This window comes from Pseudomonas sp. D47 (assembly GCF_045447305.1).
Lineage (GTDB): Bacteria > Pseudomonadota > Gammaproteobacteria > Pseudomonadales > Pseudomonadaceae > Aquipseudomonas.
In genome coordinates this window covers 57672-115207 of sequence record NZ_JBJGXU010000004.1, presented here as the reverse complement: position 1 = coordinate 115207, position 57536 = coordinate 57672, and the positions used below count along the sequence as shown (strand labels likewise).

51 protein-coding genes and 1 pseudogene (2 of these 52 cut by a window edge) are annotated in these 57536 nt (G+C 60.5%); 36 read left to right on the top strand and 16 right to left on the bottom strand.

Annotated features, from left to right (window positions below; translation table 11 throughout):
• A protein-coding gene (locus ACI77I_RS05330) for an aminotransferase (protein WP_406997091.1) crosses the window boundary here: on the bottom strand, positions 1–550 show its start. The gene continues 2354 nt to the left of window position 1, outside the view; 550 of the gene's 2904 nt are visible here — the first part of the coding sequence; it begins with the start codon at positions 548–550; its stop codon lies off the left edge, out of view.
• A 151-nt stretch (positions 551–701) separates the two neighbouring features.
• Here ACI77I_RS05330 and rfbB point away from each other — a divergent pair, with 151 nt between their 5' ends.
• From rfbB to ACI77I_RS05310, 4 genes are read left to right on the top strand one after another with little or no spacing between them, the layout of a single operon-like run.
• Entirely contained in the window at positions 702–1784 is a 1083-nt protein-coding gene (rfbB, locus tag ACI77I_RS05325; protein ID WP_263274333.1) for a dTDP-glucose 4,6-dehydratase, read from the top strand.
• Positions 1785–1844: 60 nt separating this feature from the next.
• Positions 1845–3653, top strand: a complete 1809-nt coding sequence (locus ACI77I_RS05320; RefSeq protein WP_406997090.1) for an ATP-binding protein — start codon at positions 1845–1847, stop codon at positions 3651–3653.
• Positions 3650–5035, top strand: a complete 1386-nt coding sequence (locus ACI77I_RS05315; protein WP_083355757.1) for a sigma-54 dependent transcriptional regulator — start codon at positions 3650–3652, stop codon at positions 5033–5035. The genes ACI77I_RS05320 and ACI77I_RS05315 overlap by 4 nt, the downstream gene beginning before the upstream one ends.
• Positions 5036–5061: 26 nt before the next feature.
• Positions 5062–5517, top strand: coding sequence for a YiiD C-terminal domain-containing protein (locus tag ACI77I_RS05310; protein WP_094950895.1), 456 nt, complete (start codon positions 5062–5064; stop codon positions 5515–5517).
• Between the two features lie 128 nt (positions 5518–5645).
• Here ACI77I_RS05310 and cysQ read toward each other — a convergent pair whose 3' ends face one another.
• Positions 5646–6482 (bottom strand): 3'(2'),5'-bisphosphate nucleotidase CysQ, encoded by an 837-nt coding sequence (gene cysQ / locus ACI77I_RS05305; protein WP_406997089.1) that lies wholly within the window; start codon positions 6480–6482, stop codon positions 5646–5648.
• Positions 6479–7045 carry an ADP compounds hydrolase NudE gene (gene nudE / locus ACI77I_RS05300; protein ID WP_094950893.1) on the bottom strand — a complete coding sequence of 189 codons (567 nt, stop codon included), beginning with the start codon at positions 7043–7045 and terminating at the stop codon, positions 6479–6481. Before nudE ends, cysQ begins: the two co-directional genes overlap by 4 nt.
• A gap of 87 nt (positions 7046–7132) precedes the next feature.
• Here nudE and yrfG point away from each other — a divergent pair, with 87 nt between their 5' ends.
• Entirely contained in the window at positions 7133–7795 is a 663-nt protein-coding gene (yrfG, locus tag ACI77I_RS05295) for a GMP/IMP nucleotidase (RefSeq protein ID WP_242153923.1), read from the top strand.
• A gap of 122 nt (positions 7796–7917) precedes the next feature.
• Here yrfG and lysM read toward each other — a convergent pair whose 3' ends face one another.
• Positions 7918–8361, bottom strand: a complete 444-nt coding sequence (gene lysM / locus ACI77I_RS05290) for a peptidoglycan-binding protein LysM (RefSeq protein WP_406997088.1) — start codon at positions 8359–8361, stop codon at positions 7918–7920.
• Between the two features lie 130 nt (positions 8362–8491).
• Between lysM and ACI77I_RS05285 the strand changes: the two genes are divergently transcribed.
• The 4 genes from ACI77I_RS05285 (at position 8492) to ACI77I_RS05270 (ending at position 13540) form a co-directional block, all read left to right on the top strand.
• Positions 8492–9379, top strand: a complete 888-nt coding sequence (locus tag ACI77I_RS05285; RefSeq protein WP_094950890.1) for a LysR family transcriptional regulator — start codon at positions 8492–8494, stop codon at positions 9377–9379.
• A gap of 97 nt (positions 9380–9476) precedes the next feature.
• Positions 9477–10316 (top strand): formate dehydrogenase accessory sulfurtransferase FdhD, encoded by an 840-nt coding sequence (fdhD, locus tag ACI77I_RS05280; protein ID WP_094950889.1) that lies wholly within the window; start codon positions 9477–9479, stop codon positions 10314–10316.
• Positions 10313–12661, top strand: coding sequence for an FdhF/YdeP family oxidoreductase (locus tag ACI77I_RS05275; protein ID WP_094950888.1), 2349 nt, complete (start codon positions 10313–10315; stop codon positions 12659–12661). Before fdhD ends, ACI77I_RS05275 begins: the two co-directional genes overlap by 4 nt.
• A 396-nt stretch (positions 12662–13057) precedes the next feature.
• Positions 13058–13540, top strand: coding sequence for a glycine zipper domain-containing protein (locus tag ACI77I_RS05270; RefSeq protein WP_094950887.1), 483 nt, complete (start codon positions 13058–13060; stop codon positions 13538–13540).
• 148 nt (positions 13541–13688) lie between these two features.
• Here the strand turns inward: ACI77I_RS05270 and ACI77I_RS05265 are convergent, their stop codons facing one another.
• Both ACI77I_RS05265 and ACI77I_RS05260 read right to left on the bottom strand, forming a co-directional pair.
• On the bottom strand, positions 13689–14120 hold the full coding sequence (locus ACI77I_RS05265) for an acyl-CoA thioesterase (RefSeq protein ID WP_406997087.1): 432 nt from the start codon (positions 14118–14120) through the stop codon (positions 13689–13691).
• 23 nt (positions 14121–14143) lie between these two features.
• Positions 14144–16081 carry an ATP-dependent DNA helicase RecQ gene (locus tag ACI77I_RS05260; protein ID WP_406997086.1) on the bottom strand — a complete coding sequence of 646 codons (1938 nt, stop codon included), beginning with the start codon at positions 16079–16081 and terminating at the stop codon, positions 14144–14146.
• A 163-nt stretch (positions 16082–16244) separates the two neighbouring features.
• On the opposite strand from ACI77I_RS05260, the pseudogene ACI77I_RS05255 reads away from it, so the two are divergent.
• The 3 genes and pseudogenes from ACI77I_RS05255 to ACI77I_RS05245 form a co-directional block, all read left to right on the top strand.
• Positions 16245–16682, top strand: a pseudogene (locus ACI77I_RS05255) (S8 family peptidase); the annotation flags it as partial.
• A gap of 587 nt (positions 16683–17269) precedes the next feature.
• Positions 17270–17626 carry a DUF1493 family protein gene (locus ACI77I_RS05250; protein WP_094950907.1) on the top strand — a complete coding sequence of 119 codons (357 nt, stop codon included), beginning with the start codon at positions 17270–17272 and terminating at the stop codon, positions 17624–17626.
• A 67-nt stretch (positions 17627–17693) separates the two neighbouring features.
• The gene (locus tag ACI77I_RS05245) at positions 17694–18557 is read left to right on the top strand and encodes an EamA family transporter (RefSeq protein WP_242153914.1); all 864 of its coding nucleotides are present in this window, start codon (positions 17694–17696) and stop codon (positions 18555–18557) included.
• Between the two features lie 57 nt (positions 18558–18614).
• Here ACI77I_RS05245 and ACI77I_RS05240 read toward each other — a convergent pair whose 3' ends face one another.
• Positions 18615–20156: a phosphoenolpyruvate carboxykinase gene (locus tag ACI77I_RS05240; protein ID WP_242153912.1), complete on the bottom strand. Its 1542-nt coding sequence runs from the start codon at positions 20154–20156 to the stop codon at positions 18615–18617.
• A gap of 179 nt (positions 20157–20335) precedes the next feature.
• Complete coding sequence (gene hslO / locus ACI77I_RS05235; protein ID WP_094950882.1) at positions 20336–21238, bottom strand: Hsp33 family molecular chaperone HslO; 903 nt, start codon at positions 21236–21238, stop codon at positions 20336–20338.
• Positions 21239–21363: 125 nt separating this feature from the next.
• Between hslO and ACI77I_RS05230 the strand changes: the two genes are divergently transcribed.
• The gene (locus ACI77I_RS05230; protein ID WP_406997085.1) at positions 21364–22167 is read left to right on the top strand and encodes a phosphatase PAP2 family protein; all 804 of its coding nucleotides are present in this window, start codon (positions 21364–21366) and stop codon (positions 22165–22167) included.
• Positions 22168–22241: 74 nt separating this feature from the next.
• On the opposite strand, the gene ACI77I_RS05225 is transcribed toward ACI77I_RS05230, so the two are convergent.
• Positions 22242–22649, bottom strand: a complete 408-nt coding sequence (locus tag ACI77I_RS05225) for an RNA-binding S4 domain-containing protein (RefSeq protein WP_094950880.1) — start codon at positions 22647–22649, stop codon at positions 22242–22244.
• Between the two features lie 116 nt (positions 22650–22765).
• Here ACI77I_RS05225 and ACI77I_RS05220 point away from each other — a divergent pair, with 116 nt between their 5' ends.
• Genes ACI77I_RS05220 through rimK form a run of 3 tightly spaced genes read left to right on the top strand, consistent with a single transcriptional unit; the run spans position 22766 to position 24943 of the window.
• Entirely contained in the window at positions 22766–23545 is a 780-nt protein-coding gene (locus ACI77I_RS05220) for an EAL domain-containing protein (RefSeq protein ID WP_094950879.1), read from the top strand.
• Between the two features lie 31 nt (positions 23546–23576).
• Positions 23577–24041, top strand: a complete 465-nt coding sequence (locus ACI77I_RS05215) for an ATP-dependent zinc protease (protein ID WP_370004704.1) — start codon at positions 23577–23579, stop codon at positions 24039–24041.
• Positions 24038–24943 (top strand): 30S ribosomal protein S6--L-glutamate ligase, encoded by a 906-nt coding sequence (gene rimK, locus ACI77I_RS05210; protein WP_025855543.1) that lies wholly within the window; start codon positions 24038–24040, stop codon positions 24941–24943. Before ACI77I_RS05215 ends, rimK begins: the two co-directional genes overlap by 4 nt.
• 138 nt (positions 24944–25081) lie before the next feature.
• Here rimK and ACI77I_RS05205 read toward each other — a convergent pair whose 3' ends face one another.
• Together ACI77I_RS05205 and ompR are read right to left on the bottom strand one after the other, a co-directional pair.
• The gene (locus ACI77I_RS05205) at positions 25082–26395 is read right to left on the bottom strand and encodes an ATP-binding protein (RefSeq protein ID WP_094950877.1); all 1314 of its coding nucleotides are present in this window, start codon (positions 26393–26395) and stop codon (positions 25082–25084) included.
• Positions 26396–26512: 117 nt separating this feature from the next.
• Complete coding sequence (gene ompR / locus ACI77I_RS05200) at positions 26513–27253, bottom strand: two-component system response regulator OmpR (protein WP_053255745.1); 741 nt, start codon at positions 27251–27253, stop codon at positions 26513–26515.
• A gap of 356 nt (positions 27254–27609) precedes the next feature.
• Between ompR and ACI77I_RS05195 the strand changes: the two genes are divergently transcribed.
• The 7 genes from ACI77I_RS05195 to tauD all read left to right on the top strand — a co-directional run bounded on the left by ACI77I_RS05195 (position 27610) and on the right by tauD (position 35815).
• Positions 27610–29934, top strand: a complete 2325-nt coding sequence (locus ACI77I_RS05195; protein ID WP_263274327.1) for a Tex family protein — start codon at positions 27610–27612, stop codon at positions 29932–29934.
• Positions 29934–30317, top strand: a complete 384-nt coding sequence (locus ACI77I_RS05190) for a PaaI family thioesterase (protein ID WP_094950875.1) — start codon at positions 29934–29936, stop codon at positions 30315–30317. The genes ACI77I_RS05195 and ACI77I_RS05190 overlap by 1 nt, the downstream gene beginning before the upstream one ends.
• A 215-nt stretch (positions 30318–30532) precedes the next feature.
• Complete coding sequence (gshA, locus tag ACI77I_RS05185; RefSeq protein WP_094950874.1) at positions 30533–32116, top strand: glutamate--cysteine ligase; 1584 nt, start codon at positions 30533–30535, stop codon at positions 32114–32116.
• A 243-nt stretch (positions 32117–32359) separates the two neighbouring features.
• Entirely contained in the window at positions 32360–33337 is a 978-nt protein-coding gene (tauA, locus tag ACI77I_RS05180) for a taurine ABC transporter substrate-binding protein (RefSeq protein WP_406997084.1), read from the top strand.
• A 17-nt stretch (positions 33338–33354) separates the two neighbouring features.
• Entirely contained in the window at positions 33355–34134 is a 780-nt protein-coding gene (gene tauB, locus ACI77I_RS05175; protein ID WP_094950872.1) for a taurine ABC transporter ATP-binding subunit, read from the top strand.
• Positions 34131–34967: a taurine ABC transporter permease TauC gene (gene tauC / locus ACI77I_RS05170; protein WP_406997083.1), complete on the top strand. Its 837-nt coding sequence runs from the start codon at positions 34131–34133 to the stop codon at positions 34965–34967. Before tauB ends, tauC begins: the two co-directional genes overlap by 4 nt.
• Before the next feature lie 11 nt (positions 34968–34978).
• The gene (gene tauD, locus ACI77I_RS05165; protein ID WP_406997082.1) at positions 34979–35815 is read left to right on the top strand and encodes a taurine dioxygenase; all 837 of its coding nucleotides are present in this window, start codon (positions 34979–34981) and stop codon (positions 35813–35815) included.
• A gap of 248 nt (positions 35816–36063) precedes the next feature.
• Here tauD and mgrA read toward each other — a convergent pair whose 3' ends face one another.
• The 4 genes from mgrA to epsC form a co-directional block, all read right to left on the bottom strand.
• Positions 36064–37101, bottom strand: coding sequence for an L-glyceraldehyde 3-phosphate reductase (gene mgrA, locus ACI77I_RS05160; RefSeq protein ID WP_094950869.1), 1038 nt, complete (start codon positions 37099–37101; stop codon positions 36064–36066).
• A 108-nt stretch (positions 37102–37209) separates the two neighbouring features.
• On the bottom strand, positions 37210–38538 hold the full coding sequence (locus ACI77I_RS05155; RefSeq protein WP_094950868.1) for an OprD family outer membrane porin: 1329 nt from the start codon (positions 38536–38538) through the stop codon (positions 37210–37212).
• Between the two features lie 259 nt (positions 38539–38797).
• The gene (betT, locus tag ACI77I_RS05150; RefSeq protein ID WP_176462930.1) at positions 38798–40759 is read right to left on the bottom strand and encodes a choline transporter BetT; all 1962 of its coding nucleotides are present in this window, start codon (positions 40757–40759) and stop codon (positions 38798–38800) included.
• 400 nt (positions 40760–41159) lie between these two features.
• The gene (epsC, locus tag ACI77I_RS05145; protein WP_406997081.1) at positions 41160–42086 is read right to left on the bottom strand and encodes a serine O-acetyltransferase EpsC; all 927 of its coding nucleotides are present in this window, start codon (positions 42084–42086) and stop codon (positions 41160–41162) included.
• Positions 42087–42252: 166 nt separating this feature from the next.
• Between epsC and ACI77I_RS05140 the strand changes: the two genes are divergently transcribed.
• From ACI77I_RS05140 to ACI77I_RS05080, 13 genes are all read left to right on the top strand, one after another.
• Positions 42253–43251, top strand: coding sequence for a D-cysteine desulfhydrase (locus ACI77I_RS05140; RefSeq protein WP_094950865.1), 999 nt, complete (start codon positions 42253–42255; stop codon positions 43249–43251).
• Between the two features lie 214 nt (positions 43252–43465).
• On the top strand, positions 43466–44260 hold the full coding sequence (gene tcyJ / locus ACI77I_RS05135; protein ID WP_094950864.1) for a cystine ABC transporter substrate-binding protein: 795 nt from the start codon (positions 43466–43468) through the stop codon (positions 44258–44260).
• The gene (gene tcyL, locus ACI77I_RS05130) at positions 44260–44925 is read left to right on the top strand and encodes a cystine ABC transporter permease (RefSeq protein WP_242153899.1); all 666 of its coding nucleotides are present in this window, start codon (positions 44260–44262) and stop codon (positions 44923–44925) included. Before tcyJ ends, tcyL begins: the two co-directional genes overlap by 1 nt.
• Positions 44926–44928: 3 nt before the next feature.
• Entirely contained in the window at positions 44929–45675 is a 747-nt protein-coding gene (gene tcyN, locus ACI77I_RS05125) for an L-cystine ABC transporter ATP-binding protein TcyN (protein ID WP_083355796.1), read from the top strand.
• Positions 45676–46069: 394 nt separating this feature from the next.
• Positions 46070–46855: a hypothetical protein gene (locus ACI77I_RS05120; RefSeq protein ID WP_094950862.1), complete on the top strand. Its 786-nt coding sequence runs from the start codon at positions 46070–46072 to the stop codon at positions 46853–46855.
• A gap of 187 nt (positions 46856–47042) precedes the next feature.
• Positions 47043–48284, top strand: a complete 1242-nt coding sequence (locus tag ACI77I_RS05115) for an SfnB family sulfur acquisition oxidoreductase (protein WP_094950861.1) — start codon at positions 47043–47045, stop codon at positions 48282–48284.
• 24 nt (positions 48285–48308) lie between these two features.
• Complete coding sequence (locus tag ACI77I_RS05110) at positions 48309–49502, top strand: SfnB family sulfur acquisition oxidoreductase (RefSeq protein ID WP_406997080.1); 1194 nt, start codon at positions 48309–48311, stop codon at positions 49500–49502.
• A complete protein-coding gene (locus ACI77I_RS05105) occupies positions 49503–50855 on the top strand; it encodes an LLM class flavin-dependent oxidoreductase (RefSeq protein WP_094950859.1) in 1353 nt (450 codons plus the stop codon).
• 144 nt (positions 50856–50999) lie between these two features.
• Positions 51000–51815, top strand: a complete 816-nt coding sequence (locus ACI77I_RS05100) for a MetQ/NlpA family ABC transporter substrate-binding protein (protein ID WP_094950858.1) — start codon at positions 51000–51002, stop codon at positions 51813–51815.
• A complete protein-coding gene (locus ACI77I_RS05095; RefSeq protein ID WP_094950857.1) occupies positions 51812–52927 on the top strand; it encodes a methionine ABC transporter ATP-binding protein in 1116 nt (371 codons plus the stop codon). Before ACI77I_RS05100 ends, ACI77I_RS05095 begins: the two co-directional genes overlap by 4 nt.
• Complete coding sequence (locus tag ACI77I_RS05090) at positions 52917–53561, top strand: methionine ABC transporter permease (protein WP_094950856.1); 645 nt, start codon at positions 52917–52919, stop codon at positions 53559–53561. The genes ACI77I_RS05095 and ACI77I_RS05090 overlap by 11 nt, the downstream gene beginning before the upstream one ends.
• Positions 53562–53724: 163 nt before the next feature.
• Entirely contained in the window at positions 53725–55743 is a 2019-nt protein-coding gene (locus ACI77I_RS05085) for a hypothetical protein (protein WP_406997079.1), read from the top strand.
• Between the two features lie 120 nt (positions 55744–55863).
• The gene (locus ACI77I_RS05080) at positions 55864–56490 is read left to right on the top strand and encodes a bifunctional 2-polyprenyl-6-hydroxyphenol methylase/3-demethylubiquinol 3-O-methyltransferase UbiG (protein ID WP_094953580.1); all 627 of its coding nucleotides are present in this window, start codon (positions 55864–55866) and stop codon (positions 56488–56490) included.
• 105 nt (positions 56491–56595) lie between these two features.
• On the opposite strand, the gene ACI77I_RS05075 is transcribed toward ACI77I_RS05080, so the two are convergent.
• Positions 56596–57536, bottom strand: partial view of a glycoside hydrolase gene (locus ACI77I_RS05075; protein ID WP_406997078.1) — the 3' end only. It continues 1255 nt past the right edge of the window; the window shows 941 of its 2196 coding nt (coding positions 1256–2196); the start codon falls outside the window, past its right edge; its stop codon occupies positions 56596–56598.

Sequence of the window (57536 nt, the reverse complement as noted above, 5' to 3'; positions counted from 1 at the left end):
CGTCACGATGCGGCAGGCTTTCCAAAGTGGCCAGCAGGTGTTTGATCACTGCATGCGCATGGCGCGGGTCCCATTGCAACGTGCGGTCCAGGCCGGGGTGTTCGAACCGCGCGAGGGCATGGCTGACCTGGCCGCACAGTTCACCGAAGCCTGCGATTACGTCGCGGCCCAGGTGAGGTAAATGGGTCAGGGGCTGGCCGTCGATGTAGTCCAGCACCCTCAGGTGCACGGTTTGCCCGTCGACGGCCACGCTCAGCAACTCCTCACCGGTCAGTGCGCGGATCACCTTGGGTACGCGTACGTGTGCTTGCAGGTCATGGAGGGCGGCATGCTGGGCGTGCAGCTCAACCGCCGCGTAGTCACCCCGGCAGATTTTCAGAACAAACCGGCCACGGGCGCTGTCGATTCGGTAGTTGAGGTCTTGTTGGCTGCCCAGCGACTGCAATGTGCCTGTCAGGCCGTAATGTTGCTCGAGCAACTGCGCAGCTTGATCAGCACTCACGTCTGGGCAAGGCAAACTGGCACGGTGGATCAACGTGGCGAGTAACATTGTGGCGACCTCTGCGTTTTCAGGCGCCTATATCGCCATTGTTCGGGGGCGTTAATCAACCCCTCACGCATACCGCGCTTGCACGGGCCCGATTCACAACTCAAGCTATGTCTCATTCGCCCAGTGTCCGTCTAAGGAAAAGGCCCTCGACATGCGTATTCTCATCACCGGCGGTGCCGGCTTTATTGGCTCCGCCCTGGTTCGCCACCTGATTCAAAACACCGAGCACGAAGTGCTCAACTTGGACAAACTCACCTACGCCGGCAACCTGGAGTCGCTGACCAGCATCGCGTCCAACAGCCGCTATGAGTTCGTGCAGGCCGATATCATCGACCAGGCCGCTGTCAGCGCCGTGCTGGCGCGCTTTGAGCCCCAGGCGATCATGCACCTGGCCGCCGAGTCGCACGTCGACCGTTCCATTGACGGCCCGTCGGATTTTATCCAGACCAATATCGTCGGCACCTACAGCCTGCTGGAAGCCACTCGTGCTTATTGGCAAACGCTGCAAGAGCCAGCCAAGAGCGCGTTCCGCTTCCACCACATCTCCACCGACGAGGTCTACGGCGACCTGCATGGCGTGGACGACCTGTTCACTGAAACCACGCCTTACGCGCCCAGCTCGCCGTACTCCGCCAGCAAAGCGGCGTCCGACCACCTGGTTCGCGCCTGGCAGCGCACTTATGGCCTGCCGGTATTGCTGACTAACTGCTCGAACAACTACGGGCCGTTCCATTTCCCTGAGAAGTTGATCCCGCTGGTGATCCTCAACGCCCTCGCAGGCAAGCCACTGCCGGTCTACGGTGACGGTTTGCAGGTGCGCGACTGGCTGTTCGTCGAAGATCACGCCCGCGCGCTGTTAAAAGTCGTGACCGAAGGCGTGGTTGGCGAGACCTACAACATCGGTGGCCACAACGAGCAGAAGAACATCGATGTAGTGCGCGGCATTTGTGGCCTGTTGGAAGAGCTAGCGCCACAACGCCCGGCCGGTGTGGATAAATTCACCGACCTGATCACATTCGTCAAAGACCGCCCAGGCCATGACCAACGCTATGCAATCGATGCGAGCAAGATCGAGCGCGAATTGGGTTGGGTTCCGCAAGAAACCTTCGAAACCGGCCTGCGCAAAACCGTGCAGTGGTACCTCAATAACCTCGACTGGTGCGGCCGAGTCCAGGACGGTAGCTATCAAGGCGAACGGCTTGGCAACACCGAGCCAAAAGACCTGATCGCATAACAAAGCATCACGCACCACAGCTAGGCATAATGCGCCTGTACCCACAGGCGCACGACTCCCATGACTCCTCCCCTCCCGCGAAGACCCCGCTGGCGCAGCCTCGCCTTGTTGGCGTTGTGCCTGGCACCGCTGCTGTGGCCGCTGGAGCACTTGGCCGAGCGCTATTACCGCAGCGAACTCGCCGGGCAAAACCGCCAGACCCTCGACCTGTACGTCGCCAACCTGCTCGGCACGTTGCACCGCTATGAAGTGCTGCCGCAGATCCTCGGTGACTTGCCGGCTCTGCGCACCGTGCTGGATGCGCCCCACGTCAGCACCAACCTAGCCAATGCCAACCTGCTGCTCAAGGACGTCGCCGCCCAGGCCGGGGTGGAAGTGATGTACCTGATGGACACCACCGGCAAGACCCTCGCCGCCTCCAACTGGGATAAACAGGACAGCTTTGTCGGCCGCAATTTCTCATTTCGCCCCTACTTCAGCGAAGCCATGGCCGGGCGCCTGGGGCGGTTTTTCGGCCTGGGCACCACGTCGGCCAAGCGCGGCTACTTCTTCGCCGCCGCCGTGCGCGATGGCGACACCATCATTGGCGTGCTGGTGGTCAAGGTCGACCTGGACCACACCGAAAGCCTGTGGGGCAACACGCCGGAACAACTGCTGGTCACCGACCATAACGGCGTGGTGATCCTCACCTCGCGCCCGCAATGGCGATTCCGCGCCACGCGGCCACTGACCGCCGAAGAGCGCCAGGCAATCATCGCGATCCAGCCCTACCCAACCCGCGACCCGCAGCCGCTGGCACTCAGTTCCACGGCGTGGTTGCGCCAATCCACCGCCATCGCCGAGACCGGCTGGAATGTGGAAATCCTCGCGCCACGCTCGCTGATCAACCGCCCGGTGCGCACGGTGGTCGCTGTGGGTGGTGCGACGTTGCTGGTGTTGATGTTGCTGCTGGGGTTGATGATGCAGCGCCGTCGTCATTACCTGGAGCGCATCGCCTTTGAAGCCAAGGCGCGCCGTGAGCTGGAAGCCCGTGTGGTCGAGCGCACCAGCGACCTGGAAGGCCTTAACCGGCGCCTGAAACAGGAAGTGCTCGAGCGCGAACACGCCCAGCAGGAGTTGGTTCGCGCCCAGGACGACCTGGTGCAAGCCGGCAAACTGTCGGCGCTGGGAACCATGTCGGCGAGCATCAGCCACGAACTCAATCAACCGCTTGCGGCGATTCGCAGCTATGCGGAAAACGCCGAGATCCTGCTCGACCACGAGCGCACCAATGACGCTCGCGGCAACCTCAAACTGATCAGCGAACTGACCGGGCGCATGGCCTCGATCATCGCGCATTTGCGTGCGTTCGCCCGGCGCGACCGTCACGCCCCGGAAAGCGTGGCCCTGCAGCCAGCGCTGGACGATGCGCTGGCGTTGCTGGCCAAGCGGCGGCGGTCGATGGAAGTCGAGCTGATCCGCGATTTGCCGGAGGCGACCCTGTGGGTGCAAGCCGGGGAAACACGTCTGCGCCAGGTGCTGGGCAACTTGCTGGCCAACGCCCTCGACGCCCTCACCGAAAAAGGCCCGCCGCGCAAGCTCTGGCTGAGTGCCGAAGCCACCGAACAGGGCGTCAACCTGTACATTCGCGACAATGGCCCAGGCTTTTGCATGGAAGCCCTGGGCCGCGCCAGCGAGCCGTTCTACACCACCAAGACCCGCACCCAAGGCTTGGGGTTGGGGCTGGCGATTTGTGACACGCTGATGCGTGCCTTTGGCGGCGATTTGTCGTTCGCCAACCACAAGGAAGGCGGCGCGCTGTTAACCTTGAAATTGCGTGCCGGCTCGCCGGGCGTCAGTCTGCAACCGTCCGAGGACCGCAGTGTATGAGTATCGATAACCAGATTCAGGTGGTGCTGATCGACGACGATCCACACCTGCGTCAGGCCCTGTGCCAGACCCTGGACCTGGCCGGGCTGAACGTCCTGACTCTGGGCGAAGCCACCGGCCTCACCGCGCGCTTGTCGCGGGACTGGCCGGGCGTGGTGGTCAGTGACATCCGCATGCCTGGCATGGACGGCCTGGAGCTGCTCACCGAACTGCACGGCCAGGACCCGGAGCTGCCGGTGCTGTTGATCACCGGCCACGGCGACGTACCGCTGGCGGTGCAAGCGATGCGCGCCGGCGCTTACGACTTCCTGGAAAAACCCTTCGCCAGCGACGCGCTGCTCGACAGCGTGCGCCGCGCCCTGGCCCTGCGCCGGCTGGTGCTGGACAACCGCAGCCTGCGCCTGGCCCTCAGTGACCGCCAGCAATTGAGCACGCGGCTGGTGGGGCACTCGCCGCAGATGCTGCGCTTGCGCGAGCAGATCGGCGCCCTGGCCGCAACCCGCGCCGACGTGCTGATCCTCGGCGAAACCGGTGCCGGTAAGGAAGTGGTGGCGCGTGCGCTGCACGACCTGTCGAACCGGCGCAGCGGGCCGTTTGTGGCGATCAACGCTGGTGCCCTGGCCGAATCGGTGGTCGAAAGCGAGCTGTTCGGCCATGAGCCGGGCGCGTTTACCGGCGCGCAAAAACGCCGTATCGGCAAATTCGAATTCGCCAATGGCGGCACGCTGTTTCTCGATGAAATCGAAAGCATGAGCCTGGATGTGCAGGTCAAGCTGCTGCGCCTGTTGCAGGAGCGTGTGGTCGAACGCCTGGGCGGCAATCAGCTGATCCCGCTGGATATCCGCATCATCGCCGCCACCAAGGAAGACCTGCGACAGGCGGCCGATCAAGGCCGCTTCCGTGCCGACTTGTATTACCGCCTCAACGTCGCGCCGCTGCGCATTCCGCCGCTGCGCGAGCGCGGTGAAGATGCCTTGATGCTGTTCCAACATTTTGCCGACGAAGCCAGCAGCCGCCACGGCCTACCCTTGCACGAGCTGCAACCGGGCCAGCGGGCGCTGCTGTTGCGCCACAGTTGGCCGGGCAACGTGCGCGAGCTGCAAAATGCAGCCGAACGCTTTGCCCTTGGGTTGGAGCTGGCACTGGACGCCACAGCGGATAACCCCGCCGCCGGCGTGCTGACTTCCACCCCAGGTGGTTTGAGTGAGCAGGTCGAGCAGTTCGAAAAAAGCCTGATCGCCGCCGAACTGACCCGCCCCCACAGCTCGGTGCGCAGCCTCGCCGAAGCCCTGGGTATACCGCGCAAAACCCTGCACGACAAACTGCGCAAGCACGGCCTGAACTTCGCCGACAGCGCCAGCCACAGCGCCGACGACGAATGACCCCGCCCACCCGCCAAGAGGCCGCCATGAGCCGCAACAGCCGTTACCTGGAATCCATCCTCCACCACGACATCCCCTTGACCCGAGAAATGGGCCTCAAGGTGCTCGACTGGCAACACGGCCAACTGCAACTGCACCTGCCCTTGCAAGCCAACATCAACCACAAGAGCACCATGTTCGGTGGCAGCCTCTACTGCGGCACGGTGCTGGCGGGCTGGGGTTGGCTGCACCTGCAATTACGTGAAGAAGGTATTGAAGACGGGCATATCGTGATTCAGGAAGGGCAGATCAGTTACCCGCTGCCGGTCACGCGGGATGCGACGGTGGTGTGCCAGGCGCCAGAGGAGAAGGTGTGGAAGCGCTTTTTGGCGACGTACAGGCGTTATGGCCGGGCGCGGTTGACGCTGGAAACGTGGGTTGTGAATGAGGGCAGTGAGGAGCAGGCGGTGACCTTCACCGGCCAGTACGTCCTGCACCGCTAACCGCCACAACACAAAAACCAATGTGGGAGCTGGCTTGCCTGCGATAGCGGTAGATCAGTCACTTAAGCGGTGACTGTCAGATCGCTATCGCAGGCAAACCAGCTCCCACATTTTGATTTTTTGAGGCCTTAAGAACGGGCCAGGGTCAGCAGGCGCTCGCGCCAGGCGGCCTTCGCCGGCAACGCCAAAAAGAACGGGTTCAGCAACGATTCCCGCGCCGGATAGCTGAAGGGTTTACCACTCAACTCCAACACTTCGCCGCCCGCCCCTTCCAACACACCCTGGGCCGCAGCCGTGTCCCACTGCGAAGTCGGCGCCAAACGCGGATAGCAATCGGCGCTGCCCTCGGCCAACAGGCAGAATTTCAGCGAGCTGCCGATATTCGCCAGTTTCAGCTCACCCAAGCCTTCGCTCAAACCGTCGAGCAGGCGCTCCTGCTCCGGGCTGGTATGGCGACGGCTGGCCACCACGGTAAAAGCCTCGCCCGCTGCAGGGGCCCGACGAACTTGAATGTGCTTGGGCGCTTCATTCACATCGGAGCGCCACGCCCCCAGGCCCGCGCCACCAAAGTAGCACCGGCCACTGGTAGGCATCGACACCACGCCAAACACCACGCGGCCTTGTTCGATCAAGGCAATGTTGACGGTGAACTCTTCGCTGCCCGAGATAAATTCCTTGGTGCCATCCAACGGGTCCACCAGCCACCAGCGCTGCCAGCCCGCGCGTACACTTTGGTCGATATCCGCGTCTTCTTCGGACAACACCGGAATGCTTGGGTCGAGCGTGGTAAGGCCGGCGAGAATCAGGTGGTGAGCGGCCAGGTCCGCTACCGTTACGGGCGAATCATCAGCCTTGGAGGTGACCGCCACATCGGCGCGCCAGTACGGCAGGATCACTTCACCGGCCTGGCGGGCCAGTTCAATCACAGGGGCGATTAACGGGTGGCCTAAAAACAGTTCGCTCATGCGCTAAACGCTCCACGCTGGGTCAACAAATCTCGTACCAGATACAGCGCAGCCAGGGCGCGGCCTTCGCTGAATTGCTCGTTTTGCGCCAGTTGCGACAACTCGCGCAGGTTGACCCGCTCCACGCGCATCGGCTCAGGCTCATCGCCTTCCAGGCGTTCTTCGTACAGGTCGGTGGCCAGCACCACCTGGATTTTCTGGCTCATGTAGCCAGGCGACAGCGACAGCTCGGTAATGTGTTCCAACTGCCGCGCACCGTAGCCGGCCTCTTCCTTGAGTTCACGGTCGGCGGCCGCCAGCACGTCTTCGCCGGGTTCAATCAGGCCCTTGGGCAACGACAACTCATATTCGTCGGTGCCGCCGCAGTATTCTTCGATCAGCAACGCGTGGTCCTCATCAATCATCGCCACGATCATCACCGCGCCGTAGCCGGCACCGCGGCCTACCAGGCGCTCGTAGGTCCGTTCAACGCCATTGGAAAAGCGCAATTGCACTTCCTCCACGCGGAACAAACGGCTACTGGCGACTATTTCGCGGGCGAGGACGGTGGGTTTCTGGCGCATAAGCGGCTCCTTGGCGTGATCGGGTTACTATACCGTGGCTTTTCCGATTGTCTGTGTCGGATATCTTTACTTACATGAGAACGCCCCATGCCCGCTTTGAACTGGCACGCCATCGACACCGTCTTGCTGGACATGGACGGCACCTTGCTCGACCTGCATTTCGACAACCACTTCTGGATGGAGCACCTGCCCCAGCGCTACGCCGAGCTTCACGGGGTGAGCCGCGCCATGGCGCAGATGGAATTGCAGCCGCTGTTCGAGCGTAACGCCGGACAGTTGCAATGGTATTGCCTGGACTTCTGGAGCACGGAGCTGAATATTCCGGTGCGCGAGCTCAAGTTGGAAACTGCCCACCTGATCGCCCTGCGCCCGGACGCGGACACGTTTCTGGCGGCGATCAAACAGGCCGGCAAGCGCGTGATTCTGATCACCAACGCTCATCGTGATTCGCTGTCATTGAAGTTGGAACGCATTGAACTGGCGCCGTATTTCGAGCGGCTGATCAGCTCCCATGACTACGGTTTCCCCAAGGAAAACCCGCAATTCTGGGCAGCCCTGCAAGCCGACATCCACTTCGACCCGGCCCGCAGCCTGTTTATTGATGACACCCTGCCGATCCTGCGCAGTGCCCGGGATTTTGGCGTGGGGCATTTGCTGGCGGTGAAAGAGCCGGACAGTAAGAAGGGGCCAAAGGACACGGCGGAATTTGCGGCAGTTGATGACTACCGGGACCTCATTGCCGGACTTTAATCAAATGTGGGCGCTGGCTTGCCCGCGATGCAGGCACCTCGGTTTATCAATTGCACCGAGGTGATGTTATCGCAGCGGTTCGACAAGCCAGCTCCCACACAAGTGCGCTCTACAGAGAGTGCTTACTTGGCTGGAATACGCAGCGTCTGCCCAGGGTAGATTTTGTCCGGATGCGACAACAGCGGCTTGTTGGCTTCGAAGATCTTGTTGTACAGATTCGCATCACCGTAAACAGTCTTGGAGATAGCGCTCAGGGTGTCGCCCTTTTTCACCACGACAAAGGTGGCTGCAGCGACTACAGGCCCAGAAACGGTGATCTGGTCATCTACACTGCCAACACCGGCAATATTGCCTGCCGCCAGGATGATTTTTTCTTTCTCTTCCTGGGTGGCAACTTCGCCTTTGACGGTGATTTTGTCGCCATCAACGGTTGCGGTGACATTCGGATTTCCAAGCCCAACATCGCTGATGTGCTTCTTCAACTCCTCACTTGCGTTCGCATTACCGGGCGTCAACAGGTCAATAAGCTTCTCGCCAGCTTCCTTAACAAAGCTAAAAATACTCATGGTGCGCTCTCCTTGGGGTTTAAGTTCCAGATGCCCAAGACTAGACCAGTCCTACAGGCTTGGGTTCCAGGCCGACCAAAGACCCAAACGCGCTAGAATCCCCCGCCATTGGAATAAGCCCGGAGCGAAGATGGACATCAAACAGCTGAAATTCCTCATCGCCCTCGACGAGACCCGGCACTTCGGCCAGGCGGCAGCGCGCTGCCACATCACCCAGCCGACCCTGTCGATGCGCCTGCGCAACCTCGAAGAAGAGTTGGATTTGCCGCTGGTCAATCGCGGCCAGCGCTTCGAAGGCTTTACCGCGCCGGGCGAACGCGTATTGGCATGGGCCCGCACCGTGCTGGCGGCGTATGACGGCTTGCAGGCCGAAGCAGCGGCGTGTCGCGGCAATTTGGTCGGTACGTTGCGCCTGGGCGTGGTGCCACTGTCGAGCTTCGACCCCTTGACGCTGATGCAGCAACTGCATAAAGAGCATCCGAGCCTGCGCTTTGAGCTGTCGGCATTAAGCTCCGAGCAAATCCTCGAACAACTGGCGAGCAATCGCCTGGACTTGGGCGTGTCCTACCTGGAACGCCTGGACAATGAGCGCTTCGACTCGCTGGCCTTGGGCGAAACCCGCATGGGCCTGCTCTACGACCAGCGTTTTTTTAGCTTCGGCGACAAGCCGTTGAGCTGGGAGGCGCTGATCGAATTGCCATTGGGCATGCTCACCAGCGGCATGCACTTTCGCCAATCCATCGACCACAACTTCCACAGCCGTGGGCTCAACCCGCAGCCTTTGTTGCAAACCGACGCGGTGCACCAATTGTTACAAGCCGTGCACGGCGGCCTGTGTTGCGCCGTGATGCCACTGGACGGCGGCCTTGATGCCCTGACCGAGCACCTGCGTCTGCAACCTATTGAGGACGCTCACACCCTAGCCCGCCTTGGGCTGATCATGCGTCGCAGCGCGCCGCGTTCGGCATTGGCAGAAGCTTGTTTTGCGCTGTTTCAGAAATCGCAGCAAGAGCCTTGATCGACGTCATCTATCGGTAGATCAGTACTGGCAATTAGACGCGACGCTTTGTCGCGCCTAGTCTGAACACTGATCAATCCGCCGGTGGTACTGCCCCATGAACGCCAAGCGCCCAGTCTGCGCGGCGCCCGCCCTCGAAACGCCCGCGCCCGCCGCCAGCCAGAGCTACCAGTTTTGCAACCTCGAACACACAGAAGTCGCCAGCACTGCGTTGGCGGAAGAAGTGGCGTTGGCGATTGCTTATAACGATATCAGCCAGGCCGTCATGCTGGTGACGCCGACGGACCTGGAAGACTTCATCGTCGGCTTCAGCATCGGAAGCGGCATTATCGCCGACGTTAGCGACATATATGATCTGAAACTCAGCGGTTCGGGCTCAGCCCAATACGCCCAGGTGCAGATTTCCAGCCGGGCCTTTTGGAACCTCAAGCAGCAGCGCCGCCAATTGGCCGGCACCAGCGGCTGCGGTTTGTGCGGTGTGGAGGCGGTAGAGCAAGCCTTGCCCGACCTTCAAGTGCTGCCCGGTGCGCCCTTGCCACCCGCCGAATGGCTCGACGGCCTGCGCCAACGCATCAGCGCGTTCCAGCCCTTAGGCCAGTACAGCGGCGCGGTGCATGCGGCCGTGTTTATGAATAACCAGGGCGAATTGCTCATGGGCCGCGAAGACATCGGCCGGCATAACGCCCTGGATAAACTGATCGGCGCCCTGATCCGCCAAAAAATTCCGACCGACGGCGGCCTGGCGATTGTTACCAGTCGCTGCAGCCTCGAATTGATCCAGAAAGTCTTGCGCGCGGGCATCCAGACCTTGGTCAGCCTGTCGTCGCCCACCGGCCTGGCCCTGCAATGGGCGCGCCGGCACAACCTCAACCTCATCCACCTGCCGCAGAAAAGTGCGCCGCGGGTCTACAGCCCCGCGATGGAGAACCAGCCATGAGCATGCATCACCAAGCCGACCAAACCCCGACCCCGCGCTACAAGCCCTACAAAGGCGCGGCCGGCGGCTGGGGCGCGCTGATCAGTGTGGCGCAGGCCTGGCTGACCAGCGACAACGCGATGAAAAACCTGCGCATGATGCTCAAGACCAACCAGAACGGCGGCTTCGACTGCCCGGGCTGCGCGTGGGGCGATTCGCCGGAAAGCGGCATGGTCAAGTTCTGCGAAAACGGCGCTAAGGCAGTTAACTGGGAAGCCACCAAACGCCGTGTGGATGCTGCATTTTTTGCCAAGCACAGCGTCACCGCGCTGCTGGAGCAAAGCGACTATTGGCTGGAATACCAAGGCCGCCTGACCGAACCGATGCGCTATGACGCCGAAACTGACCGCTACAAGGCTATCAGTTGGGAAGCGGCGTTCGATCTGGTCGGCAAGCACCTCAACGCCTTGCCAAGCCCGGACATGGCCGAGTTCTACACCTCGGGCCGGGCCAGCAACGAAGCGGCGTACCTGTATCAGCTGTTTGTGCGCGCCTACGGCACCAACAACTTCCCGGACTGCTCGAACATGTGCCACGAAGCCAGCGGTGTGGCCCTGGCGCAAAGCGTGGGCGTGGGCAAAGGCACCGTGACCTTTGATGACTTCGAACACGCCGATGCGATTTTCGTGTGGGGCCAGAACCCCGGCACCAACCACCCGCGCATGCTCGAACCGCTGCGTGAAGCGGTTAAACGCGGCGCCCAGGTGGTGTGCGTCAACCCGCTGAAAGAGCGCGGGCTGGAACGCTTCCAGCACCCGCAACACCCGCTGGAAATGCTCACCAACGGCGACAAACCAACCAACACCGCGTACTTCCGCCCGGCGCTGGGTGGCGACATGGCCATCTTGCGTGGCATGGCTAAGTTCCTGCTGCTGTGGGAGCGCCAGGCCCAGGCCGAAGGCAAAGAAGCGGTGTTCGACCACGACTTCCTCAACGAGCACACCACCAACGTGCTCGAGTACCTCGGTCAGATCGACGACACCTCGTGGGATGAAATCGTCGAGCAGTCCGGCCTGACCTTGGTTGAGATCGAGCAAGCGGCGCGCATGTATGCCAAAGGCAAAAACGTGATCATGTGCTGGGCGATGGGCATCACCCAGCACCGCCATTCGGTGCCGACCATCCAGGAAATCGCCAACCTGATGCTGCTGCGCGGCAACATCGGCCGCCCAGGCGCAGGCCTGTGCCCGGTGCGTGGCCACAGTAACGTGCAGGGCGACCGCACCATGGGCATCAACGAACGTCCACCAGTGGCGTTCCTCGACTCACTGGAACGTCGCTTCCAGTTCCAGGTGCCGCGCCACAATGGCCATAACGTGGTCGAAGCGATCCACGCGATGCTCGAAGGCCGCTCCAAGGTGTTTATCGGCCTGGGCGGCAACTTCGCCCAAGCTACGCCAGACAGCCCGCGCACTTTCGAAGCCCTGCGCAGCTGCGACCTGACCGTGCAGATCAGCACCAAGCTCAACCGCAGCCACCTGATGCACGGTAAAGACGCGCTGATCCTGCCGTGCCTGGGCCGCACCGACATCGATATCCAGGCCGAAGGCCCGCAAGCGGTGACGGTGGAAGACTCGTTCAGCATGGTTCACGATTCCAATGGCCAGTTGCAGCCGCTGTCGAAGCTGATGAAATCCGAGCCTGCCATCCTCGCCGGTATTGCCGCCGCGACCCTGGGCAGCAAACCGGTGGACTGGAACTGGCTGGTGGCTGACTACGGGCGCATCCGCGACCTGATCGCCGACACCATCCCAGGCTTCAAGGATTTCAACGAACGCCTCAAACACCCGGGCGGTTTTTACCTGGGTAACTCCGCCGGTGCACGCCGTTGGAACACGCCTTCGGGCCGCGCCAACTTCCGCCCGAACGTGCTGCCCAAAGACCTGATCCACGAACGCACCCACGCCACAGGCCGGGTGCCGGACCTGATCATGCAATCGATGCGCTCCCACGATCAGTACAACACCACCATTTATGGCCTGGACGACCGCTACCGTGGCGTGAAAGGCCAGCGTGACGTGCTCTTCGTCAACGAAGCCGACATCATCCGCCTGGGCTTCAAACCGGGGCAGAAGGCTGACATCGTTTCGCTGTGGGAAGATGGTCGTGAACGCCGTGTGAAAGGCTTCACCTTGCTGGCGTTTGATATTCCGGCGGGGCAGGCAGCGGCTTATTACCCGGAAGTGAACCCACTGGTGCCGCTGGAAAGCACTGGGGATGGCAGCCATACGCCGACGTCTAAGTTTGTGGCGATTCGTTTGGAAGCGGCGAGCGCGACGGGCCTGATCATGGCGCATTCGGCCTGACTGGGATTGTTGCGGCGAGCCGGCTTGTCGAATCGTCGCACCGCCCGCGTTGGGCTGCGCAGCAGCCCCAATAACGTCACCGCATTCTTTCAGTCAGAACGCAGTGCCTGGACCAGGGGCCGCTGCGCAGCCCAACGCGGGCGGTGCGACGATTCGACAAGCCCGGCCGCCACAATAAAGCGTTAACGACTACTAATTCCGCAGGCACAAAAAAGGCCGCTTTTGCATAAAAGCGGCCTTTCCCAAGTAGCTAAAGACTCGCAAAAACGACTTAAGTTCCTCATACAAAACAGTAACTTAGCAAATTGTATACAACCCATACCACCGGTCGGTTTTCGATTGTCAGCGCCTCGATACAACCTCAGGATCGCGCCGTCATCCTCTTGAGGTCTCCCTATGAAGTTCTCCTCGATTCTCTTGTTGTCCCTTGGCCTGGTCAGTGGCGCAGCCATGGCCGGTGGCACCACCGAAGCCGGTGTGGGCGGCGCATTGGGCGGGGTTCTAGGTTCGGTTGTCGGCCAGCAGATAGGCGGTAACACCGGTTCGGCCATCGGCGCAGCCTTGGGCGGCGCGGGCGGTAGTGCGGTCGGCGCCGACAAGCGCAGCCGTGGCGAAGCCGCTATCGGCGGCGCACTGGGCGCGGCAGGCGGCAACGTGGTAGGCCGCAGCATGGGCGGCAACACCGGTAGCCTGATCGGCGCAGCCGCCGGCGGTGGTGCAGGTGGTGCACTGGGCAACTACATGGGCAACAAGAGCGATGACGACGACCGCCGTTATCGTGGGCGGGATAACCGTCGTTATGACCGCGATGATCATCGTGGCCGTGGTCATGCCTATGGGCATCGCAAGAACAAGCATCACTACCGTAATCATCGGTAAGCCAACGGTCTAAAGCACAAGGCAAATCCCAGTGGGAGCCGGGCTTGCCCGCGATAGCGTACTGTCAGGAAACACATTTGAACCTGACCCATTGCTATCGCTGGCAAGCCAGCTCCCACAGTTGATCTTCGCTGATCAAAATGGCGAGTCACACCACCAACCGCTGCAACGCCTCGCGCAACGTCCCCGGAATCGTCACCGGCTGGTTCGTCGCCCGATCCACAAACACATGCACAAAGCGCCCCGCCGCGCAGGCGTCCTCTTCGCCTGACTTGAACACCGCCAACTCATACTGCACCGAGCTGTTACCCAACTTGCCGACCCGAAGGCCAATTTCCAGGCGGTCGGGAAACGCGATCGAGGCGAAATAATCACACGCCGAACTCACCACAAATCCCACCACTTCACCGTCATGAATATCCAACCCGCCCTCTTCAATCAGGTAGGTATTCACCGCCGTGTCGAAAAAGCTGTAGTAAGTAACGTTATTCACATGGCCGTACACATCGTTGTCGTGCCAACGCGTAATGATCGGCTGGAAGTGACGGTAGTCGGCGCGCAAAGGCATTGAGTCAGGCATGGACAAGTCTCGTGAAAGTGGGCTTACAGATCATTCAAATGGGCTTCGGCCCACTCGCGCACTTCGGCGTAGGGATAGTCCTCCAGCGCCGCAAAACCCGGAATTCCCCGCGCTTTGAGCTTGGTAAACAACGGCACGCTGATACCACCGAGGAAGCGCGCCAGTCGCTCCGCGCCAGGCAAACTCCCGGTGTGCTCATGATGCCTGTGGATAAAATCACCGCACAGCCCCATGAAGTTTTTATCCACAAGCGGCGGCAGGCTTGGCGGCGCCGGCAAATGCGCAACGTGGCCGTGGCACACCGAACAATGCCCGCACCGCAGCGGCGCGTTTTCATCGCCAAAGTACTGAGCCAAACGCTGCCCCAGGCAATGATGGGTAGCGAACAGGTCAAGCATGGCGTGTATCCGCGCCACTTCCGTCACCTCGTGTTGCTTGAAGCCTGTGTATAACTCCTCGCTCAATACCTGCGGATCGAAATCGGTATTCAGTAAGCTGTAGACCTCGGTCATTTGCTTGCTTTCCAGCTCGATCAGGCCCTGTTCCTGGAAGTAATCCAGCGCCTTCACCACACGGCTGCGTTCAGCATTGTGCTGTTGATAAAGCGCGTCGAAATCCACGGTCGCCCAGGTCCTGGCGCGGCTGCACACCTGAACAATCGCCGCGACAAACTGCTGCCGCTCACCGGAAAAACGCGCCAGCAAGGCCTCGGGCTCAATCAGGTATTTGAAGCGGTATTCGGCATAAAACGCGTAGCGCGGCGCGATCACGCCCTTAAGCTCCAACTGCACCAACAGGGTCTTGAGCGGCAGTTCGCGGATGTTGCTGTGGTCCGACAGCGACCTCAGCAAGAACTCCCACTGCCCCTCGCCCCGCGCCGCCTGCAACTCCTCCAGCACACGACGAATGCCCTGCTGCTCCGGCGTGTCGCCGTACACAAAGTTTTCCAGCACGTTGAGGCTGTCACGGTTGGCCAATACCAGGCACTCGGACGGCTGCCCATCACGCCCTGCACGGCCGATTTCCTGGCTGTAGTTCTCGATGGATTTGGGCAAATCGAAGTGCACCACATTGCGGATATCACTTTTATCGATCCCCATGCCGAACGCGATGGTGGCAACGATGCAATTGGAGCGCCCGCCCATAAAGCGCTGCTGGATGCCCTCGCGTTTATCGTGGGACAAACCCGCGTGATAGGCCTCGGCCTGAATACCGTTGCGGTTCAGGTGATCGGCTATCTGCTCGGCGGTTTTCTGCAAGGTGACGTAAACAATGCTCGGCTGATTGGCGCGTTCGCTCATCCATTCGACCAAGCGCCGACGCTTGTCGTGACCGCTCACCGGCTCCACCAGCAAGTTGAGGTTGGGCCGGTAGAAGCCCGTGGTGATGACATCGTCCGGCGCAATGGCGAACTTCGCCTGCATGTCGGCAATCACCTTGGGCGTGGCCGTAGCCGTCAGCAGCAAAGCTTGTGGGATATTGAACTGGCGCTGGTAGTCCGGCAGCTTCAAATAGTCCGGGCGGAAGTTGTGGCCCCACTCCGAAATACAGTGCGCCTCGTCCACCACCAGCAGCGAAATCTGCACGCTTTGCAGAAAATTACGGAAGCGCTCGTTCTTCAAGCGCTCCACGGAAATCATCAGGATTTTCAGCTCGCCGGAACGCGCACGTGCCATTACGTCATTGGCGTCTTCGCGGCTCTGCGCCGAGTCGATACTGCCCGCGCAAATGCCGTGGCGCTGCAGGAAACCCAACTGGTCCTGCATCAACGCCAACAGCGGCGACACCACCAGCGTCAGGTGCGGCAGCAATACCGCCGACAGTTGATAGCAAAGAGACTTGCCCGAACCGGTGGGGAAAATCGCCGCCGCAGAGCGACCGGCCAGCACCGCGCTGACCGCTGCTTCCTGGCCCAAACGAAACTGTGGATAACCAAAGACCTGTTGGAGGGTGTTGTGCATAAGCTGTCACTCCATTGACCGCTGAAGGAGTCAAAAACATAGTCCAGCGATCAGGAAAAGGTCGGGAATAAACGCTACAAACTGATACAGAGAAAACCAGCAAGCCTGCGCAAAAACGCAGACAGTAGCACGCTTGATCGCAAGCCCCGACAAGGAGTCGTGAATGCCCAACACACTGCTGTTTTCCCTGCAACGTGCCGCCTTGCCCGCATTGCCCTTGTTGCTGATGGGCTGTGCAACACCACCCAAACCACCATCCGAACAATTAGCCGCACATGCCTTTGAAACCCCCGAATACTTTGCCTCAAACGCCCTGCCCACCGTTAAGGCATCCACCCTCTACGCTCGCGGTGGTAACGGCCAAGGCGTGAAAGTGGCCTTGATCGACTCGGGCCTCAACAGCACGTTGCCGCAGTTCCAAGGGCGCCTGGCCAGCATGGGTTACGACTTTGTACGCCAACAGCCCGACGTCGTTGACATCAAGGGGCACGGCACGCAAATGGCCGGCATTCTTGCCGCCAACAAGAACGATCAAGGCATGCATGGGATCGCCTTCAACGCTCAGTTGATCCCTATGCGTTTCGGCGACGACAAGGAGCCGCTGTGACCTGCTGGAAGCAGCGCAGCACGTAAAGCTGCAACCGGCGGTCGATAAGCAACCACAACCAAGCCAGCCACTGAGCTAAAACCTGTAGGCGCTGGCGTGCCCTGCTCACTCATTTGATGGTTGCTGCCCAAAAAATCACTGGTAAATCGCAAATACCGGAAAAGGCCGTGAGAAACCGTCACACATCACGTAGTCCCCTTCCCAAACTACTTAAAACACCTGCTCCCCCCCTACATAACTCACCTGCGCATGACTGAAACTAGCGCCCTCTCAACTGTCCCGGCAGAAACAGCGTGAACTTTTATTTAGAGTTAGCCTTGATCGTCACTCTGCAACTGCTGACCTTTTGGCTGATAAAAAACTACAAGTATCGGATAGGCCTTGGGCTCACCTTGCTAGTCAGTGGGCTAGTACTGATATTCGCACCGATGCCCACGCCGACTTTTTCTGCACACGAGCCTATAAACAGTACCATCGCCTATATCATCCTCTTCACTGGCATTGGCTTTATGCTGGAGCGAAACAAACACCGACGCGTAACGTCGCCCGGCCCAACCCACCCACTCCTGCGTGCCACCACCATGAACCTGGCCCCCAACTTCCCCGAAGACCCCGTCATGCAGCAGCTCCTGCAATTGCTGCACGAAGAAATCGGCCTGCCGAAACACAAGACTCTTCGCCTCGAAACCTCGATCAACCTCGACCTCGGCTGCGACGGCGCCGAGGCTCAGCAATTGATGGAAGCGATGGAGCAAGCGTTTGCCCTCGACCTGGGCGACTACGACGCTTATCGTTACTTCAAACCACCGGCGTTCGATGTGTTCCTCAAGCGTCGGGCCAAAGGCCGTGGCGACAAGGTGCCGCTGACCATCGGCATGCTCTACCTGGCCATCAAGACCCATAGCTGGGACACGCAGACCCTGGAAAACCTCAGCTGACCCCAAGCCCGCTCCCACATTGGATATGCGCTAACCTGGCGAATTGCCTACCTATCAAGGACCGTACATGGACGTAATCATGGGCCTGCTGGCCGCCCTGCTCTGGGGCGGCACGGATTTCCTCGTGGGCCTCAACGCCCGGGCCGTCGGCGTTAAACGCGCCGTGTACTTCGGCCAAGCCCTCGGTTTTTTGATCATGACCCTGCTGCTGGTCATCTTCCCGGCCTACCTGTTCAAATCCCTGAATGCCCCGTTGAGCGTCTGGCTCCTGGGCCTCACGGCTGCGTTGCTCACCGTCTCCGGCGCCCTTGCGCTGTCCAAGGCCTTCGCCCTGGGCAAAGCCGCCATCGTCGCGCCGCTGGTGACGTCCTACGGCGTTGTCACCACACTGCTGTCCTGGGCCAGCGGTGAACACATCAGCCTGATCCAACTCGGCTGCATCGGCCTGTGCGTCGTCGGCGTAATCCTCTCCAGCATCCACAAAGACAACGGCGTCCCTCACAACAACCCGCGCCTGTCCATCGCCTACGCCCTGCTCGCCGCCTTGCTGTACGGCACCAGCTTCTGGCTGCAAGGCCGCTACACATTGCCCGCACTGGGGCCGATCACCATGTTGTGGCTGGGTTACCTGGTGGGCCTGTGCGTACTGGTGGTGATGGTGCTGAAGATCAAGGACGGCCTGAAGATTCCGCCGCTGAAAAACTGCGCGACGTTGACCGGTGCAAGCCTGATGAACCTCGGTGGTTTCTCGGCGTTTTCGTGGGGCGTGATGGCGGGGTCGGTTTCGGTGGTGACGGTGATCAGTACGTTGTCGGGTGGGATTGCGGCGATTCTGGGGTTTGTGTTTTTCAAGGAGCGGTTGTCAGCGGTTCAGGTGCTGGGGGTGGTGTTAGTGCTGGTCGGTGCAGTGGTTTTGCACATCGCCGACTAACCCTTCGCGCACAAAAAAGCCGCCCACAAGAGGCGGCTTTTTCACAACAACCGAACCTTACAACTTAGGCCCAGCCGCCTTGATCGCATCGCTCACTTCAAACTTCTTGAAGTTCTCGACGAACAGAGCCGCCAGCGCTTTCGCCGCTTCGTCGTAAGCAGCCTTGTCGGCCCAGGTGTTACGTGGGTTCAACAGGCCAGTCTCAACGCCCGGTACGGCCAATGGCACGTCGAGGTTGATGGTGTCGAGGTGTTCGGTTTGCGCACCGATCAACGCGCCGCTCTGGATCGCTGCGATGACGCCGCGAGTGGTCGGGATGTTGAAGCGTTTGCCGACGCCGTAGCCGCCGCCGGTCCAGCCGGTGTTGACCAGGTAGACCTTGGAGCCGAAGCCGCGCACGCGCTTGATCAGCAGTTCTGCGTATTCACCGGCCGGGCGTGGGAAGAATGGCGCGCCGAAGCAGGTGGAGAAGGTCGACTTGATGCCGCTGCCCGAACCCATTTCGGTCGAGCCCACCAGCGCGGTGTAGCCGGACAGGAAGTGGTAGGCCGCTTGTTCTTCGCTGAGGATCGACACGGGCGGCAGTACGCCGGTCAGGTCGCAGGTCAGGAAGATCACAGCGTTTGGCTCGCCGCCGAGGTTTTGCTCGGAGCGCTTGGCAACGTGCTCCAGCGGGTAGGCGGCACGGCTGTTCTGGGTCAGGCTGACGTTGGTGTAGTCGGCGTGCTTGGCATCGTCGATTACCACGTTTTCGAGCACGGTGCCGTGCTTGATGGCTTTCCAGATAACCGGCTCGTTCTTCTCGGAGAGGTCGATGCACTTGGCATAGCAACCGCCTTCGATGTTGAACACCACGCCTTCGCCCCAGCCGTGTTCGTCGTCACCGATCAGGTAACGGCTTTCGTCGGCGGACAGGGTAGTTTTACCGGTGCCCGACAGGCCGAAGAACAGGGTCACGTCGCCTGCTTCGCCGATGTTGGCGGCGCAGTGCATTGGCAGCACGTCAGCGGCCGGCAGCAGGAAGTTCTGCACCGAGAACATGGCTTTTTTCATTTCACCGGCGTAACGCATGCCGGCGATCAGGACTTTTTTCTGTGCGAAGTTGAGGATCACGCAACCGTCGGAGTTAGTGCCGTCACGCTCTGGCACGCACTCGAAGTTGGCCACGTTAAGCACTTGCCACTCGTCACGGCCGGCTGGGTTGTACTGGGCCGGGTTGATGAACAGGCAACGACCGAACAGGTTCTGCCAGGCAGTCTGGGTGGTCATTTTCACGGCCAGGTAGTGGTCTTGCGCAGCCCCTACGTGAACGTGGGAAACGAAATGCTCTTGCGCGTTATTGAATGCTTCTACGCGATTCCACAGGGCATCGAACTTGTCGGCCGGGAACTTGCGGTTGATCGGGCCCCAGGCGATTGCGTCCTGGGTAGAAGGCTCTTCAACGATGAAACGATCGACCGGAGAACGGCCGGTACGGTGACCGGTTTCTACGACCAGCGCGCCAGTATCGGCAAGCACGCCTTCACCGCGCTGCAGGGCTTCTTTGACCAGATCGTCAACACTCAGATCGGTGTATACGGCGTTATTGGCTTGCGTCATGAGGTTCCCCGTCGGCCTATGGCCGAGTGCTCCAAACGTTTTGTAGTAGAAAGTTGCGCACTACTACCGCGAAAAAAGTGGGCCGGATTATGCCAGAAAAGCCCAAAAAGAGTAGGGCCCTCCCGTCAGAACTGCGCTAATCCGGCGTTTGTCAGGTGATTTACCTGTGCTTAAACGTTTTAGTGGCGGGTATCGGAAGGGGTGTCAATGCCTGCACCGGCGAATAATTGGGCGACATCGGCGGCATCGAACAGGTAACGCTGGTTGCAGAACTGGCAGTCGATCTCGATATTGCCGCCGTGCTCCACCACCAGATTTTGTGCATCTTCCAGGCCCAGGCTGACCAAGGCATTCGCCGAACGCTCGCGCGAGCAGCTGCAACGGAAGCGCAGGCCCTGTGCGTCGAACAGGCGCACGGCCTCCTCGTGGTACAGGCGATGCAGGATGGTTTCGTTGTCCAGGCCCAGCAGCTCTTCGGCGGTCAGGGTGCCGGCCAGGGCGGTCAGTTTGCGCCAGCTGTCGGTGCGCTCGTCGTCATCCTTGATGCGGTCGGCCGGCAGTTGTTGCAGCAGCAGGCCACGGGCGCGCTTGCCATCGGCATTGAGCCAGAACTTGGTGCCGACTTGCTGGGACATCACGAAATAGTTGGTGAAGCAGTCCGACAGGGTTTCGCCGTCGAGGTCGACGATGCCCTGGTAACGCTGGCCTTCCGTCGGGTCGACGGTGATCGCCAGCACGCCGTTGGCCATCAGGTCGCCAAGGGTCGCGTCCGGCGCGATCAAGTCGGCGTCGTAACGGGCCAGGCCACGGATTTCGCGCTCGCTGGAGCACTCGATCATCAGCATCGGCACCGGGCCTTCGGAACGCGCCTGCAAAATCAGCAAACCGTCGAACTTCATGGTGCCCACCAGCAACGACGCCGCCGCCATCAGTTCACCGAGCAGCTGCGCGACCGGCTCCGGATAGGGATGCTTGGCGAGGACTTCGGCATAGCTGCGCTCCAGCGAGACCAGTTCGCCGCGGGCGTCGTTCTCGTCGAAGATGAAGCGTTGGGTGAAGTCGGTATCCGGTAGATCAGTCATAGGTCTGGGTATCTGAATTGATGACAAAATGATTACAAGGTTTATAAAATTAAACGCTTTAGCACCATATTGGTGCGGCTTTCTCCTGGAAACGGAGAGCTAAATAGAGCGAAGAGGGACAGTTTATGAACAATCCGGGTTTGTTCCAAGCCAAGTGGAACCTCCGGCGATGGGCTCTATGCAATCTACTCGCTATCGGGCTGCTGTGTTTTTGGCTGTGGCCCACTGGCCAGATGCTGTGTGTGATTTTCGACGAATGGCTGTTTCACCTGCTCAATGACCCACTGGCGAGCAATTCGACCTGGCTGCATGTGTGGGCAGTGGCCAGCTTGCGGCCGTTTGATGCCGTGGTCGGAGTGATTTTGCTGGCGCTGCTGATTCGCGGTGATTGGGTGTTCAAGGCGGTTCAGGTACGCCAGGCGTTCTTTGGTTTCCTTGGCATTCTGCTGCTGTTGCTGTTTATCCGCATGCTGTTCTCCAAGCTTGCCGCGCAGATGGGCTGGCAACACAGCAGCCCGTCGATGATGATCAGTGGCGCGATTCACATGAGCGACTATTTCCCAGGGCTGGAGAAAACCTGGGAGCTGAAGGACCGTTCGGGTCAGAGTTTCCCTGGCGATCATGCGTCGGTACTGTTGATCTGGGGCATGTTCATGACGGTATTTGCCAAGCGCATCGGCCAAGTGCTGGTGATCTGGGGCCTGGCGCTGCTGTTCATGATGCCGCGACTGGTGGCGGGTGCGCATTGGGGGCAGGACGATTACATCGGCGGCGTGTTGCTGGCGTTGTTGGCGCTGGGGTGGGGTTACTACACGCCGTTTGCGGCGAAGGTATCGGGCGCATTGTTGCGGGTGACGGCGCCGTTGTTTGGGTTGCTGGGCAAGTTGCCGGTAATCGGGCGATTGAGCGTCATGCGCACTGCCGCGTAACACCGCCTATTCATGTGGGAGCTGGGTTGCCGGCCCCCACAGTTGATCTCCTTGTTTGCTGGAGATTTGCACGATCAATCATCATTGCCACTGCCGCGAAATTTGAACAAATCGCGACGCTGCTTCTTGCTCGGTTTGCCATCGGTGGTCATGCCGGTAGCCCCCGCCTTACGCATGGCCGCCGCGTTTTCGCGCTTGGCGATGCTGGCTTCGGTTTCGGTGTACAGCGCCTGCGCTTGGGGTGCACCGCGACGCACAACGGACAGGGCCTGCACCACGACGGTCTTTTCATCAAACCCCACACGAATCTGCAGCTCATCACCGACGCGCGGTTCCTTGCCCGGCTTGCAGCGCTCCCCACGATGGTGCACTTTACCGCTCTCAATGGCGGCCTTGGCCAGGGCACGGGTTTTAAAGAAACGCGCGGCCCACAGCCACTTGTCCAAACGGACTTTTTCTTCCTCTTCCTGCTTTTGAGCCACTTGAATTCCTCGCTCTGAAAAATGTCGCAACTTTAACGTTGAAGACCTTCGACGCAGAAACCCCAACGCTCACCTAAGATACGCCAGGCACCACCCTGTTTTCGCGAGGATACGCTGTGACCGACTTCCCTGCCTCACTCACCTCGCCCGACCAGCGTTGCGTGGGTTGCCAGCAAAGCGAACCCCTGGGTTTCGATTTTGCGTTCGCCTATCAGCCTATCGTAGACCTTAGGGATCATTCGATCTTCGCCCACGAAGCCTTAGTGCGAGGCATCAATGGCGAAGGGGCGTTATCGGTGCTGGAGCAGGTCAACGAAAGCAACCGCTACCGCTTTGACCAGCGTTGCCGTACCAAGGCGATTGCCGGCGCCGCTGCCTTGGGGATGCAAACCCATCTTTCGATCAACTTTATGCCCAATGCCGTGTACCGGCCGGAGCTGTGCATTCGCAGCACCTTGGAGGCGGCCCGTGCGCATAATTTTCCGCTGAACCAGCTGATTTTTGAAACGCTGGAAAGCGAGCACGTAGATAACTATCGCCATTTGACCAATATTCTGCGTGAATACCGCGAATTCGGCTTCAAGACCGCCATCGACGATTTCGGCGCGGGCTATTCGGGGCTGAATCTGCTGGCCGATTTCCAACCTGACCTGATCAAACTCGACATGGCGCTGATTCGCGATGTCGACCAGGATCGTGTCCGCCAGGTAATCGTCCAGGGGATTGTCACAATCTGTGAGCAGTTGGGCGTTACTGTCATTGCCGAAGGCATCGAAAGTGCCGGCGAGCGTGACTTCCTGTCCGACTGCGGAATATTTCTGATGCAAGGCTACTGGTTCGCCAAGCCTGCATTCAAAGCCTTGGCCGAGGTTCCACCTCACGCCTGGGCGAACTGATCGGTTACCCATATTGAAGACATTTGACCATTTGACCGTTGTGGGTCTGCGTGAGTGGGTGGCACTTCCCGACTTGGGAGTGGCGGGCCTGCGCGCAAAGATCGACACCGGTGCCAGCACCTCTAGCCTGCACGCCACCGATATCGAGCCATTTGAGCGCGACGGTGAGAAGTGGGTGCGCTTTACCGCGCACCTGGGCAGCGTGGTGCAACTGCGTCACCGGCGCTGCGAGGCGCCGGTGGTGACGATGAAGACCATCAAGAGCTCCAACGGCCATGCGCAGGTGCGCTACGTGATCAGCACCACCCTGGCGCTGGGTGATCGGGTATGGCGGGTGGAATTCACCCTCGCCTGCCGCAAGGCCATGCGTTATCGCCTGTTGCTGGGCTCCAAGGCGCTGATTGACGGCCATTTGGTGGTCAGTCCCGGCGTCAAGTACGTTCAAGACAAGCCGGTGTTCCCGGTCTCTACTATTTCTGCCCCAGGTGCTGCATGAAGATTGCTGTGCTGTCGCGAAACCCGCGTCTGTATTCCACCCGCCGCCTGGTCGAGGCCGGCACCGAACGTGGCCACGAAATGGTGGTGATCGACACGTTGCGTGCCTACATGAACATTGCCAGCCACAAGCCGCAGATCCACTACCGGGGCAAGCCGCTGGAAGGCTTCGATGCGGTGATCCCGCGTATCGGTGCCTCGGTGACGTTTTATGGCTGCGCGGTGTTGCGCCAGTTTGAAATGATGGGCGTATTCCCCCTCAATGAATCGGTAGCCATTGCGCGCTCGCGAGACAAGCTACGTTCGCTGCAGCTGCTGTCGCGGCGCGGTATCGGCCTGCCGGTGACCGGCTTTGCGCACTCCCCCGATGACATCCCCGACCTGATCGACATGGTCAACGGCGCGCCGCTGGTGATCAAGGTGCTGGAAGGCACCCAGGGCATTGGCGTGGTGCTGTGCGAAACCGCAACCGCGGCAGAGTCAGTGATCGAGGCGTTCATGGGCCTCAAACAGAACATCATGGTGCAGGAATACATCAAGGAAGCCGGCGGTGCGGATATCCGCTGCTTTGTGGTGGGCGACAAGGTGATTGCGGCAATGAAGCGCCAGGCCAAGCCGGGGGAATTCCGTTCCAACCTGCACCGTGGCGGCAGTGCCAGCCTGATCAAGATCACCCCGGAGGAACGCATGACTGCGCTGCGGGCGGCCAAGGTGATGGGGCTGGCGGTAGCGGGCGTGGATATCCTGCGATCAAACCATGGGCCGTTGGTGATGGAAGTGAACTCATCGCCGGGTCTGGAAGGGATTGAGACCACCACCGGGAAGGATGTGGCGGGGATCATCATTCAGCATCTGGAGAAGAATGGTGGGCCGAATATGACGCGGACCAAGGGTAAGGGCTGAATCAGCTCATTTATCAAACACCACAAAACAGTGTGGGAGCTGGCTTGCCTGCGATAGCGGTGGGTCAGCAACCTATACGTTGACTGATACACCGCTATCGCCGGCAAGCCAGCTCCCACATTTGATTTCTGTTGCTTGTTAAACCGCGTCTCGCGGCAGCATCAGGCCAAGCGGCAACCGCACGCGCGCTTCCAGGCCGCCCTCCTCGCGGTTGCGCAGCTCAACATTGCCGCCATGCATCGAGGCAATCCGCCGCACAATCGCCAGGCCCAGGCCCGTGCCCTTGCCACCACGGGCACGGTCGCCACGGGTGAACGGGTTGAAAATACCTTCCAGCTCCGCCGGGTCGATACCCGCGCCACGGTCCATCACACTCAACACCACATAAGGCGCAGCACTGTCGCCGGACACATACGCCGCCACTTCCACATCGGAACCGGCATGGTGCAAGGCATTGCCGATCAGGTTGTTCAGCAGGCGCTTCATCGACACACGACGCAACGCAAACGGCTGGATCGGCTCCAGGCGCATGCGCACCTGTTCGCCATTCTGGTTATAGGGCGCTACCACTTCGCGCACCAGGTCCGTCAGGTCAACTTCTTCAACCACTTCATCGCGACCATCGCGGATAAACGCCAGGAACTGGTCGAGAATCGCATCCATGTCCTCGATGTCACGCACCATGTCATCCGTGAGGTCGGTATGCTCGCCCATCAACTCCAGGGATAACCGCAACCGCGTCAACGGCGTGCGCAAGTCATGGGACACGCCCGCCAGCATCAGCTCGCGTTCGCGACCGGCCTGTTCGACGTCTTCCGCCATCTGATTGAAGGCGCCGTACACCTCAGTCATCTCACTGGGCGTGTCGCTGACCGGCAGGCGAACGCTGCGCCCCTGCCCTAATTGGCGGGCGGCAAATACCAGGCGTTTGAGCGGTTGGTTGAGCTGGCGCACGAAAATCCACGCGGACGCCGTTGAAAGCAAGCCTATCGCCAGGAACCAACCCAGCACGTTCCAGATCTTCTGCCCCCGCAACGGGTGCGGGTAAAGCGGCACCTTGATCCAGGCGTCCCCCAGGCTCGGCGCCCTCACCCATAGCGCTGGCGAAACATGCATGCGCAATCGCACCTCGGTATCGTCCCCCAGCTCAGCCTGCATCTGGCGCTGATAAATCTCGCTGTAAGGCCAATGCTGCTCGCCTTCAGGCACACCGGCGCCGTCGACCCGAATCAGCGTCGAGGCCTTGGCTACCTTTTCGCGGTTTTCGGGGTCGACGGCCCAATAGGCACGAAGCGTCAGGGCAACGCCGTGGCTGTACTGCCGATCCACCAGCACATCTTCGTTCATCAATAGATAAACCAGCGTCAGTGCCTTGGAAAACAGAACGACGATCAGCACCAACCAAAGGGTGCGGGAGAAGAAACTTTGCGGGAACCACAACGGGGTTTTCATAGGAGACTGCCAGACAGCTTGCAGAAACGAGCGGCGCTCGCAGAAATGCAGACGCCGGGCTGCCCGTCGACCCTCATGGAGTCAAACGCCGGGCTGCCCGCGCCTGCAAATCATCGATTACTTGGTTGCAGTGCCATCCGGCACAAACACATAACCCACGCCCCATACCGTCTGGATATAACGCGGCTTGGACGGGTCCGGCTCGATCATCCGGCGCAGACGGGAAATCTGCACGTCGATGGAGCGCTCCAGGGCGTCCCATTCCCGACCACGGGCCAGGTTCATCAGCTTGTCGCGCGTCAGCGGCTGACGAGCGTTCATCACCAGGGCCTTGAGCACGGCGAATTCGCCGGTGGTCAGCATGTGTACTTCTTCGCCACGCTTGAGCTCACGGGTCGCCAGCGACAGTTCGTAGTCGCCAAAGGTGACGCTTTCGTCTTCGCTGCCTGGCGCGCCCGGAACCGGTGCTGCCTGGCGGCGCAATACGGCTTTGACCCGGGCCATCAGTTCGTCCGGGTTGAACGGCTTGGCCAGGTAGTCATCCGCGCCCAGCTCGAGACCCTTGATGCGGCTCAGCTCATCACCCTTGGCAGTGAGCATGATGATTGGAATCTGGTTGTTCGCACCGCGCAGACGTTTGCAGGCGGTGAGGCCATCTTCGCCGGGCAGCATCAGGTCGAGCACGACCAGATTGAACACTTCACGCCCCAATAGGCGGTCCATTTGCTCGGTGTTCGGCACCGCGCGGGCACGGTAGCCCTTGGAGTTGAAGAAACGCTCCAGCAGGCTGCTCAGCCCCGGATCGTCGTCAACGATGAGAATTTTTTCGCCTTCAGCAGTTTGTGCAGTGCTGCTCATTAGATGCTCCTCTTATCTCGGCGCGCATTATGGCGTAGCTGCCGTTATACGCACCGTGTGCATTGTTAGCAGATTTTTCCTTCACTGCCAGTGAAGCCGTGCCCTGTAACCTCAGGCACAGTACCCCTCAAGGGCAGAACGCTGGTTATAATGCGCCGCCTTTGTAGGGGCTAATGTCAGACTTTACTGCTTACTGCCTCGCCAGTTTTTTCAGTGCCGGGCAGCAATTTTCCGATTTCGAGGGTCATAAGCGCGCCTCTTGACCCAGGCAGCGGCGCCAGTCGGGCCGCTCAACCAGCCTCGCAACGCCTTGTTTTCCGGGCCTGCGAGCTGCTTTCAGAATTTCAGGTGGTTTTATGGACAGCATCAACAGCCGCATCGCCGAGGAACTCGGTGTACGCCCACAACAGGTCGAAGCGGCCGTCGCTCTACTGGATGAAGGCTCCACGGTGCCTTTCATCGCCCGTTACCGTAAAGAAGTCACCGGCAGCCTCGATGATATCCAGTTGCGGCATCTGGAAGAGCGCCTGCGCTACCTGCGAGAACTCGACGAACGGCGCATCAGCATCCTCGCCAGCATCGAGGAACAGGGCAAGCTGACTCCGCAACTGGAACGCGACATCAAGCTCGCCGACACCAAGACCCGCCTCGAAGACCTCTACCTGCCGTACAAACAGAAGCGCCGCACCAAGGGCCAGATCGCCCTGGAAGCCGGGCTCGGCGACTTGGCTGACGGCTTGTTCAACGACCCGTCGCTGACCCCGGAAGCCGAAGCTGCACGCTTCATCGACGCCGAAAAAGGCGTCGCCGACGTCAAGGCGGCCCTCGAAGGCGCCAAGTACATCCTGATGGAGCGCTTCGCCGAAAACGCCGGTCTGCTGGAAAAACTGCGCACTTACTTGAAGCAGGAAGCCACCCTCAGCGCCCGCGTCATCGCCGGCAAAGAGGAAGAAGGCGCCAAGTTCCGCGACTATTTCGAACACGACGAACCGCTCAAAAGCATGCCGTCCCACCGTGCGCTGGCGATTTTCCGCGGCCGCAACGAAGGTATTCTCAGCTCCGCGCTGAAAGTCGGCGACGAGCTGCCAGGCACCATGCACCCCTGCGAAGGCATGATCGGGCAACAATTCGGCATCCAGAATCAGAACCGTCCTGCGGACAAGTGGCTCGGTGAAGTCGTGCGCTGGACCTGGAAGGTCAAGCTCTACACCCACCTGGAAACCGACCTGCTCGGCGAGCTGCGCGACGGCGCCGAAACCGAGGCGATCAACGTATTCGCCCACAACCTGCACGACCTGCTGCTGGCCGCACCGGCCGGCCCACGCGCAACCCTGGGCCTCGACCCAGGCCTGCGTACCGGCTGCAAGGTGGCGGTGGTCGACTCCACCGGCAAGCTGCTGGACCACGCCACTGTGTATCCGCATGTGCCGCACAACAAGTGGGACCAGACCCTGGCCATCCTCGCCGCCCTGTGCGCCAAGCACTCGGTGGACCTGATCGCCATCGGCAACGGCACCGCCAGCCGTGAAACCGACAAGCTGGCCGCCGAGCTGATCAAAAAATACCCAGCCATGAAGATGACCAAAGTCATGGTCTCCGAGGCGGGCGCTTCGGTGTACTCGGCGTCGGAACTGGCCTCCAAGGAATTTCCGGACCTCGACGTGTCGATCCGTGGTGCCGTCTCCATCGCCCGTCGCCTGCAGGACCCGCTGGCCGAACTGGTGAAGATCGACCCTAAATCCATCGGCGTAGGCCAGTACCAGCACGACGTGTCGCAGCTGAAACTGGCGCGCGGCCTGGACGCGGTGGTGGAAGACTGCGTGAACAAGGTCGGCGTGGATGTGAACACGGCCTCGGTTGCGCTACTGGCCCGTATCTCCGGCCTCAATACCACCCTGGCGCAGAACATCGTCACTCATCGCGACGAAAACGGCGCGTTCAAAACCCGCGCGGCTCTGAAAAAAGTCGCACGCCTGGGTGAAAAAACCTTCGAACAGGCTGCCGGTTTCCTACGCGTGATGAACGGCGATAACCCGCTGGATGCCTCGGCAGTTCACCCGGAAGCCTACCCGCTGGTGCAACGCATTGCCGCCGAGACCGACCGCGACATCCGCTCGCTGATCGGCGACGCCGCGTTCCTCAAGCGCCTGGACCCGAAGAAGTACACCGACGAAACCTTCGGTGTGCCGACCATCACCGACATTCTGCAAGAGCTGGAAAAACCTGGCCGTGACCCGCGTCCCGAGTTCAAGACCGCCGAGTTCCAGGACGGCGTCGAAGACCTCAAGGACCTGCAACTGGGCATGATCCTCGAAGGCGTGGTCACCAACGTGACCAACTTCGGTGCTTTTGTGGATATCGGCGTGCATCAGGACGGTTTGGTGCATATCTCTGCGCTTTCGGAGAAGTTCATCAAAGACCCTCGCGAAGCGGTGAAAGCCGGTGATGTGGTCAAGGTCAAGGTCATGGAAGTCGATATCCCACGCAAACGCGTCGGCCTGTCGATGCGCATGAGCGACACGCCCGGTGAGAAAATCGACGGTGCCCGTGGCGCACGCCCAGGTTCCGCGCCGCGTCAGTCGCAAAACAACGCACCGCGCAAGGAAGCCGCCACCGCCGCGCCGAGCAACAACGCCATGGCGTCGCTTTTCGCCAATGCCAAGCAGTTGAAGAAGCGCTGATGGAAATTCCAGCCGGCTTGACCCAGAGCGCGTTCAGCGAGCTGATCGGCTGCCGCCTGCAACGCCTGGATGAAGGCGTTGCCGAGGTGGCCCTGACCCTGGAGCCGCAGCTGCGCAACCGCGCGGGCAAGCTCCATGGCGGGGCGATTTTCAGCCTGGTGGACATCACCATGGGGCTGGCGTGTTCCAGCGCCCATGGTTTCGACCAGCAGAGCGCGACCATCGAGTGCAAAATCAACTATATCCGTGCCGTAGAAGACGGTGACGTGCTGTGCACCAGCCGCGTGATTCACGCCGGTCGACGCACGCTGGTGGTCGAAGCCGATGTGCATCAAGGCGAAAGACTTATCGCAAAAGCACAAGGTACCTTCGCTGTCCTCTAGCTCCCCGCCCTCGATTTGAGTTAATTTCGGCGCTGTAACAACAGCGTCGGAATTTTCTTGCTGCGCTATAGCCCAATTCATGGAGTGAAGTAGGCTTTTTTCAAAGCGGGTCAAATCGACTCAAAACCAGGCGATAACGCCAGTTTCAACTTCACCCTTGTAGACCGTCCTGCCCACCCCCATATTGGGGCGACTGACGCGTGAAGGAATCCAACTTGAGCGAACTTCTCAACCGCCGCCTGGCCTTGCTCGGCAAGCGCGAACACCTCTCCCTGCTAGAGCAGTGCTTGCACGGCATCGAGCGCGAATGCCTACGCGTCACAGGTGAAGGTCGCCTGGCGCAAACGCCGCACCCCGAAGCCCTGGGCGCCGCGTTGACCCACGAGCAGATCACCACTGACTACTCGGAATCGCTGCTGGAGTTCATCACCCCAGCCCTGCCCAACCCGGCCGATACCCTGAGCAGCCTGGACAAAATCCATCGCTTTGCCTACAGCAAGCTCGGCAACGAGTACCTGTGGAGCCCTTCGATGCCGTGCCCGTTGCCGGCCGAGGAAGATATTCCGATTGCCTACTACGGCACCTCCAATATCGGACAGCTCAAGTACGTGTACCGCAAGGGCCTGGCCCTGCGTTACGGCAAGACCATGCAGTGCATCGCCGGCATCCACTACAACTTTTCCCTGCCGGAAGCGCTGTGGCCGTTGCTCAAGGAGACGGAAGGCTTCGTGGGCACCGACCGCGACTACCAGTCCACGGCCTATATCGCACTGATCCGTAATTTCCGTCGTTACAGCTGGCTGCTGATGTACCTGTTTGGTGCTTCGCCGGCCCTGGACGCCGGTTTCCTGCGCGGGCGTTCGCACCAGTTGGAAGTGCTGGACGCCGACACGCTCTACCTGCCCTACGCCACCAGCCTGCGCATGAGCGACCTGGGTTACCAGAGCAACGCCCAGGCCGGCCTCACACCGTGCTACAACGATCTGGCCAGCTACACCGACAGCCTGCGCGAGGCGGTGGCAACACCCTACGCGCCCTACGTCGAAGTCGGCACGCATAAGGACGGTGAGTGGGTTCAGCTCAACACCAACATCCTGCAGATCGAAAACGAGTACTACTCCAATATCCGCCCCAAGCGCGTGACCTACACCGGCGAGCGGCCGATCCAGGCGCTGATGGCGCGTGGCATCCAATACATCGAAGTGCGCTGCCTGGACATCAACCCGTTCCTGCCGATGGGCATCGACCTACCGGAGTCGCGTTTCCTCGACGCGTTCCTGCTGTATTGCGCATTGAACGACAGCCCGCTGTTCGCCAATAACGAATGCGGCAATGCCACCTCCAACTTCCTCAGCGTGGTCAAGGAAGGCCGTCGTCCGGGCCTGCAGTTGCAGCGTCAGGACCAGCCTGTGGACATGAAGGAATGGGCCACCGAGCTGCTGGAGCAGATCGCGCCGTTGGCGGCCCTGCTCGATGAGAGCCAGGGCATCACCGAGCACAGCCAAGCGTTGGATGTTCAGTTGGCGAAGGTCAAGGATCCGTCCCTGACGCCATCTGCCCAGGTGTTGGCGGCGATGGCCGAACGTAAAGAGAGTTTTGCGCAGTTCTCCCTGCACCAGAGCGAGGTGCACGCCGAATATTTCCGTAAAGAGCCGTTGCCGGCGCAAGAGCAGGCACGCTTTGAAGAACTGGCGCGCAATTCGCTGGCGCAGCAGGCGGAGCTGGAGCAGAACGAAGTGGGCGACTTTGATGTGTTTGTCGGGTCGTACCAGGCGAGCATCTTGGCGATCAGCAACTAAAAGCATCACGCCGCCCCTGTGGGAGCGGGCTTGCCTGCGATAGCATCAACTCGGTGCATCTGGAATACCGAGTCGTGCGCATCGCAGGCAAGCCCGCTCGCACATTTGGCCGATGCGCCCTCAACATCAGCATTCACTCTTATCCTAATAAGCTAATTCGAAAAGGTTATTTATTTTCGGATTCTTAGATCATTTAGTCTCCTCACACGCCGACCCTCGGCCGCCTGATTGAGGAGCTTCCCCTTGAAACGTTTAACCCCTCTGCGCCTCTTGGCCGCATTGTCCCTGGCCGGTGCCAGCCTGTTTGCCCAGGCGGCGGATGTGACGATCGCTTACCAGACCACCGTGGACCCGGCGAAAGTCGCCCAGGCCGACGGCGCGTATGAAAAAGCCACCAACGCCAAGATCGACTGGCGCAAATTCGACAATGGCGCCGACATCATCGCCGCCATCGCCTCCGGCGACGTGCAAATCGGCTACCTCGGTTCCAGCCCGCTGACCGCTGCCGTTACCCGCAAAGTTCCAGTGGAAACGTTCCTCGTGGCCACCCAAATCGGCGGCGCCGAAGCTTTGGTGGCGCGCAACGGTTCAGGGATCAACAGCCCGCAGGACCTGATCGGCAAAAAGATCGCCGTGCCGTTCGTGTCCACCGGCCACTACAGCCTGTTGGCCGCGTTGAAGCACTGGAACATCGACCCCGCGAAAGTGACCATCCTCAACCTCGCGCCGCCGGCAATCATCGCCGCGTGGAAACGCGGTGACATCGACGCCACCTACGTGTGGGACCCAGCCTTAGGCGTGGCCAAGGAAAACGGCAAGGTGCTGATCACCTCCGGCGAACTGGCCAAGTTCGGCGCGCCGACCTTCGATGCGTGGATCGTGCGTAAGGATTTCGCCGACAAGCACCCGGAAATCGTCACGGCCTTCGCCAAAGTCACTCTAGATGCCTACGCCGCGTACCGCAAAGACCCACAAGCCTGGCTCGCCGATAAAGGCAACGTCGACAAGCTGGTGAAGCTCTCCGGCGCCAAGGCCAGTGACATCCCACTGCTGCTGCAAGGCAACGTCTACCCGCTGGCTGCTGACCAAGTGACCTTGCTGGGCGCACCGACCACCAAGGCTGTGACCGACACCGCCGTGTTCCTCAAGGAACAAGGCAAGGTCGACGCCGTGCTGCCGGACTACGCCCCGTACGTCAGCGCCAAGTTCATCACCAACTGATTCAGGAGTTCATTGCGATGGCCTTGCTACAACTGGAGCGCATCAGCGCACAGTACCCAGGCGCCACAGAACCGGTACTGTCTGACATTTCACTGGACCTTGGGCCCCAGCAATTGCTGGTGGCCCTGGGCCCGTCCGGCAGTGGCAAGACTTCGCTGTTGAACCTGATTGCCGGCTTTGTTGAACCCTCTGCCGGGCGCATCACCCTCGATGGCGTGCCGGTCAAAGGCCCAAGCGCCGAGCGCGGCGTGGTGTTCCAGGACGACGCCCTGCTGCCCTGGCAGGACGTACTGGCTAACGTCGGCTTCGGCCTCGAACTGGCTGGCGTGCCCAAGGCGCAACGCGAAGTGCGCGCCCGGGAAATGCTCGCGCTGGTCGACCTGGCGGGTTTCGGCAGCCGGCGCATCTGGCAGCTTTCCGGCGGCCAAAAGCAACGTGTGGGCCTGGCCCGCGCCCTGGCGGCCGACCCGCGCGTGTTGCTGATGGACGAACCCTTCGGCGCCCTCGATGCTTTCACCCGCGAACAAATGCAGGAATTGCTCCTGCAAGTCTGGCGGCGCACGGCCAAGCCGGTGTTCCTGATTACCCACGACATTGAAGAAGCGGTGTTCCTCGCCACCGATTTGATCCTGCTGGCGCCCAACCCCGGCCAGATCGTCGAGCGACTGCACCTGGACTTCGGCCAGCGCTACGCCGCCGGTGAATCGGCGCGGGCGATCAAGTCCGACCCGCGCTTTATCGAAACCCGCGAACACGTGCTGAGCAAAGTGTTCTCGCAACGGCAGGTGTCCGCATGAGCAGCTACGAACTCCCCGCCACCGCCGCCAAGCCGGCAGCGCACGCGGTTATTCCGGTGCGTCGCAGCCTGAGCACACGTTGGGTCAGCGTACTCACCTTGGTCGTCTTGCTGGCGATCTGGTGGGCGGTGACCGCCACCGGCTTGATCGAACCGTTGTTCCTGCCACCGCCGTCCGCTGTGCTGCAAAAAGGCTGGCTGCTGGCGACCTCCGGCTACATGGACTCCACCTTGTGGCAGCACTTGGGCGCAAGCCTGCAGCGTATCGGCCTGGGCCTCGGTTTTGCGGTGCTGACCGCCGTGCCGGTGGGCATTGCCATCGGTTCCAACCGCATCGCGCGCGGCATTCTCGACCCGCTGATCGAGTTTTACCGGCCGATTCCGCCCTTGGCCTACTTGCCGCTGATCGTGATCTGGTGCGGCATCGGCGAGCTGTCCAAGGTGCTGCTGATTTACCTGGCGATCTTTGCGCCCATCGCCATCGCCACTGCGACTGGCGTGCGCACCGTCGACCCCGCCAAGCTGCGTGCCGCGCAGTCGTTGGGCGCCACCCGTGCCCAGCTGATTCGCCATGTAATCCTGCCGAGTGCCCTGCCCGACATTCTCACCGGTGTGCGCATCGGCCTGGGTGTGGGCTGGTCGACATTGGTCGCCGCCGAGCTGATCGCAGCCACCAGCGGCCTGGGCTTCATGGTGCAGTCGGCGGCGCAGTTCCTGGTCACCGATGTGGTGGTGCTGGGGATTCTGGTGATCGCCCTGATCGCCTTCGCCATGGAAATGGGCCTGCGTGCCCTGCAGCGTAAATTAGTGCCTTGGCATGGCCAGGCACACTGAGTGAGAACCGCATGAGCAGCCTGACCGTTACGCCAATAAGCACCGCCTTGGGCGCCCTGATCAGTGGCGTCGATATCACCCAGCCGCTGAACCTTGAAGAACGCGACGCCATCGAGCAGGCGTTGCTCAAGCACTCGGTGCTGTTCTTCAGAGACCAAGCCATCAACCCGCAGCAACAGGCGCGGTTCGCGGCGAATTTTGGCGACCTGCATATTCATCCGATTTACCCCAACGTGCCGGAACAGCCCGAAGTGCTGATCCTCGACACCGCCGTCACCGACGTGCGCGACAACGCGGTGTGGCACACCGACGTGACCTTCCTGCCCACTCCGGCCCTCGGCGCGGTACTGAGTGCCAAGCTGTTGCCGGCGTTTGGCGGCGATACGCTGTGGGCCAGCGGGATTGCAGCGTATGAGGCGCTGTCGGCGCCGCTCAAGCGGCTGCTCGACGGATTGACTGCCACCCACGACTTCACCAAATCCTTCCCGCTGGAGCGCTTTGGCAACACCGCCAAGGACTTGGCCCGCTGGGAAGAAACCCGCAAGAAAAACCCCCCGCTGTCACACCCGGTGGTGCGCACGCATCCGGTGAGTGGGCGCAAGTCGCTGTTTGTCAGCGATGGGTTTACCACCAAGATCAACGAGCTGGAACCGGCCGAAAGCGAAGCGATTTTGAAGCTGCTGTTCGCCCACGCGACCCGCCCCGAATTCACCATTCGCTGGCGCTGGCAGGAGAATGACGTCGCGTTCTGGGATAACCGCGTGACCCAGCATTACGCGGTGGATGACTACCGGCCGCAGCGGCGGGTGATGCATCGGACGACGATTTTGGGCGACGTACCCTTCTAAGCCACACCGCAAATCAACTGTGGGAGCTGGCTTGTCGAGTCGCCGCATCGCTGCGATAGCGGTGGGTCAGCCAATATCTTCATCGGCTGAAACACCGTCATCGCGGGCAAGCCCGCTCCCACATTGACCGAGTTATGCCTGCTAGATCGTTCCCACGCTCTGCGTGGGAACGCAGCCTGCTTCTAGAGCCGTGACGCGGAGCGTCACAGGGGGCATTCCCACGCAGAGCGTGGGAACAATGTGGTGGGTTATTCAGCGGTGGATGGCTTCTCCCAAAGGTTAATCCCACCTTCCTGCGCAAACCGATCAATCTCCGCCAGCTCTTCCACGCTGAAGCTCAAGTTCTTCAACGCTCCGACGTTCTCGATGATCTGCTCCGGCCGGCTTGCGCCGATCAGCGCACTGGTCACCCGTGGGTCACGCAGGGTCCAGGCCAGCGCCAGTTGCGCCAAACTCTGACCGCGACGCTTGGCGATTTCATTCAGCGCACGCACGTGGGCGATGTTGGCTTCGGACAGGTGCTTGGCCTGTAACGAGCCGCCACCCGGGCGGTTAACCCGCGCATCCGCCGGCACGCCATTGAGGTACTTGTCAGTGAGCAAACCCTGGGCCAGCGGCGTGAACGCAATCACCCCGGCACCGAGTTCTTCGGTGGTCTCCAGCAGGTCTTTTTCCACCCAGCGGTTAAGCAGGTTGTAGGCCGGCTGGTGGATCAGCAGCGGCACTTTCCACTCGTTGAGCAAGGCTGCGATTTCACGGGTTTTCACGCCTGAATAAGACGAGATACCGATGTACAACGCCTTGCCTTGTTGCACGGCGGTAGCGAGGGCGCTGGCGGTTTCTTCCAGCGGGGTGTCGGGGTCAAAACGGTGGGAGTAGAAAATATCCACGTAGTCGACGCCCAGGCGTTGCAGGCTCTGGTCCAGGCTCGCCAGTATGTATTTGCGCGAACCGCCGCCCTGGCCGTAAGGGCCGGGCCACATGTCCCAACCGGCTTTGCTGGAGATGATCAATTCATCGCGGTAGTGCTTGAAGTCTTCGCGCAGCAAACGGCCGAAGTTGATCTCGGCACTGCCGTAGGGCGGGCCATAGTTGTTGGCCAGGTCGAAGTGGTTGATCCCCAGGTCGAACGCGGTGCGCAGCAAAGCGCGCTGGGTGTCGATTGGGGTGCTGTCGCCAAAGTTGTGCCACAGCCCCAAGGACAGTGCAGGTAGCACCAATCCACTGCGGCCTACGCGGCGATAGGGAATAGATTCATAGCGGTTTTCGGCAGCAATATACGTCATCGAATCCTCTCTGGGCTTAGGGCAAATAAGGCCTGGGAATAACGATATTCCCAGGCCTTTTAACCCGCTGAATCGCTTAACTATGCCCTTCCGTTTTACAGCAATTACCTACCAGAGTGGAACGACATAGCTGACATAGAAGCGATTTTCATCTTGCACGGTGGCACCGGTAATGTCCGGGCTGGCGTGCGCGTTTTTCCAGGTCACGCCAAGCCCTTTGAGGGTGCCGGTCGGTACTTGGTAGGCCACCGCAATGTTGCGTTCCCATTCGCTGGTGGTGCCTTGTGCAGTGCGGATGTCATCGCCGTGGGCATAGGCGGCGGAGAACGTCAGGCCAGCGAGGCCGAGTTTGCCGAAGTCATATTTGTACTGCGCAAGCCAGGTGCGTTCGCCCGCGTGCTGGAATTTGTTCAACTGCATGTTGGTCAGTGCCGGGGTGTCGGCGCCTGAGCCTGGACCCTGGCGCGCGTCACCGCTGTTCAGGCCGGAATCGAGGTACGGGAAGTCACTGTCGCCGCTGTTTTTCTGGATGCCAAGGCCCACGGTATGGCCGTCCAGGCTGTAGCTCTCAAGCAAGCTGGCGGTGGTCTGGTTGATGCGGCCTTTGCTGGTGCCGTCACCGTAGAGGCCGGCCCCGGCAAAGTCCTTGTCGCCATCGGCGTTGGCGCCCACACCGAGGCTGCGGAACACCCGCACGTCGGTGTCGATCGCGCCCACAGACAATGCGTCATGACGCTTGGCGCCGAGGAAGAACTGCTGGTAGTAATCCTCAAGGTTGGAATACCACAGGCTGACGGTGGTGTTCTGGATGCCGGTGTAGTCCGCACCGCCGAACAGGAAGCGATCACTTTCTTGGGTACCGCCGGCGGTGATCATGCCCTGGTCGCCGGTTTCGTTGCGAATCTTGGTCTTGAAGATATCGCCACCGGTAAAGGTGAAGTCGCTGAGGTCCTTGGACACCAGTTGCACACCGGTATTGGTCTGCTGGTACAGGCGCCCGTCAGTGTTGGCCAACACTGGGTTGTTGCCGTACAGCGTGCCCACGCGCAGCTCATCCTTGGCGAAGCGCATCTTGAACGTGGGGCTCAGCACGCCAAACTGGTCGGCGGATTTGCCGTCGTCCAGCGGGAACATGCTGCCGGGGTAACGGCCCTGGTGATCCTTGTCGTTGAGGTCACCACCGGAGTCCAGTTTCAAGCCGTAGAACGCCTGCAAGTCCAGACCAAACCCGACCGGCCCATCGGTGTAGCCGGACTTGAAGTTGAACTCGAAACCCTGGCCCCAATCACGCACGCTGTGGGCCTTGGCGTTGCTGTTCACCACATCACGCCCTTGCTGGTTGAGGTAGCGGTTGAGCAAGGTCACATCGGCGTGGCTGTCGTCAATAAAATCGGCGTGGGCGGACAGCATAAAGCTCGCCATGGCGACACCCACCATGGGGCTTATTAACGTCTTCATTGTTACCGGTCTCCGTCACTGTTCTGAAATGAAAACGTCAAACGCTTCACACAATTACGCAGTGGCCAGATGACAGTTGCGCGTCAAACCGGGGCTTGAGCGAATGAAATTAAATTTAAGAAAGCCCCGTAGGACGGGGCTTTGCGGGCTTTTTTGTGGGCGCGGGCTTGCCCGCGATGCAGGCAACTCGGTGTATCTCAAACACCGAGCTGATGCGATCACGGGCGAGCACAGGGGACTAGCGCACCAGGTGCAGGAACTGCAGGTGACGCTCGTACTGGTCGAGGATGTCGTTGATGATCTGCTCCTTGGTGTAGCCCACCAAGTCGTAGTCCTGGCTGCCCTCACTCAAGTGCACTTCCGCCCGATAATAGCGACGGTTGTTGAGCTGCTTAGAGCCCATGCCACCGCGTGCAAAGGACGGCGTGAAATAGCCACGCATCTGCACCTGATACACGAACGGATGCTCTTCGCCGTGGCCGATTTCCAGGCTGACGCTGTCGTTGGACGGGTCGGGCTGGGTGACGACGTTGAGGCCTTTTTCGACAAACACCGCCGTCACTTCTTCGATCGCCGGGCGCACCGTGGTTTCAAGGAACCGGTACACCTCATCGCGCGACGGGAAATGCACGGCCTGGGTCAGACGCTGGCGCCAACCGCCCGTGCCTTTGCGTGAACCGGACACCGGCGCGAGGGAATGCATCTGGGCGATCTGCTTTTGCGATTCGAGGTAGAACGCCTTGTGCAGCCCCCACATCATCAGCAGCAGGATCAGCGAGAACGGCAACGAGGTCAGCACCACCGCGGATTTCAGCGAGTCGATACTGCCGGCGAACAGCAAGGCACTGGTGACCAATGCAGTCATCGCGCCCCAGAACACGCGTAGCCATTTCGGCCCGTCTTCATCGGCGTTGCCGCCTTTGGACGACAGGGTCGACAGCACCACGGTGCCGGAGTCGGCTGAGGTGACGAAGAACACGAAGCTGATAAACACCGTGACCGCGATGACCGTCTTGCTCCACGGGTAGGTTTCCAGCAGCAGGTAGAGGCTCATCGACGGGTCATCAATGGCCGACTGGCCGAGCGCGGTCATGCCGTGGTTGAGCACTTGGTCGATGGCACTGTTGCCAAAGATCGACATCCACGCCAGCGTGAAGCCGAGCGGGATCAGCAGCACGCCGAAGACGAACTCGCGGATGGTGCGGCCACGGGAAATACGCGCGATAAACAGGCCCACGAACGGCGACCATGCGATCCACCAGGCCCAGTAGAACACCGTCCAACCGCCCAGCCAGTCGCTGGGTTTGTCGTAGGCGTACACATCGAAACTCTTGGTCGGCAAGGCGCCGAGGTAGTCACCGATGTTCTGGATCAGGGTGTTGAGCAAGTGCTGGGTGGGCCCGGCGAACAATACAAACAGCAGCAGCGCGCAAGCCAGCAGCATGTTGATGTCGGACATCACCCGCACGCCCTTGTCGACGCCAGCAACGGCGACGAGGATCGCGGCGCCCATCATCAGCGTGATCAGGCCGACCTGGATCCACTGGGTGTGGGCAATGCCGAACAGGTAATCCAGCCCGGAGTTGAGGTGCAACACACCAAAGCCCATGTCGGCGCCGAGGCCAAACACCGTGGCGATGATGCCGAAGCCATCCACCGCGTAGCCGATAGGGCCATTGATGCGCTTACCAATCAGCGGGTAAAGCGCCGAGCGCAACGCCAGCGGCAGGTTATGCCGGTAGGCGAAATACGCCAGGGCCATGCCGACAAAGGCGAACACGCCCCAGCCGTGCAGGCCCCAGTGCAGAAACAGGATCTGCATGGCCTGGCGGGCAGCATCGGCGTTCATCGGCGCGCCCTGAGGCGGTTGCACCAGGTGCGTCAGCGGCTCGGACACACAGAAGAAAAACAGCGTGATGCTGATCCCAGCGGCGAACAGCATGCCGGCCCAGGACAGGTAACTGAATTCGGGTTCGTCGTGGTCGGCACCGAGTTTTATCTTGCCGTAGCCCGATAGCGCGGTGACCACCACGAAGACCAGATACAGGGTCATCGCCAGCATGTAATACCAGCCGACCGTGTTGGCCGCCCAGTTTTGCGCGGCCAGCAGCCAGGCACCGGCCTGTTGCGGGATCGCGATGACCGTGATGCCAAATAGCAGGATGAAGCTGGCGGCAAAGTAGAAAACGGGCGCATTCATGCGCACCATGCCGCTGGATGGGGTGGACGATGCACTCATGAACGATGCACCCCTACGGTGTGGGATGTGGCTGTAAATAACGGACTCAGCAAAGGTAAGCCTCCTGTTGTGAGCGGGCAGCGAACCACCGGTTTAACTTGAACGAACATTCAAGTTAAACATGGATAGGCGGTCTGGGACTAATCGCAGGGCTGAGCGGTAGACAATTCCTACACTAGCTCAAGGATTGGTATGACGGGTGGAGATGGCAAATCGTTCAGCGATGGCTGAGTGAAAACCGGTTCAAATTTGAAATGCAGCCCAATGTGGGGGCTGGCTTGCCTGCGATGGCGGCGGATCAGACATACCGCTACCGCAGGCAATTCAGCTCCCACATTGGATCGGGTGTGTGGCTCAAGCACTACTTCTGCACCCCATCCTCATGCTGCAAATTCGCCTGGGTAATATTCGCCCCCGCCGGCACGCTGCGGGTTAGCCACACATTGCCGCCAATCGTCGAGCCCTTGCCGATGGTAATTCGCCCCAGGATCGTCGCCCCGGCATAAATCACCACATCGTCCTCAACAATCGGATGGCGTGGATGGCCCTTCTGCAACTGCCCGTCCTCATCCGCCGGGAAGCGCTTGGCGCCCAAGGTCACCGCCTGATAAATGCGCACTCGCTCGCCGATGATCGCGGTTTCGCCAATCACCACACCCGTGCCGTGGTCGATAAAGAAACTCGGGCCGATCTGCGCGCCGGGGTGAATGTCGATGCCGGTGGCCGAGTGGGCAATCTCCGCGCTGATCCGCGCCAGCAGTGGCAACCCGGCGCGATATAAGTGGTGCGCCAGGCGATGGTGAATCACCGCCAGGATCCCCGGGTAGCACAGCAGCACTTCATCCACACTGCGGGCGGCCGGGTCGCCGTGGTAGGCGGCCAACACGTCGGTGTCCAGCAGGCTGCGCAGGGAAGGCAAGGCCAGGGCAAAGTCCTGGATCAGGCGGATGGCCAGGGCGTCGACCGCGCTGTCATCCTCGCCGCCCTGGCGTGCGGCGTAGCGCAGCTCCAGGCGCGCCTGGCCGAGCAAGGCATTCAAGGCGACGTCGAGGGTATGGCCGACGTAGAAATCTTCACTTTCCTCACGCAAGTCCACCGGCCCCAGGCGCATCGGAAACAGCGCGCCGCACAGCGACTCAAGAATCTGCGCCACCGCCTCGCGCGACGGCAACTCTCGGCCGCCGTGCTCGCCACTCAAGCGGCCATTGCGCGTACGCCACTGGTCCCGGGCGCCGCGCAGTTGGCTGACGATGGTCTGCAATTGCCAATGGCTGGAACGCTCACTCACGGTATTCACTCCTGACGTAATGGCCATCACTTTACGGTATGCACCCTGGCCGCCCTTAAGAACCAATGGTGTGATGCAAAGAACCAGACGGAATAAGCGATTGGCGGTTGCCCGATGAAAAGTGCCTGCCTATAGTCGCCCAATCACTTAGCCACCGTGCGTAGCCATGATCAAACAACAGCTCGACCGTTTTAACCGCCTGGAACTGCTGGGCGGCGCCACTGCCCTGGAAAAACTCGAGCGGCTGTCGGCCTGGCTGGGCAGGGACATCTACGTCAAACGCGACGACACCACGCCGCTGGCCATGGGCGGCAACAAACTGCGCAAACTTGAATACCTGGCCGCCGATGCCATCGCCCAGGGTGCCGACACTTTGGTAACTGCCGGCGCCATCCAGTCCAACCACGTGCGCCAAACCGCTGCGCTGGCCGCCAAGCTCGGCCTGGGCTGCGTTGCGCTGCTGGAAAACCCCACCGGTACCGAAGACCCTAACTACCTGGCCAACGGCAACCGCCTGCTGCTGGAGCTGTTCGACGCCAAGGTTGAATTGGTCGAGAACCTCGACAACGTCGACGAGCAACTCAACGCCCTCGCCGATCGCCTGCGCAGCAACGGTAAAAAGCCGTACCTGGTGCCTATCGGCGGTTCCAATGCTCTCGGCGCCCTCGGCTATGTACGCGCCGGGCTGGAACTGGCCGGGCAGATCGAAGACAGCGGGATCGAATTCGCCGCTGTGGTACTCGCCTCGGGCAGTGCCGGCACCCACAGCGGCCTCGCCCTGGCCTTGAGTGAAGTGCTGCCGAATTTGCCGGTGGTGGGCATTACGGTGTCGCGCACCGAGCAAGCTCAGTTCCCGAAAGTGCAGGGCCTGGCCGAACGCACCGCCGAATTGCTCGGCGTGGATATCCCCGAGGCGTTCAACGTGATTTTGTGGGACGAATATTTCGGCCCGCGCTACGGCGAACCGAACGCCGGCACCCTCGCTGCGGTCAAGCTATTGGCGAGCCAGGAAGGCCTGCTGTTGGACCCGGTCTACACGGGCAAAGCCATGGCCGGTTTGCTGGATGGCATCGGGCGGCAGCGGTTTGAGGACGGTCCGATTATTTTCCTGCATACCGGCGGGGCGCCGGCGTTGTTTGCTTATGACTCTGTTCTAACGGACTGAACACGGACCACATGTGGGAGCTGGCTTGCCTGCTCCCACATTAGATTGAATGGCATATTCTAAAAAAGCATAAAAAATTATATTTATATTATTTTCAAGTCTTAAAAACTCGCTTTATAGTCGCGCCGAAGGCGAAGACGCGCTTCGCGCTTTAAGGCAGGATACGACTACTGCGTCACCTGCTTCGCTCACCATAAAAACACAGGGGCTGTTCATGACTATTTCTGTATTGCGTCGCACGTTGCTGGTTGGCACATTGGGCTTGGCACTCGGGGCTGGCCTGATGGGCCAAGCCATCGCTGGTGAGCAGCTGGGCAACATCAAGAAAGCCGGCGAGATCAAGATCGGCCTGGAAGGCACCTACCCGCCGTTCAGCTTTGTCGATGAGAGCGGCAAGCTCAGCGGTTTCGAAGTGGAGCTGTCCGAAGCGCTGGCCAAGGAGCTGGGAGTGAAGGTCAAGCTGCAAGCCACGCCGTGGGACGGCATCCTCGCGGCCCTGGAGTCCAAGCGCCTGGACGCCGTGATCAACCAAGTGACCATCTCCGAAGAGCGCCAAAAGAAGTACGACTTCTCCAAGCCCTACACCGTTTCCGGTATTCAGGCGCTGGTGCTGAAGAAAAACGTCGACACCATCAAGACTGCCGACGACTTGGCCGGCAAAAAAGTCGGCGTAGGCCTGGGCACCAACTACGAACAATGGCTCAAGGACAACCAACCTAAAGCCATCATCAAGACCTACAACGATGACCCAACCAAGTTCCAGGACCTGCGCATCGGTCGTATCGACGCCATCCTGATCGACCGCCTGGCGGCACTTGAGTACGCCAAGAAAGCCCCGGACACCGCAGCAGCCGGTGATGCCTTCTCCCGTCAGGAAGCCGGTATTGCCCTGCGCAAAGGCGAGCCTGAACTGCTCGACGCGGTGAACAAGGCCCTCGACAAGCTGCGCGCCGACGGCACCTTGAAGAAGCTGTCCGAGAAGTACTTCAACGCTGACGTCACTCAATAATGGAAGCAGGTTTCCAACTCGCGCTGGACTCCGCGCCCTTTCTGCTCAAGGGCGCGTACTACACGGTGATTCTTAGCCTGGGCGGAATGTTCTTCGGCCTGCTGCTGGGCTTCGGCCTGGCCCTGATGCGGTTGTCACGCTTCAAGCTGGTCAGTTGGATTGCCCGCGTCTATGTGTCGTTCTTTCGCGGCACGCCCTTGCTGGTGCAGCTGTTTTTGATCTACTACGGCTTGCCGCAAGTGGGCATCGAGCTGGACCCGATTCCGGCCGCCATGATCGGCTTCTCGCTGAACATGGCCGCTTATGCCTGTGAAATCCTGCGCGCCGCGATCAGCTCCATCGAGCGCGGCCAGTGGGAAGCGGCAGCCAGTATCGGCATGACCCGCGCGCAGACCCTGCGCCGGGCCATCCTGCCGCAGGCCATGCGCACGGCATTGCCGCCGTTGGGCAACAGCTTTATTTCGCTGGTCAAGGACACGGCGCTGGCCGCCACCATTCAGGTGCCGGAGCTGTTTCGCCAGGCGCAACTGGTGTCGGCGCGTACCTTCGAAATTTTCACCATGTATCTGTCCGCCGCTCTGATCTACTGGGTACTGGCGAGCATCCTGGCGCATTTTCAAAATCGTCTGGAAGACCGGGTCAACCGGCATGACCTGGAGTCTTGAAGCATGATCGTGGTTGAAAAACTGACCAAACAATTCAAAGGTCAGGTGGTGCTCAACGGGATCGACCTTGAGGTCAAGGAGGGCGAAGTGGTCGCCATCATTGGCCCCAGCGGTTCCGGCAAGACCACCTTCCTGCGCTGCCTGAATTTCCTCGAAGAACCCACCAGCGGCCGCATCAAGGTGGGTGACATCGAGATCGACAGCAACAAGCCGCTCAACCAGCAACAAGGCCTGGTGCGGCGCTTGCGCCAGCACGTGGGTTTTGTGTTCCAGAACTTCAACCTGTTCCCGCACCGCACCGCGCTGGAAAACGTCATCGAAGGCCCGATCGTGGTCAAGAAGATGCCGCGCGAGGCCGCGATTGCGCTGGGTCGCAAGCTGCTGGCCAGAGTCGGCCTGGCGGGTAAAGAAGAGTCTTACCCGAGGCGCTTGTCCGGCGGCCAGCAACAGCGGGTGGCGATTGCCCGTGCACTGGCCATGGAGCCGGAGGTGATCCTGTTCGACGAACCCACCTCGGCCCTCGACCCGGAGTTGGTCGGCGAAGTGCTGGCGACCATCCGCAGCCTGGCCGAAGAAAACCGCACCATGGTTATCGTCACCCACGAAATGAGCTTTGCCCGCGATGTAGCCAACCGGGTGATCTTCTTCGACAAGGGCGTGATCGTGGAACAGGGAGAAGCCAAGGCGTTGTTTGCCAACCCCAAGGAAGAACGAACCAAGCAGTTCTTGAGCAAGTTTCTGGCTCATTAATTTCCTCAGAGCAGGCCCGCACTGTGGCGAGGGAGCTTGCTCCCGCTGGGCTGCGTAGCCGCCCCAAAATCTTGGGAGCGCTTCGCGCTACAGCGGGTGCAAGCTCCCTCGTCACAATAAGCCGCTCCTACACGAAATCCTCATTGCAACGCATAAAAATCACCGCTGTACCCGCCTCAAAATCCCCCGCCTCGTCAGACTCGTCTGAATCTACCCCAACCCGCCGTTTAGCCCTTTGCCGCCATTGACGCCCCCCGGCCAACCCTCTTATCTAGCGCCCAGAGGATTGGATCCTATCCCGGCTATTCACTGAATCGTTCCTTTCGGCACCCTGCGCACAACCGCGCCACGGGCGCCGGAACGATTGCTGCTGGCTGCATCAAGGAGATTACTTATGACGCGCACTGCAACCCCGGCCCTGCTCACCGCCCCGACCCTGCCACAGGCTCATCCACATGGCATCAATGCCCTCGCCGCCACCCAACTGCAGGTGGACATCGCCCCCTACCCCGGCATGGAGGAAGGCGACCTGATCGAGTTGTTCTGGAACAACTGCTTTGCCGACGCTCGGCGCGTGACCGCGTGCAAAATCGGCACACCCACACGCCTGCGGGTTCCGGAAAGTTTTGTGCTGGACGGACTGGCGCAGGTTCACTACCAAGTCATGCAGATCGGCCACGGCCCGGCATGCTCAGCCATCACGCACGTGCAGGTAAAAACCAACTACCCAGGGGGCCAGCCTTCGGCGCTCTTGCGCGACGAAAACCAGAACCTCGCGCCTGTGAGCCTGCCCGACACGATCCGACGCTACGGCATCAATGGCAGCCAGGTACGGCGCGGTATTCCGCTGACCATCGAGCCGTACCTGAATATGGCAAGCGGCGACGCCATTACCCTGCGGTGGGGTGACGTGCGTCTGGACCTGCCGACAATCCAAGCCAAAGGCGTCGGCCTGGCGGTACACGTATGGGTGCCCTCAACGGTGATCATCGAAGCGGGCGACGACAGCCGCCTGGACGTGACGTACTGCATCCTTGACCGTGTCGGTAATAATTCACGCTGGGCACCGGTGCGCAGCCTGACCATTGCCACCTGCTCTCCACAGACGCCGCCCCGCCCGGCCAGGGCCGCGTCGACCTACCAACCGCGCCAACCCGGTTCACCGTGCGAACCTGGGTGACAGCCCTTCTATGCATATTCCTATAAGTTAGTTTATTTAAAAATTTAACACGCTTAGGGTATATGCACCGGACCACCGGACATCTCTGATTTTTCTGTTTCTATTTCATTGAATGCGAGGTCGGTATGGTCAGAATTACCCCGGTGCATAACGCCAGGGCATTACGTGCAGCCAAGGAGCGGCGCTGATGTCTAACTTGGCTCTAACACCCCCCCAGAGTGATCTGGATGTAGCCCCACTGCTGTTGCCGGCCGCTGTGCTGCGCAACGACGCGCAAGCGTTGAGCGCAGCCCATGAATTGGCCCAGGCCGCGCGCCTGCAAGCGGCCAAGCGCGACCAGCAGCGCAAGCTGCCATGGGCACAAATCGAACAATTTACCCGCAGCGGGTTGGGCAGTATTTCCATTCCCCGTGAATACGGCGGCCCACAGGTGTCTTTCACCACCTTGGCCGACGTGTTCGCGATCATCAGCGCGGCGGACCCAGCCTTGGGGCAGATCCCGCAGAACCATTTCGGCATCCTGCACCTGGTGCAGGGCGCCGCCACCGAACGCCAGAAAAAGCAGCTGTTCCAGAGCGTCCTCGACGGCTGGCGCATCGGCAACGGCGGCCCGGAACGCGGCACTAAAAACACCCTGGAGCTCAAGGCGCGCATCACCGCTGAAGGCGACGGCTACGTGATCAGCGGCCAGAAGTTCTATTCCACCGGCGCGCTGTTTGCCCATTGGGTGGCGGTCAAGGCGCTGAACGATGACGGCAAGCAGGTCATGGCCTTTGTGCGCCGTGGCAGCGAAGGGCTGCGCATCGTTGACGATTGGTCGGGCTTTGGCCAACGCACCACCGCCAGCGGCACCGTACTGCTCGACCGAGTGCCGGTGGACGCGGAGTTGGTAGTGGAGAACTGGCGCATCGGCGAAAGCCCGAATATCCAGGGCGCCGTCTCGCAATTGATCCAGGCCGCCATCGACGCCGGCATCGCCCGTGGTGCGCTCGATGACACCATCGCATTCGTGCGTGAACGCTCACGCCCGTGGATCGACGCCAAGGTCGAACGCGCCAGTGATGATTTGTATGTAATCGCCGACATCGGCAAGCTGAAAATCGAACTGCACGCCGCCGAAGCCCTGTTGCGCAAGGCCGGCAAGGTGCTGGACGAGGTCAGTGCCGCGCCGATCACCGCGCAATCCGCTGCACGGGCTTCGATTGCCGTGGCCGAGGCGAAAGTGCTGACCACTGAAGTGTCGTTGCTGGTCAGCGAAAAGCTCTTCGAATTGGCCGGCAGCCGCGCCACCCTCGCTGAATTCAACCTTGACCGCCACTGGCGCAACGCCCGGGTGCACACCCTACACGACCCGGTGCGCTGGAAGTACCACGCCGTGGGCGCTTATCGACTGAACGGCACTTTGCCTGCTCGACATTCCTGGATCTGACCGACCAGACCTCTGGAGAAACTTATGACTTTTTCCCCTAACGTCGCGGTCATCACCAGCGACGAACAAGCCCTCATTGTCGCCAGCGACCTGGCCGAAGATTTCCGTCGCGACAGCGCCCAGCGCGACCGCGAACGTCGCCTGCCGCTGCCCGAGCTGGACGTGTTTTCGCGCTCCGGCCTGTGGGGCATCAGCGTACCGAAGGAGCACGGCGGTGCCGGTGTGTCCAACGTCACCCTGGCCAAGGTTATTGCGTTGATTGCCCAAGCGGATGCGTCGCTGGGCCAGATCCCGCAAAACCACTTCTACGCCCTGGAAGTGCTGCGCGTGAATGGCCGCCCGGCGCAGCAAAAACGCCTGTATGCCGAAGTGCTTGCCGGCCAACGTTTCGGCAATGCCTTGGCGGAGCTGGGCACCAAAACCGCTCACGACCGCGTGACCAAAATCACCCGCGACGGTGACGGTTTTCGCATCACCGGCCGCAAGTTCTACTCCACCGGCGCCATCTACGCCCAACGCATCCCCACCTCGGTGGTGGATGAACACGGCGTGCAGCAACTGGCGTTTGTGCCCCGTGACAGCGAAGGCCTGAGCGTAATCGACGACTGGAGCGGCTTCGGCCAGCGCACCACCGGCAGCGGCTCGGTGGTGTTCGACAACGTGTGGGTCGCAGCGCAAGACGTGATCCCGTTCCAGAGCGCCTTCGAGCGCCCGACCACCGTCGGCCCGCTGGCGCAGATCCTTCACGCCGCCATCGACACCGGCATCGCCCGCGCCGCCTTCGAGGACGCGCTGCACTTTGTGCGCACCAAGACCCGCCCGTGGATCGATTCCGGCAACGACAAGGCCACCGAAGACCCGTTGACGCTCAAAAGCTTCGGCCACCTGAGCATCCGCCTTCACGCGGCGCAAGCGTTGCTGGAACGCTCGGGCGAATTCCTCGACCGCGCCCAGGCCGACAGCACGGCCGAGACCGTTGCCGCCGCGTCCATTGCCGTCGCCGAAGCGCGCGCCCTGAGCACCGAGATCTCGCTGGCCGCCAGCAGCACCTTGTTCGAACTCGCCGGCAGCCAGGCGACCTTGGCCGAACACGGCCTCGATCGCCACTGGCGCAACGCCCGCGTGCATACCCTGCACGACCCGGTGCGCTGGAAGTACCACGCGGTGGGCAATTACTACCTCAATGATGAAAACCCGCCACTGCGGGGGACCATCTAAATGGCGAAGAAAAAAATCCTGCTCAATGCCTTCAACATGAACTGCATCGGGCACATCAACCACGGCCTGTGGACGCATCCACGGGACACCTCGACGCAGTACAAAACCGTCGAGTACTGGACTGACCTGGCGCAAACCCTCGAACGCGGGCTATTCGATGGTTTGTTTATCGCCGACATCGTCGGCGTGTACGACGTTTACCAGAACTCCATCGACGTGCCGCTCAAAGAATCGATCCAACTGCCGGTCAATGACCCACTGCTGCTGGTCTCGGCCATGGCCGCCGTCACCAAAAATCTTGGCTTCGGCCTCACCGCCAACCTCACCTACGAGCCGCCGTATCTGTTCGCCCGGCGGATGTCCACCCTCGACCACCTGAGCCGTGGCCGGGTCGGCTGGAACATCGTCACCGGCTACCTCGACAGTGCCGCCAAGGCCATGGGCCTGACCGAACAGGTTGAGCATGACCGGCGCTACGACCAGGCCGATGAATACCTCCAGGTGCTGTACAAACTCTGGGAAGGCAGCTGGGAAGACGACGCGGTCATCAACGATCCGCAACAACGGGTCTATGCGCAGCCGGGCAAGGTGCACAAGGTCGAACACCACGGCGAGTTCTATCAGGTCGAGGGTTATCACCTCTGCGAGCCGTCGCCGCAACGCACGCCGGTGCTGTTCCAGGCCGGCAGTTCAGAGCGGGGCTTGCTGTTCGCCGGCCAGCATGCCGAGTGCGTGTTCATCAGCGGCCAGAACAAGGCCGCGACCAAGGCCCAAGTGGACAAGGTGCGCGCCAGCGCGGTCGAGGCCGGGCGTAACCCGGAGGACATCAAGGTGTTCATGGGCCTCAACGTGATCGTGGGTGCCACCGAAGCGCTGGCCTGGGCCAAGCACGCCGAGTACCTGAGCTATGCCAGCCCGGAGGCCGGTGTGGCGCATTTCTCGGCATCGACGGCGATTGATTTTGCCCAATACGAGATCGATGAACCGATCCAGTACGTGAAGAGCAACGCGATCCAGTCGGCCACCAAGAACCTGCAGAACAACGACTGGACCCGGCGCAAATTGCTCGAACAGCACGCCCTCGGCGGGCGCTATATCACCTTGGTCGGCTCGCCCGAACAGGTCGCCGATGAGCTGGAATCGTGGGTCAGTGAAACCGGGCTGGATGGCTTCAACCTCACGCGCATTGTGACGCCGGAAAGCTATGTGGACTTTATCGACCTGGTGGTGCCGGAGTTGCAGCGTCGGGGGTCGTACAAGACCGCTTACGAGCAGGGAACGCTGCGCGAAAAAGTGTTCCAGGGCTCCGCTCGCTTACCCGAACAACACACCGGTTCTACCTACCGTCACTAATCAAAAAATGTGGGAGCGGGCTTGCTTGCGATAGCAGTAGATCAGCTAAAAATTTGTGCCTGACAGACCGCTATCGCAGGCAAGCCAGCTCCCACAGTAGACCGCATTGTTCTTAACTAACCCCCTTATGACTGGAAAACCATTATGAAAAAGACACTGCTCACCCACCCAGTCAAAGCACTGGCCCTGGCCCTCGGTTTATTCAGCTCGGCAGTGTTTGCCGCCGATGCACCGTTAAAAGTCGGCACCACCCCCGCCTTCGCGATTCCTCTGGAAGCCGCCGTCGCCGAGGCCGGCAAGCAGGGCCTGAAGGTCGAGCTGGTGGAATTCACCGACTGGATCGCGCCCAACGTCAGCCTGGCCGCCGGCGATATCGACGTGAACTACTTCCAGCACATCCCGTTCCTGGAAAACGCCAAGGCCGCCGCCGGTTTTGACTTGGTGCCGTACGCGCCGGGCATCATCAACAACGTCGGGCTGTATTCGAAGAAGTACAAAAGCTTCAATGACCTGCCCCAAGGCGCCAGCGTGGCAATCGCCAACGACCCGATCAACAGCGGCCGCGGCCTGCAACTGCTGGCCAAGGCCGGGCTGATCACCCTCACGCCGGGCGTGGGCTACAAGGCCACCGAAGAAGACATCGTCGCCAACCCGAAAAAGATCAAGATTCTGCAGGTGGAAGCCGTACAACTGGTACGCGCCTATGACGACGCTGACCTGGTGCAGGGCTACCCGGCGTATATCCGCCTGTCCAAGACCTTCGATGCCGAGTCGGCGCTGCTGTTCGACGGCCTCGACCACCCGGAATACGTGATTCAATTTGTAATCCAGCCTAAAAGCAAAACCGACCCGCGCGTGATCAAGTTCGTCGACATCTACCAGCACTCGCCAGTAGTGCGTGCCGCGTTGGATAAATCCCTCGGCAAGCTCTACCAAGTGGGCTGGGAAGATAAAAAATGACCGCCGCCAACACTCAACTGCGCGACCTGGGTTTACCGCCCAGGGACGCCGAGCAGACCGAACTGCACCCGGATTTGAACCGCGCCCATGTGCGCTTTATCAACCTGGGCAAAACCTATGACGGCACTGTGCATGCACTGCAAGGCATCGACCTTGCTATCCAGCGCGGCGAAGTGTTCGGCATCATTGGCCGCAGCGGCGCCGGTAAGTCCTCGCTGATCCGCACCATCAACCGCCTGGAACAGCCCAGCAGCGGGCGGGTGTTGATCGATCAGGTGGACATCGGCGAATTCGACGAAGACCGCCTGGTGGCGCTGCGTCGGCGCATCGGCATGATCTTCCAGCACTTCAACTTGATGTCGGCCAAAACGGTTTGGCAGAACGTCGAGCTGCCGCTGAAAGTCGCCGGCGTGCCCAAGCCGCAGCGCGAGCAAAAAGTGCGCGAGCTGCTGGAACTGGTGGGCTTGCAGGACAAGCACAAGGCCTATCCGGCGCAGCTCTCCGGCGGCCAGAAACAGCGCGTGGGCATCGCCCGTTCGCTGGTGCATGACCCGCAGATCCTGCTATGCGACGAAGCCACCTCGGCCCTCGACCCGGAGACCACTCAGTCGATCCTCGGCCTGCTGCGCGAGATCAACCAGCGCCTGGGCCTGACCATCGTGTTGATCACCCATGAAATGGCGGTGATTCGCGAAATCTGCGACCGCGTGGTGGTGCTCGAACACGGCAGAATCGTTGAGCAGGGCCCGGTGTGGCAAGTGTTCGGCAACCCGCAACACGAGGTCAGCAAAACGTTGCTGGCGCCGCTGCAACACGGGCTGCCGGAAGAACTGCAAAGCCGTCTGCAACGCACCCAAACCTCGGCCGACGCGGCGTTAGTGCTGCGCCTGCAGTTCACCGGCAGCGCCGCCGATGAGCCCGACCTGGCTGCGTTGTTCAACGCCCTCGGCGGGCGCGTGCGCTTGCTGCAAGGCGGCGTAGAACGGATTCAGGGGCATGCCCTGGGGCAATTGCTGTTGGCGGTGAGTGGCTCACCGCACAACGCCGAAGAACTGCGCACCCTTGCCGGGCGTTGGGCGCAACAGGTGGAGGTGCTGGGCTATGTGGTTTGATCGTTTATTGCAGGGCGCCATCGACACCTTGTTGATGGTCGGTGTGTCGTCGTTGATCGCGTTGTTGGTGGGGATTCCGTTGGCGGTGTTTTTGGTCACCAGCGACAAAGGCGGCATCTATCAGGCACCCGCGCTGAACCGCGTGCTGGGCGCATTCGTCAACCTGTTCCGCTCCATTCCGTTTTTGATCCTGATGGTGGCGCTGATCCCGTTTACCCGACTGATCGTCGGCACGACCTATGGTGTGTGGGCGGCTGTAGTGCCGCTGACCATCGCCGCCACGCCGTTCTTCGCGCGCATTGGCGAAGTGAGCCTGCGTGAGGTCGACCACGGCTTGATCGAAGCCGCGCAAGCCATGGGCTGCCGCCGCTGGCACATCATCTGGCATGTGCTGTTGCCGGAGGCGCTGCCGGGCATCGTTGGCGGGTTCACGATTACGTTGGTGACAATGATCAACTCATCGGCCATGGCCGGTGCGATTGGCGCGGGCGGCTTGGGTGATATTGCCTACCGTTATGGCTACCAGCGTTTTGATACGCAGATCATGCTGACGGTGATCGTGCTGCTGGTGATTCTGGTGGCGGTGATTCAGTTGGGCGGGGATCGGTTGGCGCGAGTGCTTAACAAACGCTGAGTGCCGTTCAAATCGCCGCATACATGCATCGCCCCCACCAGGGCGATGCGCCACTCGTCGGCACTGTCAATTCTGACAGTAGATTCGGTTAATACCCCAAGCGCTTCATTCACCTTGCCCATCGCGCGGTTCCCGCGCGCCCTGAACCAGCAAGGTAATGATGATGACGACTCCAACCGGCTCAACCGTTGACATATCCCTGGATCCACCCACCGCGACCTTCGGCATCCAGCTTGATAAAACCGACCCGCCAGATAAACTCGATTACCCTGAAAAAGCAAAATGGGCCTTGGGGCTACGCGCCAGCGACCCTTATGCCGAGTTCTCCTCCGAGGCTTGGTTCGCTGACACCATCGGTGACGAATTCTACCTGTACGGTAATGGCAAAGAGTTGAGCAAGGGCAGCATTACCACCAAGGCACCGCGTTACTTCTTGAACGTCCTCCTGAACAACCTCCTCCCGACCAGCCTGCAGGAGGGTTTAGTCGATGTTTACTGGGAAGTGGTGCGCAAGGCTAGCGGTCAGAGAAGTCGTTCGACTACCGAGAAGTATCTGGTCAAGAAAACCCGCCCTGCCGGCATAGACCGTAGGCCGGACATCTTCGGGCACGATGGATTGCGCGTGGTGGCTGAAGGTTTTTCGGCAGACGCGGATATTGATGCAAGCACAGCAGCAAACGGAATGTGGGCCCTGGTTGATAAGTATCAGAACGCCCGTGAGAACGACGAAATTTTCGTCTATCTGGACGGTATCGCCACCAAACGCCGTTTGAGCGCCGCAGAGGCCGCCGGGGCGGGGCCGTATCGAGTGTTTATTCCGTCGGCGGTTTTCCAGAGGATCAGTCAATCCGGCACCGTAGCGCTCATTTGCACCGTGATAGATGTGGCCGGAAACATCCCGGAGGGGAACGATAAGTTTTCGCTGCCCTACTTATTGAGCAGCAACCTGGACCCCTCGCTGTTTGATCCACCGTTGTTTTATGTCAATGGCCTTGAGTCAACGCTGTTGGACCTGGGCACCCAAAGTAATCTCCCACTCAGCGTGCTGGCGACAGTGCGACGCTCGATAGCAATCGCCAGCCCACCCAACCAGATCGTTGTGACGCTGACCCTGACCAAGGCTGACGGTACGCAAACGAGCAAGCGCTTGGCGCCGTTTTCCCACACGCAAAGGGCCGGCAATCAAACGCCGGTGCCCAATGAGTATTTCAAAGAGGAAGGGTTTGTTCGCATGTCGTTCGAGCTGTTCACCCCAACAGGGGTATTGCTTGGGCGCTCGGGCAGCAGCACGGTGCGGGTGCTGGGCACGCCGGTATTGACGTATCCGGCGCCGGCCTTCGACAACATGTCAGGGCCTCAGACGATCACGCTGCAGAACTATCTCAATGGCGGCGCTGTGGCGGTGACGTACCGGAGCATGTCCCCTGCCGATGTAATCCGCCTCATCTGGAGCATTCCAAATGGCAACGTCGTCAACATTGCGCCACAGACCGGGACAACCGGTGGAACAGTGCTATTCCCCATCAGTGCGCAAATCATCAACCAGAGCGCGGGCCAACTTAGCAAGTTAAGTTACCAAGTGACGGTGGGGGGCAAAACAACGACGTCAGATGTTCAAGAAGTGACGATAGTAGGCCAACTTAAGATTGCGCAAGAGCCCATGACTCTGAGTGGGCTGTCTATCAAAGTACCGTGGTGGGCAAAATCAACAGGATTGGAGTCAATCGGTAATTCGGGTAGTCGCGTCGCTACGGGTGGTTTGGGGACACTCACCTATACTTCCCGCAAGCCCAGCGTTGCATCAGTGAACGCCCAAGGTTTGGTAATCGGCAATGGCTGGGGTTCTACGACAATTGATGTAAGAGATCAGTATGGCACCATGGTCTCGTACCCCGTTAACGTCAGTAATGTATACCGCTTAGTGCCAAGCGAGGCGGGGACCGATTTCAATGTGGCACTCGGATTCATTAATTCCGGTCACAGGCAACTAGGCTGGGATGGCGTCGCTGATTTGCAACGTGTCTATGGCCCCAGACTGCCGGTGAATCAACATTATTGGTTTGGGCCTACCACAGACCCCTCCACCGCTGTTTTTTACCATTGGCAAAACGGCGGTATTGCTTCAGGCGGTCGTACTAACCACGTGTTCGGCGCTTGGACGTTGGTGCAATTAATCGGATAGTGGGCTGAGTACGCCATCAAAATACAACGGAGCGGAGGAGTACAACACTTATCCGCTCCGTTTTTTTTGAGCCCTGCCATGGCGTATAGTCAGCGTCTCTTCAGACCTCGAAGCCCCTCCATGAAACTCGCCCCCGACGACCTGAACCAGATTACCTCCGCGACCCTGGGCCACTACAACAATGTGGCCGAGGACTTCCGTGACGGCACCCGCGATCACGATGTGAGCCAGAACATCGACGCCCTGCTGCGACACATCCAAGGCACGGCGCCGTTTACCGTGCTGGATTTCGGCTGCGGGCCGGGGCGGGATTTGCAGACGTTTACACGCATGGGCCATATCGCCGTAGGGCTCGATGGCTCTGAACGGTTTGCGCAAATGGCGCGCGAGGACAGCGGCTGTGAGGTGTTGCAGCAGGACTTTCTCAAGTTGGAGCTGCCGGCTGAACGCTTCGACGGGGTGTTTGCCAATGCGGTGTTGTTTCATATTCCTAAGCAGGAATTGCCGCGCATTCTCAAGCAACTGCACAGTGCGTTGAAGCCTGGCGGTGTGTTGTTCAGTTCCAACCCACGCGGTGAAAACCAGGAAGGCTGGAATGGACCGCGGTATGGGTCTTATCACGACCTGCAAGCGTGGCGGGCACTGCTGACAGCGGCCGGCTTTGTGGAGTTGGAGCATTACTATCGGCCGGCCGGGCTGCCTCGGGAGCAGCAGCCTTGGTTGGCGAGTGTGTGGCGCAAACCATAGACTTTCGTCGCCCGGCCTGACGTCTTCGCGAGCAAGCCCGCTCCCACAGGGGAATGCGTTCCAAATGTGGGGGCGGGCTTGCTCGCGAAGGCCTCACCGGCACCGCTAATGCACCTGATACACCACAGGTTTTTCGCCCACCACCATTGCCGTCACACTGCGCCCGGCATAGCCCTGTTTTTCTTCAGCCGAGAAATTCGCCACCAACCGCGTGCCATCGGCAAACGTGGTCTCCTGCACCTGCTTGTCTGCCGTCAGCCAGCGAAACCCCGTCATCGCCTGAGTCGCCAAGCGTTCATGCAGCGGCCTGAAAAACTGATCCTGGCGCTGCATCAACGGTATCCGCTGCTTAAGCGTCGCGGCACTGAGGTGATACAGCGGCGGCACGTTGTACAGCAGTTGGGTCAACTCATTCTCAGCCTGCACATTGCCGAGCTTGAGGCTATCGAACAGCCAATGGTGAGTGGTAATCACCGAGCCGTGGAACACCGCCTGATACAGCGGTAGACGCATCGTCGGCTCGAAATACACCGTGCGGAACGGCTCATTCAACGGCACCGTCTTGAAGAACACCGTGGGTTGCTCAGGCGGGTACCAGTTGCCGACGTAATAGGGCGACTGCTTGTCCTTGGTCATCTCCCGATCCCCCCAACCAATCACCGGCGTCTGCATGCCGTGGGCGAACAGAATGCCCTGGGCGGTGATGGCGTTGCCGTCTTCGGAACCGGCGGGCAGCTTGAGCGCCGTATTCAGCCAGCGGGACGCGTCGATATTGCCTTCGGCGTTTTGCGCCTGGGTCATTTCGGCACCGTCACGGTAGCTGTCAAAGAGCATGCTGGTGGCGTAGACATCGAGGAACCAGGCGTTGAAACCGGCCTTGGCTTGCACTGCCTTCACCCGCGCTTCCAGCAGTGGCCGTACGCAACGCGGGTCGGTGTAATGACCGGATTGCTGGAAGCCGGTCTTGAGCTTGCCGTCTTTCAACACGATAGCGCAGTCGCGATAGGCCTTGCTGCCCAGGTGGGCGGTGGTCCAATCCGGGTTTT

Excerpts from the sequence above, each read along its gene's own strand:
- rfbB (WP_263274333.1), top strand. The coding sequence starts at position 702 with ATGCGTATTCTCATCACCGGCGGTGCCGGCTTTATTGGCTCCGCCCTG.
- ACI77I_RS05320 (WP_406997090.1), top strand. The coding sequence starts at position 1,845 with ATGACTCCTCCCCTCCCGCGAAGACCCCGCTGGCGCAGCCTCGCCTTG.
- ACI77I_RS05315 (WP_083355757.1), top strand. The coding sequence starts at position 3,650 with ATGAGTATCGATAACCAGATTCAGGTGGTGCTGATCGACGACGATCCA.
- ACI77I_RS05310 (WP_094950895.1), top strand. The coding sequence starts at position 5,062 with ATGAGCCGCAACAGCCGTTACCTGGAATCCATCCTCCACCACGACATC.
- cysQ (WP_406997089.1), bottom strand. The coding sequence starts at position 6,482 with ATGAGCGAACTGTTTTTAGGCCACCCGTTAATCGCCCCTGTGATTGAA.
- nudE (WP_094950893.1), bottom strand. The coding sequence starts at position 7,045 with ATGCGCCAGAAACCCACCGTCCTCGCCCGCGAAATAGTCGCCAGTAGC.
- yrfG (WP_242153923.1), top strand. The coding sequence starts at position 7,133 with ATGCCCGCTTTGAACTGGCACGCCATCGACACCGTCTTGCTGGACATG.
- lysM (WP_406997088.1), bottom strand. The coding sequence starts at position 8,361 with ATGAGTATTTTTAGCTTTGTTAAGGAAGCTGGCGAGAAGCTTATTGAC.
- ACI77I_RS05285 (WP_094950890.1), top strand. The coding sequence starts at position 8,492 with ATGGACATCAAACAGCTGAAATTCCTCATCGCCCTCGACGAGACCCGG.
- fdhD (WP_094950889.1), top strand. The coding sequence starts at position 9,477 with ATGAACGCCAAGCGCCCAGTCTGCGCGGCGCCCGCCCTCGAAACGCCC.
- ACI77I_RS05275 (WP_094950888.1), top strand. The coding sequence starts at position 10,313 with ATGAGCATGCATCACCAAGCCGACCAAACCCCGACCCCGCGCTACAAG.
- ACI77I_RS05270 (WP_094950887.1), top strand. The coding sequence starts at position 13,058 with ATGAAGTTCTCCTCGATTCTCTTGTTGTCCCTTGGCCTGGTCAGTGGC.
- ACI77I_RS05265 (WP_406997087.1), bottom strand. The coding sequence starts at position 14,120 with ATGCCTGACTCAATGCCTTTGCGCGCCGACTACCGTCACTTCCAGCCG.
- ACI77I_RS05260 (WP_406997086.1), bottom strand. The coding sequence starts at position 16,081 with ATGCACAACACCCTCCAACAGGTCTTTGGTTATCCACAGTTTCGTTTG.
- ACI77I_RS05250 (WP_094950907.1), top strand. The coding sequence starts at position 17,270 with ATGAACCTGGCCCCCAACTTCCCCGAAGACCCCGTCATGCAGCAGCTC.
- ACI77I_RS05245 (WP_242153914.1), top strand. The coding sequence starts at position 17,694 with ATGGACGTAATCATGGGCCTGCTGGCCGCCCTGCTCTGGGGCGGCACG.
- ACI77I_RS05240 (WP_242153912.1), bottom strand. The coding sequence starts at position 20,156 with ATGACGCAAGCCAATAACGCCGTATACACCGATCTGAGTGTTGACGAT.
- hslO (WP_094950882.1), bottom strand. The coding sequence starts at position 21,238 with ATGACTGATCTACCGGATACCGACTTCACCCAACGCTTCATCTTCGAC.
- ACI77I_RS05230 (WP_406997085.1), top strand. The coding sequence starts at position 21,364 with ATGAACAATCCGGGTTTGTTCCAAGCCAAGTGGAACCTCCGGCGATGG.
- rimK (WP_025855543.1), top strand. The coding sequence starts at position 24,038 with ATGAAGATTGCTGTGCTGTCGCGAAACCCGCGTCTGTATTCCACCCGC.
- ACI77I_RS05205 (WP_094950877.1), bottom strand. The coding sequence starts at position 26,395 with ATGAAAACCCCGTTGTGGTTCCCGCAAAGTTTCTTCTCCCGCACCCTT.
- ompR (WP_053255745.1), bottom strand. The coding sequence starts at position 27,253 with ATGAGCAGCACTGCACAAACTGCTGAAGGCGAAAAAATTCTCATCGTT.
- ACI77I_RS05195 (WP_263274327.1), top strand. The coding sequence starts at position 27,610 with ATGGACAGCATCAACAGCCGCATCGCCGAGGAACTCGGTGTACGCCCA.
- ACI77I_RS05190 (WP_094950875.1), top strand. The coding sequence starts at position 29,934 with ATGGAAATTCCAGCCGGCTTGACCCAGAGCGCGTTCAGCGAGCTGATC.
- tauB (WP_094950872.1), top strand. The coding sequence starts at position 33,355 with ATGGCCTTGCTACAACTGGAGCGCATCAGCGCACAGTACCCAGGCGCC.
- tauC (WP_406997083.1), top strand. The coding sequence starts at position 34,131 with ATGAGCAGCTACGAACTCCCCGCCACCGCCGCCAAGCCGGCAGCGCAC.
- tauD (WP_406997082.1), top strand. The coding sequence starts at position 34,979 with ATGAGCAGCCTGACCGTTACGCCAATAAGCACCGCCTTGGGCGCCCTG.
- mgrA (WP_094950869.1), bottom strand. The coding sequence starts at position 37,101 with ATGACGTATATTGCTGCCGAAAACCGCTATGAATCTATTCCCTATCGC.
- ACI77I_RS05155 (WP_094950868.1), bottom strand. The coding sequence starts at position 38,538 with ATGGTGGGTGTCGCCATGGCGAGCTTTATGCTGTCCGCCCACGCCGAT.
- betT (WP_176462930.1), bottom strand. The coding sequence starts at position 40,759 with ATGAATGCGCCCGTTTTCTACTTTGCCGCCAGCTTCATCCTGCTATTT.
- ACI77I_RS05140 (WP_094950865.1), top strand. The coding sequence starts at position 42,253 with ATGATCAAACAACAGCTCGACCGTTTTAACCGCCTGGAACTGCTGGGC.
- tcyJ (WP_094950864.1), top strand. The coding sequence starts at position 43,466 with ATGACTATTTCTGTATTGCGTCGCACGTTGCTGGTTGGCACATTGGGC.
- tcyL (WP_242153899.1), top strand. The coding sequence starts at position 44,260 with ATGGAAGCAGGTTTCCAACTCGCGCTGGACTCCGCGCCCTTTCTGCTC.
- tcyN (WP_083355796.1), top strand. The coding sequence starts at position 44,929 with ATGATCGTGGTTGAAAAACTGACCAAACAATTCAAAGGTCAGGTGGTG.
- ACI77I_RS05120 (WP_094950862.1), top strand. The coding sequence starts at position 46,070 with ATGACGCGCACTGCAACCCCGGCCCTGCTCACCGCCCCGACCCTGCCA.
- ACI77I_RS05115 (WP_094950861.1), top strand. The coding sequence starts at position 47,043 with ATGTCTAACTTGGCTCTAACACCCCCCCAGAGTGATCTGGATGTAGCC.
- ACI77I_RS05110 (WP_406997080.1), top strand. The coding sequence starts at position 48,309 with ATGACTTTTTCCCCTAACGTCGCGGTCATCACCAGCGACGAACAAGCC.
- ACI77I_RS05105 (WP_094950859.1), top strand. The coding sequence starts at position 49,503 with ATGGCGAAGAAAAAAATCCTGCTCAATGCCTTCAACATGAACTGCATC.
- ACI77I_RS05100 (WP_094950858.1), top strand. The coding sequence starts at position 51,000 with ATGAAAAAGACACTGCTCACCCACCCAGTCAAAGCACTGGCCCTGGCC.
- ACI77I_RS05095 (WP_094950857.1), top strand. The coding sequence starts at position 51,812 with ATGACCGCCGCCAACACTCAACTGCGCGACCTGGGTTTACCGCCCAGG.
- ACI77I_RS05090 (WP_094950856.1), top strand. The coding sequence starts at position 52,917 with ATGTGGTTTGATCGTTTATTGCAGGGCGCCATCGACACCTTGTTGATG.
- ACI77I_RS05085 (WP_406997079.1), top strand. The coding sequence starts at position 53,725 with ATGACGACTCCAACCGGCTCAACCGTTGACATATCCCTGGATCCACCC.
- ACI77I_RS05080 (WP_094953580.1), top strand. The coding sequence starts at position 55,864 with ATGAAACTCGCCCCCGACGACCTGAACCAGATTACCTCCGCGACCCTG.